Origin of the sequence: Pseudomonas sp. R1-18, assembly GCF_051132095.1 — a bacterium.
In the GTDB taxonomy this organism is placed as follows: Bacteria; Pseudomonadota; Gammaproteobacteria; order Pseudomonadales; family Pseudomonadaceae; genus Aquipseudomonas.
Genome location: NZ_CP071658.1, coordinates 4,070,001 through 4,127,671 on the forward strand (window position 1 = coordinate 4,070,001; position 57,671 = coordinate 4,127,671).

Annotated in this window: 49 protein-coding genes and 2 tRNA genes (2 of these 51 cut by a window edge); 21 read left to right on the plus strand and 30 right to left on the minus strand. The window is 60.0% G+C overall.

What is annotated here, in order from left to right; all coding sequences use genetic code 11:
- The 4 genes from pssA to J3P77_RS18680 all read right to left on the minus strand — a co-directional run.
- A protein-coding gene (gene pssA / locus J3P77_RS18665) for a CDP-diacylglycerol--serine O-phosphatidyltransferase (protein WP_434678044.1) crosses the window boundary here: on the minus strand, positions 1–726 show its 5' portion. Its footprint begins 132 nt before the window's first position; the window shows 726 of its 858 coding nt (coding positions 1–726); it begins with the start codon at positions 724–726; its stop codon lies off the left edge, out of view.
- Positions 727–871: 145 nt separating this feature from the next.
- Complete coding sequence (gene ilvC, locus J3P77_RS18670) at positions 872–1,888, minus strand: ketol-acid reductoisomerase (RefSeq protein WP_434678045.1); 1,017 nt, start codon at positions 1,886–1,888, stop codon at positions 872–874.
- Positions 1,889–1,935: 47 nt separating this feature from the next.
- Positions 1,936–2,427, minus strand: a complete 492-nt coding sequence (ilvN, locus tag J3P77_RS18675; RefSeq protein ID WP_434678046.1) for an acetolactate synthase small subunit — start codon at positions 2,425–2,427, stop codon at positions 1,936–1,938.
- A gap of 2 nt (positions 2,428–2,429) precedes the next feature.
- Positions 2,430–4,154 (minus strand): acetolactate synthase 3 large subunit, encoded by a 1,725-nt coding sequence (locus tag J3P77_RS18680; RefSeq protein WP_434678047.1) that lies wholly within the window; start codon positions 4,152–4,154, stop codon positions 2,430–2,432.
- A gap of 398 nt (positions 4,155–4,552) precedes the next feature.
- Here J3P77_RS18680 and J3P77_RS18685 point away from each other — a divergent pair, with 398 nt between their 5' ends.
- Entirely contained in the window at positions 4,553–4,981 is a 429-nt protein-coding gene (locus J3P77_RS18685; protein WP_434678048.1) for a DUF4124 domain-containing protein, read from the plus strand.
- Between the two features lie 13 nt (positions 4,982–4,994).
- Here J3P77_RS18685 and J3P77_RS18690 read toward each other — a convergent pair whose 3' ends face one another.
- Genes J3P77_RS18690 through mrcB form a run of 3 tightly spaced genes read right to left on the minus strand, consistent with a single transcriptional unit; the run spans position 4,995 to position 8,420 of the window.
- Positions 4,995–5,324 carry a YqcC family protein gene (locus J3P77_RS18690; protein ID WP_434678049.1) on the minus strand — a complete coding sequence of 110 codons (330 nt, stop codon included), beginning with the start codon at positions 5,322–5,324 and terminating at the stop codon, positions 4,995–4,997.
- Positions 5,324–6,043, minus strand: a complete 720-nt coding sequence (locus J3P77_RS18695; RefSeq protein ID WP_434682069.1) for a tetratricopeptide repeat protein — start codon at positions 6,041–6,043, stop codon at positions 5,324–5,326. Before J3P77_RS18695 ends, J3P77_RS18690 begins: the two co-directional genes overlap by 1 nt.
- Before the next feature lie 55 nt (positions 6,044–6,098).
- Positions 6,099–8,420 (minus strand): penicillin-binding protein 1B, encoded by a 2,322-nt coding sequence (mrcB, locus tag J3P77_RS18700; protein ID WP_434678050.1) that lies wholly within the window; start codon positions 8,418–8,420, stop codon positions 6,099–6,101.
- Between the two features lie 129 nt (positions 8,421–8,549).
- Between mrcB and J3P77_RS18705 the strand changes: the two genes are divergently transcribed.
- Positions 8,550–10,091, plus strand: a complete 1,542-nt coding sequence (locus J3P77_RS18705; RefSeq protein WP_434678051.1) for a bifunctional aminoglycoside phosphotransferase/ATP-binding protein — start codon at positions 8,550–8,552, stop codon at positions 10,089–10,091.
- Positions 10,092–10,187: 96 nt separating this feature from the next.
- Positions 10,188–10,532 carry a pentapeptide repeat-containing protein gene (locus tag J3P77_RS18710; protein ID WP_434678052.1) on the plus strand — a complete coding sequence of 115 codons (345 nt, stop codon included), beginning with the start codon at positions 10,188–10,190 and terminating at the stop codon, positions 10,530–10,532.
- 322 nt (positions 10,533–10,854) lie between these two features.
- On the opposite strand, the gene deoC is transcribed toward J3P77_RS18710, so the two are convergent.
- Positions 10,855–11,640 carry a deoxyribose-phosphate aldolase gene (gene deoC / locus J3P77_RS18715; protein ID WP_434678053.1) on the minus strand — a complete coding sequence of 262 codons (786 nt, stop codon included), beginning with the start codon at positions 11,638–11,640 and terminating at the stop codon, positions 10,855–10,857.
- A 105-nt stretch (positions 11,641–11,745) separates the two neighbouring features.
- On the minus strand, positions 11,746–12,390 hold the full coding sequence (locus tag J3P77_RS18720) for a ChaN family lipoprotein (protein WP_434678054.1): 645 nt from the start codon (positions 12,388–12,390) through the stop codon (positions 11,746–11,748).
- A 267-nt stretch (positions 12,391–12,657) separates the two neighbouring features.
- Between J3P77_RS18720 and J3P77_RS18725 the strand changes: the two genes are divergently transcribed.
- Positions 12,658–12,993, plus strand: a complete 336-nt coding sequence (locus tag J3P77_RS18725) for a Rieske (2Fe-2S) protein (protein WP_434678055.1) — start codon at positions 12,658–12,660, stop codon at positions 12,991–12,993.
- On the opposite strand, the gene sfsA is transcribed toward J3P77_RS18725, so the two are convergent.
- Positions 12,939–13,718, minus strand: coding sequence for a DNA/RNA nuclease SfsA (sfsA, locus tag J3P77_RS18730; RefSeq protein ID WP_434678056.1), 780 nt, complete (start codon positions 13,716–13,718; stop codon positions 12,939–12,941). The two genes, J3P77_RS18725 and sfsA, sit on opposite strands and share 55 nt — an antisense overlap.
- A complete protein-coding gene (locus tag J3P77_RS18735) occupies positions 13,718–14,890 on the minus strand; it encodes a pyridoxal phosphate-dependent aminotransferase (protein ID WP_434678057.1) in 1,173 nt (390 codons plus the stop codon). Before J3P77_RS18735 ends, sfsA begins: the two co-directional genes overlap by 1 nt.
- A 353-nt stretch (positions 14,891–15,243) precedes the next feature.
- On the opposite strand from J3P77_RS18735, the gene dksA reads away from it, so the two are divergent.
- The 16 genes from dksA (at position 15,244) to J3P77_RS18815 (ending at position 36,883) form a co-directional block, all read left to right on the plus strand.
- On the plus strand, positions 15,244–15,684 hold the full coding sequence (gene dksA / locus J3P77_RS18740) for an RNA polymerase-binding protein DksA (RefSeq protein WP_333406299.1): 441 nt from the start codon (positions 15,244–15,246) through the stop codon (positions 15,682–15,684).
- A 115-nt stretch (positions 15,685–15,799) separates the two neighbouring features.
- Positions 15,800–16,687, plus strand: a complete 888-nt coding sequence (gene gluQRS, locus J3P77_RS18745; RefSeq protein ID WP_434678058.1) for a tRNA glutamyl-Q(34) synthetase GluQRS — start codon at positions 15,800–15,802, stop codon at positions 16,685–16,687.
- 98 nt (positions 16,688–16,785) lie between these two features.
- A complete protein-coding gene (locus J3P77_RS18750; RefSeq protein ID WP_002552060.1) occupies positions 16,786–16,962 on the plus strand; it encodes a hypothetical protein in 177 nt (58 codons plus the stop codon).
- Complete coding sequence (locus tag J3P77_RS18755; protein ID WP_434678059.1) at positions 16,952–19,900, plus strand: sensor histidine kinase; 2,949 nt, start codon at positions 16,952–16,954, stop codon at positions 19,898–19,900. The genes J3P77_RS18750 and J3P77_RS18755 overlap by 11 nt, the downstream gene beginning before the upstream one ends.
- A 22-nt stretch (positions 19,901–19,922) precedes the next feature.
- A complete protein-coding gene (locus J3P77_RS18760; protein WP_434678060.1) occupies positions 19,923–21,362 on the plus strand; it encodes a sigma-54-dependent transcriptional regulator in 1,440 nt (479 codons plus the stop codon).
- A gap of 691 nt (positions 21,363–22,053) precedes the next feature.
- Positions 22,054–23,448 (plus strand): polynucleotide adenylyltransferase PcnB, encoded by a 1,395-nt coding sequence (locus tag J3P77_RS18765; protein ID WP_434678061.1) that lies wholly within the window; start codon positions 22,054–22,056, stop codon positions 23,446–23,448.
- 7 nt (positions 23,449–23,455) lie between these two features.
- The gene (gene folK, locus J3P77_RS18770; RefSeq protein ID WP_434682071.1) at positions 23,456–23,941 is read left to right on the plus strand and encodes a 2-amino-4-hydroxy-6-hydroxymethyldihydropteridine diphosphokinase; all 486 of its coding nucleotides are present in this window, start codon (positions 23,456–23,458) and stop codon (positions 23,939–23,941) included.
- Between the two features lie 259 nt (positions 23,942–24,200).
- On the plus strand, positions 24,201–25,001 hold the full coding sequence (gene panB, locus J3P77_RS18775) for a 3-methyl-2-oxobutanoate hydroxymethyltransferase (protein WP_434678062.1): 801 nt from the start codon (positions 24,201–24,203) through the stop codon (positions 24,999–25,001).
- Complete coding sequence (panC, locus tag J3P77_RS18780) at positions 24,998–25,849, plus strand: pantoate--beta-alanine ligase (RefSeq protein WP_434678063.1); 852 nt, start codon at positions 24,998–25,000, stop codon at positions 25,847–25,849. Before panB ends, panC begins: the two co-directional genes overlap by 4 nt.
- 369 nt (positions 25,850–26,218) lie before the next feature.
- Complete coding sequence (gene pgi / locus J3P77_RS18785; protein ID WP_434678064.1) at positions 26,219–27,883, plus strand: glucose-6-phosphate isomerase; 1,665 nt, start codon at positions 26,219–26,221, stop codon at positions 27,881–27,883.
- Between the two features lie 267 nt (positions 27,884–28,150).
- Entirely contained in the window at positions 28,151–30,088 is a 1,938-nt protein-coding gene (acs, locus tag J3P77_RS18790) for an acetate--CoA ligase (RefSeq protein WP_434678065.1), read from the plus strand.
- A gap of 52 nt (positions 30,089–30,140) precedes the next feature.
- Positions 30,141–31,007 carry an oxygenase MpaB family protein gene (locus tag J3P77_RS18795; protein ID WP_434678066.1) on the plus strand — a complete coding sequence of 289 codons (867 nt, stop codon included), beginning with the start codon at positions 30,141–30,143 and terminating at the stop codon, positions 31,005–31,007.
- 128 nt (positions 31,008–31,135) lie between these two features.
- A complete protein-coding gene (locus tag J3P77_RS18800) occupies positions 31,136–32,314 on the plus strand; it encodes an acetyl-CoA C-acetyltransferase (RefSeq protein ID WP_434678067.1) in 1,179 nt (392 codons plus the stop codon).
- 150 nt (positions 32,315–32,464) lie between these two features.
- Positions 32,465–33,481 carry a class I SAM-dependent rRNA methyltransferase gene (locus J3P77_RS18805; protein WP_434678068.1) on the plus strand — a complete coding sequence of 339 codons (1,017 nt, stop codon included), beginning with the start codon at positions 32,465–32,467 and terminating at the stop codon, positions 33,479–33,481.
- A gap of 110 nt (positions 33,482–33,591) precedes the next feature.
- The gene (locus tag J3P77_RS18810; protein WP_434678069.1) at positions 33,592–36,552 is read left to right on the plus strand and encodes a DUF748 domain-containing protein; all 2,961 of its coding nucleotides are present in this window, start codon (positions 33,592–33,594) and stop codon (positions 36,550–36,552) included.
- A gap of 31 nt (positions 36,553–36,583) precedes the next feature.
- On the plus strand, positions 36,584–36,883 hold the full coding sequence (locus J3P77_RS18815) for a DUF2845 domain-containing protein (RefSeq protein ID WP_434678070.1): 300 nt from the start codon (positions 36,584–36,586) through the stop codon (positions 36,881–36,883).
- Positions 36,884–37,019: 136 nt separating this feature from the next.
- Here the strand turns inward: J3P77_RS18815 and J3P77_RS18820 are convergent, their stop codons facing one another.
- The 16 genes from J3P77_RS18820 to rlmE all read right to left on the minus strand — a co-directional run bounded on the left by J3P77_RS18820 (position 37,020) and on the right by rlmE (position 52,991).
- A complete protein-coding gene (locus J3P77_RS18820; protein WP_434678071.1) occupies positions 37,020–37,370 on the minus strand; it encodes a BON domain-containing protein in 351 nt (116 codons plus the stop codon).
- Positions 37,371–37,658: 288 nt separating this feature from the next.
- Complete coding sequence (gene pnp / locus J3P77_RS18825) at positions 37,659–39,764, minus strand: polyribonucleotide nucleotidyltransferase (protein ID WP_434678072.1); 2,106 nt, start codon at positions 39,762–39,764, stop codon at positions 37,659–37,661.
- A gap of 173 nt (positions 39,765–39,937) precedes the next feature.
- Positions 39,938–40,207, minus strand: a complete 270-nt coding sequence (gene rpsO / locus J3P77_RS18830) for a 30S ribosomal protein S15 (RefSeq protein ID WP_002555121.1) — start codon at positions 40,205–40,207, stop codon at positions 39,938–39,940.
- A gap of 156 nt (positions 40,208–40,363) precedes the next feature.
- Entirely contained in the window at positions 40,364–41,281 is a 918-nt protein-coding gene (truB, locus tag J3P77_RS18835) for a tRNA pseudouridine(55) synthase TruB (protein WP_434678073.1), read from the minus strand.
- A gap of 3 nt (positions 41,282–41,284) precedes the next feature.
- Positions 41,285–41,701 (minus strand): 30S ribosome-binding factor RbfA, encoded by a 417-nt coding sequence (gene rbfA, locus J3P77_RS18840; RefSeq protein WP_434678074.1) that lies wholly within the window; start codon positions 41,699–41,701, stop codon positions 41,285–41,287.
- Positions 41,702–41,821: 120 nt separating this feature from the next.
- The gene (gene infB, locus J3P77_RS18845; RefSeq protein ID WP_434678075.1) at positions 41,822–44,359 is read right to left on the minus strand and encodes a translation initiation factor IF-2; all 2,538 of its coding nucleotides are present in this window, start codon (positions 44,357–44,359) and stop codon (positions 41,822–41,824) included.
- A gap of 27 nt (positions 44,360–44,386) precedes the next feature.
- Positions 44,387–45,868 (minus strand): transcription termination factor NusA, encoded by a 1,482-nt coding sequence (nusA, locus tag J3P77_RS18850; RefSeq protein ID WP_434678076.1) that lies wholly within the window; start codon positions 45,866–45,868, stop codon positions 44,387–44,389.
- A gap of 59 nt (positions 45,869–45,927) precedes the next feature.
- Positions 45,928–46,386, minus strand: coding sequence for a ribosome maturation factor RimP (gene rimP, locus J3P77_RS18855; protein ID WP_434682072.1), 459 nt, complete (start codon positions 46,384–46,386; stop codon positions 45,928–45,930).
- A gap of 131 nt (positions 46,387–46,517) precedes the next feature.
- Positions 46,518–46,594, minus strand: a tRNA-Met gene (locus J3P77_RS18860).
- A gap of 95 nt (positions 46,595–46,689) precedes the next feature.
- A tRNA-Leu gene (locus J3P77_RS18865) sits at positions 46,690–46,775 on the minus strand.
- Positions 46,776–46,819: 44 nt separating this feature from the next.
- The gene (gene secG, locus J3P77_RS18870) at positions 46,820–47,200 is read right to left on the minus strand and encodes a preprotein translocase subunit SecG (RefSeq protein ID WP_125833002.1); all 381 of its coding nucleotides are present in this window, start codon (positions 47,198–47,200) and stop codon (positions 46,820–46,822) included.
- 4 nt (positions 47,201–47,204) lie between these two features.
- Positions 47,205–47,960, minus strand: coding sequence for a triose-phosphate isomerase (gene tpiA, locus J3P77_RS18875; RefSeq protein WP_434678078.1), 756 nt, complete (start codon positions 47,958–47,960; stop codon positions 47,205–47,207).
- Positions 47,961–48,026: 66 nt separating this feature from the next.
- On the minus strand, positions 48,027–49,367 hold the full coding sequence (gene glmM, locus J3P77_RS18880) for a phosphoglucosamine mutase (protein ID WP_434678079.1): 1,341 nt from the start codon (positions 49,365–49,367) through the stop codon (positions 48,027–48,029).
- 16 nt (positions 49,368–49,383) lie between these two features.
- Positions 49,384–50,235 carry a dihydropteroate synthase gene (gene folP / locus J3P77_RS18885; protein WP_434678080.1) on the minus strand — a complete coding sequence of 284 codons (852 nt, stop codon included), beginning with the start codon at positions 50,233–50,235 and terminating at the stop codon, positions 49,384–49,386.
- 8 nt (positions 50,236–50,243) lie between these two features.
- Positions 50,244–52,148 carry an ATP-dependent zinc metalloprotease FtsH gene (ftsH, locus tag J3P77_RS18890; protein WP_434678081.1) on the minus strand — a complete coding sequence of 635 codons (1,905 nt, stop codon included), beginning with the start codon at positions 52,146–52,148 and terminating at the stop codon, positions 50,244–50,246.
- A gap of 192 nt (positions 52,149–52,340) precedes the next feature.
- Entirely contained in the window at positions 52,341–52,991 is a 651-nt protein-coding gene (gene rlmE / locus J3P77_RS18895) for a 23S rRNA (uridine(2552)-2'-O)-methyltransferase RlmE (protein WP_434678082.1), read from the minus strand.
- 104 nt (positions 52,992–53,095) lie between these two features.
- Here rlmE and J3P77_RS18900 point away from each other — a divergent pair, with 104 nt between their 5' ends.
- Complete coding sequence (locus J3P77_RS18900; protein WP_434678083.1) at positions 53,096–53,407, plus strand: YhbY family RNA-binding protein; 312 nt, start codon at positions 53,096–53,098, stop codon at positions 53,405–53,407.
- Between the two features lie 159 nt (positions 53,408–53,566).
- Here J3P77_RS18900 and greA read toward each other — a convergent pair whose 3' ends face one another.
- The 3 genes from greA to carA form a co-directional block, all read right to left on the minus strand.
- Positions 53,567–54,043, minus strand: coding sequence for a transcription elongation factor GreA (greA, locus tag J3P77_RS18905; RefSeq protein ID WP_434678084.1), 477 nt, complete (start codon positions 54,041–54,043; stop codon positions 53,567–53,569).
- On the minus strand, positions 54,040–57,261 hold the full coding sequence (carB, locus tag J3P77_RS18910) for a carbamoyl-phosphate synthase large subunit (RefSeq protein ID WP_434678085.1): 3,222 nt from the start codon (positions 57,259–57,261) through the stop codon (positions 54,040–54,042). Before carB ends, greA begins: the two co-directional genes overlap by 4 nt.
- 139 nt (positions 57,262–57,400) lie before the next feature.
- On the minus strand, positions 57,401–57,671 hold the end of the coding sequence (carA, locus tag J3P77_RS18915) for a glutamine-hydrolyzing carbamoyl-phosphate synthase small subunit (protein ID WP_434678086.1). It continues 866 nt past the right edge of the window; the window shows 271 of its 1,137 coding nt (coding positions 867–1,137); its start codon lies beyond the right edge, outside the window; it ends in the stop codon at positions 57,401–57,403.

Here is a 57,671-nt window from a genome sequence, read left to right on the forward strand (position 1 = left end):
CAGGATTGCCACGAAAGGGACGCGGCCTCTGAGGTCCAGCTCCTTGAAGCTGTTGTATTTGATGTTGCTGACCATCAGCATGCCCGCTGCTGCAACCAGCAACGCGACCAGGAAAGACAACTTGGAACCCTGGATGCCGAAGTCGCTGAACGCCCAGACAGTACCGGCTACCACGCCTGCGGCCGCCGGGCTGGCGAGGCCGATGAAATAGCGCTTGTCGGCTTTGCCTACCTGAGTATTGAAACGTGCCAGGCGCAACGCAGCGCCTGCTACATAGATGAAGGCGACCATCCAGCCAACCTTGCCCATGTCGCCCAATGCCCAGCCGAAGGCTAGCAGCGCCGGCGCCACGCCAAACGCGACCATGTCAGACAGCGAGTCGTATTCGGCACCGAATGCGCTTTGCGTGTTGGTCATGCGCGCCACGCGCCCGTCGAGACCGTCGAGCACCATCGCAACGAAAATGGCGATGGCGGCAAAGGCGAAATACTTGCTGGCACTCGCGGCGTCGCCCGCACTCATGGCGCTTTGCGCGCTCATCGAGCTGATGATGGAATAAAAGCCGGCAAACAGGTTTGCGGTGGTGAACAGGTTAGGCAGCAGATAGATCCCGCGGTGCCGGACCTTGCGGCCCTCGGCGTCATGGCCTTCTTCTACGTGTTCATCGATCGGCAGCATACTTTCAGCGTCAGAGGCCTTGTTCGGCTCTTCAGGACGTTCGCTCATGGACATTACCTTGCAGCGGTTTGAAAAGAATCGACAGATGTCTGCGGCGAGCATTCGCCGGCAAACGATGCAGCTTTATACCAGAGCCTTGCCCCGGAACGAAAAAACGCGGCCAATTGGCCGCGTTTTTTCGTAAGCAGAAAACTCAGTTCTTGTCTTTGTCGACAATCTTGTTCGCTGCGATCCACGGCATCATCGAGCGCAGTTTCTCGCCGATCACTTCAATGCCGTGCGCGGCGTTGTTACGACGCTTGGCGGTCATCGATGGGTAGCCGGTTGCACCTTCGCTGATGAACATCTTGGCGTACTCGCCGTCCTGGATGCGCTTCAGAGCGTTACGCATGGCCTGACGGGATTCGGCGTTGATGACTTCAGGGCCGGTCACGTACTCGCCGTACTCGGCGTTGTTGGAGATCGAGTAGTTCATGTTGGCGATACCGCCTTCGTACATGAGGTCAACGATCAGCTTCAGTTCATGCAGACACTCGAAGTACGCCATTTCCGGCGCGTAGCCTGCTTCGACCAGTGTCTCGAAGCCAGCCTTGACCAGTTCAACGGTACCGCCGCACAGAACGGCCTGCTCACCGAACAGGTCGGTTTCGGTTTCGTCCTTGAAGGTGGTTTCGATGATGCCGGTACGACCACCGCCAACGCCCGAAGCGTACGACAGAGCGACGTTTTTGGCGTTGCCCGAAGCGTCCTGGTAAACGGCGATCAGGTCAGGAATACCGCCGCCTTTGACGAACTCGGTGCGCACGGTGTGGCCCGGAGCTTTCGGCGCGATCATGATCACGTCCAGATCGGCGCGTGGCACGACCTGGTTGTAGTGGATAGCGAAGCCATGGGAGAAGGCCAGGGTAGCGCCCTGCTTCAGGTTCGGCTCGACTTCGTTCTTGTACAGCTGGGACTGGAATTCGTCCGGGGTCAGGATCATGACCAGGTCGGCGGCAGCGACAGCGCTGGCGACATCAGTGACTTTCAGGCCATGAGCTTCAGCTTTGGCGACAGTTGGCGACCCCTTGCGCAGGCCGACAGTGACATCAACGCCGGAGTCTTTCAGGTTGCACGCCTGTGCGTGACCCTGGGAACCGTAACCGATGATGGCGACTTTCTTGCCCTGGATGATGGAAAGGTCGCAGTCTTTGTCGTAGAAAACTTTCATGGAAATCCCCTGTTATCTCGGCCTTCAGGCCATTATTGCTAAATGGGTCAGATGCTCAGCACTTTGTCGCCACGGGCAATGCCCGTCACGCCACTGCGTACGGTTTCAAGGATAGCGGCGGTGCCGATGGCCTGAATGAAGCTGTCCAGTTTGTCGCTGGTACCGCTCAGTTGAACGGTGTAGACGCTGGCGGTCACGTCGACGATCTGCCCGCGGAAAATATCCGTGGTGCGTTTGATCTCCGCGCGCTGGGCGCCGGTGGCCTTGACCTTGACCAGCATCAGTTCGCGCTCGATGTGAGCACTCTCCGACAGGTCGACCAGCTTGACCACCTCGACAAGCTTGTTGAGATTCTTGGTGATCTGCTCGATGACCTCATCCTGGCCGACGGTGGTCAGCGTCAGACGCGACAGGGTCGGGTCCTCGGTCGGCGCCACGGTCAGGCTTTCGATGTTGTAGTTGCGCTGAGAAAACAGCCCGACGACGCGAGACAACGCACCCGGTTCGTTTTCCAGCAGCAGGGAAATGATGTGCCGCATGATTATGTCCGCTCCGTCTTGCTCAACCACATATCGCGCATGGAGCCGTCCTTGATTTGCATCGGGTAGACGTGCTCGGTGACATCGACCTGAATGTCGATGAATACCAGGCGGTCCTTCATGGCAAAGGCTTCTTCCATTTTCGGCTTCAGGTCCTTGAGGTCGGTGATGCGCATGCCTACATGGCCGTAGGCCTCGACCAGCTTGACGAAGTCAGGCAGCGATTCCATGTAGGAGTGCGAGTGACGGGACCCGTAGCTCATGTCCTGCCACTGGCGAACCATACCCAGCACGCCGTTGTTGAGCAGGATGATCTTCACAGGCAAGTCGTACTGCAGGCAGGTCGACAGTTCCTGGATGTTCATCTGGATGCTGCCCTCGCCCGTCACGCAGGCGACGTCGGCGTCCGGGAAGCTCAGCTTCACGCCCATTGCAGCAGGGAAGCCGAAGCCCATGGTGCCCAGACCACCGGAGTTGATCCAGCGGTTGGGCTTGTTGAAACGGTAGTACTGGGCCGCGAACATCTGGTGCTGACCCACGTCGGAGGTGACATAGGCATCGCCCTTGGTCACTTCACACAGGGTCTCGATTACCGCCTGTGGCTTGATGACGCTGCCATCGCCGCGGTTATAGGGGAACAGGTCGCCACCGGCACGCCACTCGTCGATCTGCTTCCACCAGGCTGAGACGTACTCCGGATTCGGGGTCTCGCCGATATCCTTGAGGGTAGCGACCATTTCGGTCAGCACGCTTTCAACCGGCCCCACAATAGGCACGTCAGCCTTGATGGTCTTGGAGATAGAAGCCGGGTCGATGTCGACGTGAATGATCTTGGCATTCGGGCTGAATTTGGCCGCACCGTTGATGACGCGGTCATCGAAGCGGGCGCCCACGGCGAGAATTACGTCAGTGGCATGCATCGCCTGGTTGGCGGTGTAGCTGCCGTGCATGCCCAGCATGCCGACGAACTGGCGATCGGTGCCGGGATAACCACCGAGCCCCATCAGCGTATTGGTGACGGGTGCGTTCAGCATCTGAGCCAGCTCGGTCAGTTGTGCCGAACCGTTGCCCATCACGACTCCGCCGCCCGCATAGATGATCGGCCGTTTGGCCGCGAGCAGCATTTCCACCGCCTTGCGGATCTGGCCGGAATGACCGCGCACCGCCGGGCTGTAGGAACGCAGCTTGGCTTTCTTGGGGAAGACGTACTCGAACTTTTCAGCCGGGTTGGTCATGTCCTTCGGAATATCCACGACCACCGGACCGGGACGCCCGGACTGCGCCAGATAGAACGCTTTCTTCAGGACTTCGGGAATTTCCGACGCGTGCTTGATCATGAAGCTGTGCTTCACGATCGGCCGCGAGATACCGATCATGTCGGTTTCCTGGAAGGCATCGGTGCCCACCAGAGTGCTGGCAACCTGACCCGACAGGACAACCATTGGGATCGAATCCATGTAAGCGGTGGCGATACCGGTGATGGCGTTGGTGGCACCGGGACCCGAGGTCACCAGGACCACGCCGGCCTTGCCTGTAGCGCGGGCGTAACCGTCGGCCATATGTGTGGCGGCCTGCTCGTGGCGAACCAGAATGTGGTTTACGGCAGGTTCTTTGAACAGCGCGTCGTAGACATGCAGAAGGGCACCACCCGGGTACCCGTAAATGTACTTAACGCCTTCGTCACGCAGGAAGCGGACGACCATTTCAGCGCCAGATAAAAGCTCCACGTTGTTCACCTCTAAAACGCCAGAATACCGCCCATCCGGGGCGGGTCTTGATAGGTTTTACTGCCAAGCAGAGCATGAGCGACGGTGGTCGCCGACTACGTCAGCACTGACTGAGCAAGTATTGGGATGTCCCTGAGTGTTGCGGAACATTCCCACCCAGCGCGAGGTAACGCGTTGCGGGTGTTACAGGTCGGCGCGGGTGTGCGCCTCATGATCTACTGAGAGAGTCTGCTTCTGGCAGTCCTTCTACAGCGAACTTTGGATTGTTGTGATTCGCCTCCCTCAAGTCAAGTCATCGTTGCGCTTTCTTCCTACCAACCTGACCTTGCGCCCCGCTTCGGACGCCGTCGCGGCGATATGATAGTTTTCGCGATGCATAGACATTTCAAGGAAACAGCATGCGCTGGATGATCCTCATGGCCGCGCTGTCGATGGCAGCAGGTGCGACTCAGGCAGCTCCGATCTACAAATGGGTGGATGCCCAGGGCGTCACCCATTTCGACGCACAACCGCCTGCCGGCCAGCAGGCACAGGAAATCAATGTGCAGAAGCCCCCACCGCCCGCCTCTGCTTCTCCCGCACCCGCAGCGGACATCGATGGGGACGCGCAGCAACGCAGCATCGATGCCAAGGTCAAGAGTCAGATCAAAAGCCAGGAAGCCCGACGAGCCGAAAATTGCGAGCGGCTCCGCACCAACCTTGCTCAATTGCAGAACAACCCGCGAGTGCGTGAAGAGACGGAGAATGGAAGCCGACGCCTGACGGAAGAAGACCGCAAGGCGCGGGTAGAAGAAACGCAGACGGCCATCAGCGAGCATTGCAGCTGACGGCCGTCGGTATTCAGCGGACCTCGGCGATCAGCTGGTCGAACCGAGCCAGATGCTGTTGCAGCAGCCGGGCCTCGGCCTGACGTCCGGCGTAGACCATCTCGGCCATTTCCAGAATCCCGGACGCGTTAGGCAACGGCAGATCCTGCTCAAGGATGATCTTCATTCGCGGCAGGAAAATCCATTGCAGCCACTGCGCGAACTCCAGAGTGTCCACGCAGAAAGGCTCCACGCTGGACAATGCATGCTCGTCGGGCGGCAGGGCATCCCACCAGCCCAGCGCTCTCAGCTCGCGCTCGATCAGCAGCAACTGTTCGGCGACCTCGGGAAAACGCCGGTCCATCAGGAGCTGGCCCCGGCTTTCTGGCGGGCCAGCGCGGCACCGGCCGAGTCACCCTGCTTCTCGCGGGACTGAGCGATCAGTTCCCACAGGCTTGCCTGCAGGCTGGCACGTCCGTTGGCGTAAGTCAGGCCACGACGCGCGAGCTGTTCCGCCTGAGCCGCGTCACCCTGGGCCAGGCGAACCTGGGCCAGACGGTAAAGCACCTGCGGTTCGCGAGGTGCCACGCGCTGCGCGCGCTCAAGGCTGGATGATGCGCCGTTGAGGTCGCCGCCGCTCTGCTGTTGCTGAGCAGTGGTCAGCAACGCCAGAACCGGACCGTCCAGCTGCTCATCTGCCGACAACCCGCCGCCGCTCGATGGAATGCCGCTTGGCGCCGAGGCAGCCGGGGCGCTGTAGGTGCCACTGTTGACCGGGGCCGTGTTGATCGGAGCAGTGTTGATTGGGGCGGTGTTGATCGGCGCTGTATCGATCGGCGGCGTATCGACGCTGAATCCGGACTGTGCGGCAGGCGTATAGACCTGGCTCGACTGACCGGCACCAGGCACCATCACCACTACGCCGGAATCCTGCGGCACGGCCTGAGGCTGCTGGGCCTGCACGGTGCTGGCCCGGCTCGCCCCGCTGCGCGACGCAGAGACACGCTCACTATTGGACACTTTGGAGCTCGAATCCACGACCGGGATCGAGCCACGTTGAACACTGGCGCAGCCGTTAAGCAAAGCCAGCGCCGTTAAAGCCGGAATCCACCATCTAGTCACTTCAAACCCTCATCGCTTAGTTCAACCACCCTTTGACCCAGTCCATCACCTCGGTAGCAGGTGCCGGGCCGCCGCCGCAGGTCGCGCCGGGCTGGGGTTCACTGCCGCGAATATACGGCATCTGTACCGCGTTCGGGCAGCTGGCGTCGGAGCCTTGCCCGGTCTGCGCATCGACCCATGCCTGCACCACGTTGTCGGGCAGGGCCATATCGAGTGGCAACGGATCGGCCTTGCGCATGAAACTGGTCCAGACCTGCAGCGCACCGCTGGCACCGGTGAATGGCGTCTTGCCGTTGTCGTCACGCCCCATCCACACGACCGCCAGCAGATCCTGGCTGAACCCGGCGAACCAGCTGTCGCGCGAGTCGTTGCTGGTCCCGGTCTTGCCAGCAAGGTTCAGCGAACCCGGCAGAACGCTGTAGACCGACTTGGCCGTCCCTTCACGCATCACTCGCTGCATCGCGTTCTGCACAAGGTAGATCGCCCCCGGATCGAAACGCTGCTCGATCTGGAACGGATAGCGTTTGAGCGGCTCGCCCTCGGCGGTAAGCACGCTGCGAATGCCGCGCATCGGTGTATTGAAGCCACCGCTGGCGATCGTCTGGTACATGGTCGCCACTTCCATCGGGGTCAGACCGCCCGCGCCCAGCAGCATCGACGGGAACTGCGGCCATTCGCGACTTACGCCGAGTTTCTTGAGCGTCTTGAAAACATTGGGCAGGCCCAGATCCAGCCCCAGCTTGGCGGTCGACAGGTTGTAGGAATGCGCCAAGCCCTGGTACAGGAAGACATTGCCGTGCGACCTGCGGTCGTAATTCTGCGGTTTCCAGATCTGGCCGTCGGCACCCTTGACCTGGAACGGCTGGTCGGCGACCCAACTGGTCAGTGTGTACTGGCTCGGGCGCTCCAGCGCGGTCAGATAGATGGCCGGCTTGACCAGCGAGCCAATCGGGCGCACGGCGTCGATGGCGCGGTTGAAGCCGGCGAATCCTGCCTGACGGCTGCCCAGCAGTGCCTGCACTTCACCGGTTTCAGGGTTGGTCACGACCATGGCAGCCTCGACTTCGTCTGCGCCCTTGCGCCCGGACAACCGCTTGAAGGTGTCATCCATGGCCGCCTGGGACTTCATTTGCAGGATCGGATCGAAGCTGGTGAAGATACGCAGACCTTCTTCAGTCAAGTCTTCGTCGCGATAGTCTTCACGCAGCTGACGCTTGACCAGATCGAGGAAGCCCGGGAACGAGGTATCGGCCAGACTGCCGGTGCGCGTCACGCCCAATGGCATCTTCTTGGCGGCTGCGACGACTTCCGCGGTCGCCACGCCTTGTTGCTCCAGCAGATCGAGAACGAGGTTGCGTCGTTCAAGCGCGCGTTCCGGATTACGACGCGGGTTGTAATAGGATGGCCCCTTGACCAGCCCAACGAGCATCGCCACCTGATGGATCTTCAGTTCCGACAACGGCTGGCTGAAGAAATACTGGCTGGCCAGACCGAAACCGTGAACGGCCCGCTGACCATCCTGGCCCACGAAGACTTCGTTGAGGTACGCCTCCAGAATCTCCTGTTTGCTGTAATGCAGCTCCAGCAGCATCGACATCATGGCTTCGGTGAGCTTGCGGGTCAGGCTGCGTTCGTTGGTCAGGTAGAAGTTCTTGACCAACTGCTGAGTCAGCGTACTGCCGCCCTGACGCATCTGCCCCTGGGAGGTGTTGACCCAGATCGCACGCGCGATCGACTTGGGCGACACACCCCAGTGGCTGTAGAAGTCGCGGTCTTCGACCGTTACCAGCGCTTCCAGCAGGTACGGCGGTGCCTGATCCAGCTTGATCAGGATGCGGTCTTCGAGGTTCTTCGGATAAAGCCCGCCGATCAACAGCGGCTCAAGCCGGGCCACGGCCAGCTTGGCACCATTGGCGGACGACAGCTGGGCAACGTAATCGCCGGAAAACCGTACCCGGATCTGTTGCGCGGCGTCGGTGCCTTCATAGAACTGGAAGCCACGGGTATTGAGGTCCACGGTATTGCCGTTGACCGCGGCCGCGCCCGGACCGTTGGCCACGCTCTCACGTCGGTAGCCCAGGGCATCGAGTTCGATCAGAAAGTCGTCGCGGCTCAGCTTCTGCCCGACAAACAGTTCCAGCGGTCGTGCATACACCTTGGCGGGAATCATCCAGCGCTTGCCGGAGAATTTTTCCTGAACCACGGCGTCGAGGTAAACCGCCAGGCCGGCGAGGATCACCAGGCCGACAATACCGAGTTTCAGCCCCCAGCCCAGCCATTTGCGCAGGCCGCCGGAGGGTTGTTTTTTTGCTTTGCGAGGAGTGCGGGATCGAGTCATGGCGGCGGATTATACGCACTTTGCAAGCGATCGACAGACGCCCGGGCCTGCGGTTTGCAGCGCTGCGCCGAGCGGCCATAATGGCGACCTTGCGCAACTCCATTTCCACTCATTCTTGAAGGATCGTCCGTGAGCCAGTCACTGATCGCAGCCCTGCAGAACCCGGCCCTCTTCCCCCACCCCGTGGAGGGTTTCCAGGTCATCGAGACGCACATCTCGTGGGTCCTGCTCACCGGCCCGTACGTTTACAAGTTCAAGAAACCGGTCAACTTCGGCTTTCTGGATTTCTCTACCCTTGAGGCTCGTCAGCATTTTTGTCAGGAAGAGCTGCGCCTGAACCAGCGGTTGACTCAGGACCTGTATCTGGAAGTCATTCCGGTGACCGGTTCGGCCGAAGCGCCGCAACTGGGTGGCACAGGCGAGGTCATCGAGTATGCCTTGAAGATGCGTCAGTTCCCGCAGGACGGCCTGCTCAGTACCCTGCAGGCCAACGGCGAACTGACCACCGCTCACATCGACCAGCTGGCGCGCCAGATCGCCGATTTCCACATCGAAGCGCCGCGTGTCACCTCGGAAAACGAACTGGGCTCGCCTGACAGCGTCATGGCTCCGGTCCTGCAGAACTTCGAGCAGATTCGGCCACTGATCAGCGAAGCATCTGACCTGTCGCAGCTCGAAGCATTACAAGCCTGGGCGGAGTCGAGCTTCGAGCGCCTCAAGCCGCTTTTCGCCCAGCGCAAGGCCGACGGTTTCATTCGCGAATGCCACGGCGATATCCACCTGGGCAACGCAACCCTCATCGACGGCAAAGTGGTGTTGTTCGACTGCATCGAATTCAACGAGCCGTTCCGCATGACCGACGTGTACGCCGACATCGGTTTCCTTGCCATGGATCTTGAAGACCGTGGGCTCAAATCGCTGTCTCGCCGGCTTATCAGCCAGTATCTGGAACTGACCGGCGACTATCAGGGCCTGGAACTGCTGAATTTCTACAAGGCCTATCGCGCCATGGTGCGCGCCAAGATCGCGCTGTTCAGCCTCGCTGCCGACGCGGACGGTGTGCAGCGCGCGGCCACCCTGCGTCAGTATCGCAACTACGCGAATCTGGCCGAGAGCTACAGCGCGATTCCGTCGCGTTTTCTGGTCATCACTCACGGCGTATCGGCAGTCGGCAAGAGTCACGTGGCCATGCGTCTGGTGGAATCTCTGGGCGCTGTGCGTCTGCGTTCGGATATCGAGCGTAAACGTCTGTTTGCCGGTCAAGACGGCGAATCGCTGTACGGCTCGCAGGCCAGCGAAGCGACTTATGCACGCCTGAACGAGCTGGCAAGCCAGGCGTTGCGCGCCGGGTTTCCGGTCGTGATAGACGCCACCTACCTCAAACGCGAACAGCGGGAGGCGGCCGCGCAGGTTGCTGAAACCACCGGCGTGCCGTTTCTGATTCTCGATTGCGAAGCGCCGCAGGCGGTGATCGCTGGCTGGCTGGAACAACGCCAGACGCAGAACAACGATCCTTCCGACGCAACCCTCGAAGTCATTGAGGCACAGCAGGCCAGTCGCGAACCGCTGAGCGCCGAAGAAGTCCTGCGCAGCAAGCGTGTGGAAACCAACGTCAGCAGCGATCTGGACAACCTGATCGACAATCTGCGCCAGCGTCTTCCCGGACTGTGACGCGGTCGTCGAGCCGTTGGGCAGATGATGCTTCCCGGCTCGACAGTGGTGGCGATATACTGGCGCCATAAATCCAACGCAACTCAAGAGGCCGCTATGAGCCAGCCCAAACAAATCGACTCACCGCTGTACATGCTGCTGCGCAAGGATGACGTCGAAGGCTTCAATCAGGAGAAGCCGCGGACCGGCACCATCGACATGGTCGGCGGCGACTTCCGGGGTCTGGATCTACGAAATCTGGATACCACCGGTATCGACTTCACCGATGCCTACTTCCGTTCGGCAGACCTGCGCGGCCTGGACCTGCGCAACACGCCGATGGAAGGCGCGAGCATCGCCCATGCGCAAATCTCCGGTGCTTACTTCCCGGCAGAACTCTCGGCGGACGAGATTCTGATGTCCGTGAACTTCGGCACTCGCCTGCGCTACCGCACCCGCTGAAACGCTGATGCCAGCCAGCATGCGCAACGCATGCAGGCTGGCATCGGATGCTTGCCCTTCCGTAACCCCCTCCATCTTCAAACATTCACACCAGGGCAGCCTTCAACAATCCGGGGCGCATGTCTGCGTGCGAAATTCATATCGGAAAAGCCTGTTGACTTACAAATGAGAATCGTTATGATTATCACATCCGGTCGCAAGACTGGCCGATATTCGAAAGACCTTGGTTCGGACTCTCGAAATATCTCCTCATCAGGCTAATCACGGTTTTTGACCCGGCTTTTTGCCGGGTCTTTTTTTGCCCGGCGCAAAGCAAACAGCTTCAGTAACCGCCATATCCGGACGCCTCTATCACGCCCAGTCGCGTCAGCAGGTCGTCCAGCAGACTGGAAGCGCCCAGCCGCACGCGCTCGGGCTTGACCCATTGCGGGCCGAAACGGCTACGCGCCAGGTCCATGAACGCCTGAGCGTCCTGCAGCGCGCGAATACCGCCAGCCACTTTGAACCCCACCTGCCCGCCGACTTCTGCAATGGATTCGAGCATGATCCGCGCCGCCTGCGGAGTTGCATGACCAGCGCTTTTGCCGGTGCCGGTTTTGATGAAGTCGGCACCCGACTGAATGACGCTGCGGCACGCGTGGCGAATGATCTGCGGGTCTCGCAGCTCGCCGGTTTCCAGGGTCACGGTCAGGTTGACGTTACGGGTACAGGCGGCCTTGACCGCTTCGACCAGCTCGACACCGGTCTGCTGATCGCCTGTCAGCAATGTCCGATAGGGGTAAACCAGATCGATCTCGTCCGCGCCGGCATTTATCGACGCCCGCACCTCGGAAACCGCAGAACTTATGTTCGATCCGCCGTAGGGAAAATTCACTACCGCCACAACGCGAAGGTCGCGCGCCTGCTGCCGATCAAGAAGTGTGCGGGCCAGGCACACAAATCGTGGGTAGACACAGACCGCGGCTACCGGCCCCAGCGGTGTCACTGCTCGTCGGCATACGCCGGCTACCCGTTGCTCGGTTTCATCATGGTTGAGTATGAAAAGCTCCAACAGGCCGAGTGCCTGAAGCGCCAGTTGGTCTTGGTTTGATGTTGTCGTTCCGCTCATGAGTGTCCGCTCTGAATAACCTGAGCGGACAATAAACGAGGCCGTTGCCGAAGAATCCCGCCCGCTGCAATGAGAGAGATGGACTACATCAAGACAGGAACAATCCTAACGTGACAGGGGGTCGGACAGCGCCGCGGTGTACCAGACATAGTCGGCGGCGCCCGGTTCGATCACCTCGCCGTGCTGCGCCAGAAGCAGGACCACCGGAGCTCGGGTCGCATCGAGCTCCATCATATGCAGCGGTACGCCGGTGGCCTGGCGCACCAGTTCGCTTCTGGCAAACAGCGTCGCCGGAACGGGCGCGGCCAGCAGGCTCCGGGCCATGTGCCGGGCACGCTGCCGCGAGGCCTCTGGTGTCGGAGCGCCTTCCGGACCGCCTTCAACGGCATCCAGACCAGCGGCGAGCAACGGGCAGGACTGCGACAGCGCAAAACGCATCACCGGGCCGTACACAGACCAGTCCCAATGCGAGCGCCATTGCAGGGCCGCAGGCAGATCCGCGGGATACTTTGCGGCGCGGATATCGGCATGAGCGGCGTCGATGCTCGCCTGTTGCGCAGCGGCCAGCACTTCGAACAGCAGGCTGCCTTGAGGACGGCGATCGCTCAGCACCTGCAAAAGCCACAACTGCAAAGCCTGGTGATCGGGGTTACCGTGCTGCTCGCCCACCAGAACATAGGGGGCGGTCGCCAGGCGTTCGGCAAGCTGCCGGGCAGTCATTACCTGCCCACTCTCGATATTACGAATCATGCCTAAGTCCAAATGCTCGCGCCAAACCGGGGTTCCGCCAAGTCTGTATATTCAGCAACGCAGGCGGCCCTTGGCGAGCGACGAGCAGTGACAATGCAGCGATCCGGGAAGGGATGCCACAGAGTCCTTTCTCTATGAACGTCTGAACGCCCATGGAAAAAAACCGTAATGACGGCGGCTTTTGCCTGGATGACCAGGTGCGCCGTAACGCCATACGCCTCCATTGACGATTTTTTATATCCAAAGGTCAAGCCCTACGGAGGCTTCTTGAAATTTCTCTGTACCTCTTCTCACCTTCCAGACGCCCGAAGTCGAGGCTTTGTGCTGGGCGAGCACAACCTGCTGGCCGTACGTCGCGAAGGCAGAGTCTTCGTCTACAACAACCGCTGTCCACACCGCAGAGTCCCTCTGGAGTGGGAGCCTGATCAATTTCTGGACAGCAGTGCCAGCCTGATCCGCTGCGCTACACACGGTGCGCTGTTTCTGATCGAAAACGGCGAATGCGTGGCCGGCCCCTGCGAAGGGCAGTCACTGCGCGCCGTGCCTTGTCAGGAGACCGACGGTGCAATCTGGGTCAGCCTGCCGGACGAGGACAGCGCATGATCACTCCCACCGCTGGTCGCCCACACCACTTGCAGACGGCGGTCGATGCAAATCTCTAGCGGCGTAAGCCGTACGCCATACGCCAGAACCTGCACCCCGGCGGCAATCGCTTCCAGGAGCGCGGCGGCGTAGACCGGGTCGACTTCCTGGGCGGGACGCACAGCCTGCACACCGGTCAGCCCCACGCAGTACAGCAGCACTGCGCGCACGCCATCCCGGGACAATGCCGCCAGCTCTCGCAAATGCCGTGCGCCTCGCTGCGTGACGGCATCCGGAAAGGCTGCAACGGTCGAGTCATCGAAGCCCAGTGTCACGCTCTTCACTTCAAGATAAAGATGCCCTTCGGGATATTCGAGCCGGAAATCCACGCGACTTTTCTCCTGTCCGTAAGGCACCTCGCGCTTGAGCGACGTAAAGCCCTGGAGTTCGGTGATCACACCGGCATGCAAGGCCTCCTCGACCAGCGCGTTGGCGCGTGCGGTGTTAATGCAGGCGAGCCGCCCCTGCGGTGTTTCGCTGATTTCCCACGTGCCGGGCAGCTTGCGCTTCGGATCGCTGGAGCGGCTGAACCACACGCGCCCGCCCGGCATCATGCAGTTGAGCATCGAGCCGGTGTTGGGGCAGTGGATGGTCAGGCGCTCACCGCTATCGGTTTCGATATCCGCCAGGAAACGTTTGTAACGCTGCAGCAGGCGACCTTGTTCAAGTTCGGGGAAAAAGCGCATCAGGCTTGCCAGCTACGCAGACCACGGGCAATCCGTGTGACCGCCTCCTCAAGACGCGGCAGGCTCTGGGTGTAGGCGAAACGCACGTGGTGGCTGGCCTGGTAATGGCCGAAATCCAGCCCTGGCGTGATCGCCACGTGTTCGGTTTCAAGAAAATGACGGCAAAAAGCAAAAGCGTCACCGCCGAAGGCGCTGATGTCGGCATAGAGATAAAAGGCGCCTTCCGGTTCCACGGCGATCCCGAAACCCAGTTCGCGCAACGCTGGCAGCAAAAAATCACGCCGACGGGCAAACTCGGCACGCCGCTGTTCGAAGATTTCCAGAGTCTGAGGCTCGAAACATGCCAGCGCGGCATGTTGCGCCATGCTCGGCGCGCTGATGTAGAGGTTCTGGGCCAGTTTCTCCAGATCCGCGACTGCACCTTGCGGCGCGACCAGCCAGCCGAGGCGCCATCCGGTCATGCCGAAATACTTCGAGAAACTGTTCAGCACGAAGGCATCGTTATCGACTTCGAGCACGCTGCTGGCGTCGATGCCGTAAGTCAGGCCGTGATAAATCTCGTCCACCACCAGATGCCCGCTGCGCGCTTTAAGCGCGTGGGATAACGCGGCCAGTTCCTCACGGTGCAGCAGCATGCCGGTCGGGTTGGCCGGCGAGGCGACCAGCGCGCCTACGCTATCCGCGTCCCAATGCTGCGCCACTAACTCGGGGGTCAACTGGTAGCGCTCCTGAGGCCCGATCGGCACCAGCTTCGCCGAGGCCTCGACCAGCCGCAGAAAATGCCGGTTGCACGGATAACCCGGGTCAGCCAGCAGCCAGTGTTTGCCGGGGTCCACCAGGAGACTGCTGGCCAATAAAAGCGCACCTGAACCACCTGGCGTGACGAGGATGCGCTCGGCATCGATATCGAGCCCGTAACGTTGCGCATAGAAACCGGCAATGGCCTGGCGCAGTTGCGGCAGACCGCGCGCCGCGGTGTAGCGCGTCTTGCCGTCTGCCAGTGCGGCCTGCCCGGCTGCAACGATGGGCGCGGCGGTGGTGAAATCGGGCTCGCCGATTTCCAGATGAATGACGTCATGCCCAGCGGCCTGTAACTCATTAGCCCGCGCCAGCAGCGCCATGACGTGAAACGGTTCGATAGCGCGACTGCGCGCACTGTAGAGCTGGGCCATGGGTGTTCCTTCAGATAAACGCGATTGCTACTAAACGACAGCGCCTGATTCTACCCAACCCGCGCACCCGCGCTAAGCAAAATGACGCCACAAGTCCTGCCCGGCGACCCTGGCAAAACAGCCCGAAAAAGAAGGTTACGACGACGGGTTTTCGGCAGAGTTCATTCAAACGAATGCACTTTTCATAAAGCGCGTATACAGTGGCTGGATAGCGGCCATGCGCTCGACAACCGGGAGTAGCGCACTCCGATTTGATCTGGTAAGTTCGCCCGCTTGCAGCTGCAGGGCCGACGGGTGTCGGTGATGGAACAATCCTGCGCAATAGATTAGAAGAGTGAGAGGCGGTCCTATACATGCCCACCCAAGAGAAGCAACAGAATCATCTAATCAGCGGCTTTGAACCCTACGTGGAAACGAAGGGCGAAGAGTACATGGGCGAGCCCATGCGCGCGCACTTCACCAAGATCCTGAACAAGTGGAAACAGGACTTGATGCAAGAGGTCGACCGCACGGTAGACCACATGAAGGACGAAGCGGCAAACTTCCCCGACCCGGCAGACCGTGCCAGTCAGGAAGAAGAATTCAGCCTCGAACTGCGTGCCCGTGACCGCGAGCGCAAGTTGATCAAGAAGATCGACAAGACGCTGCAACTGATCCTCGACGAAGAATACGGCTGGTGTGAATCCTGTGGCGTCGAAATCGGCATTCGCCGGCTCGAAGCACGCCCTACCGCCGATCTCTGCATCGACTGCAAGACACTGGCGGAAATCAAGGAAAAGCAGGTCGGCAAGTAATCTGCCTGCGCCTCGAACAAAAAGACGCCTCGGCGTCTTTTTTGTTTTCCGGTCGACGACTCCGGTTCAAGCCGCAGCTTGCCGGTAAAAGCCTGGCACCAGTAACATCCCCGCCATGAAAAATCCTGCCTATATCGGGCGCTTTGCGCCGACACCCAGTGGCTACCTGCATTTCGGTTCGTTGGTCGCGGCGCTGGCGTCGTATCTCGACGCGCGCGCCGTGGGCGGAAAATGGCTGATGCGCATGGAAGACCTCGATCCACCCCGCGAGGTAGCTGGCGCGCAGGCGGCGATTCTTCAGACGCTGGAGAGCTACGGATTCGAATGGGACGGCGAACTGGTCCGCCAGAGCGAACGCCATGACGCCTACGCCGAAATTCTTAATCGCTGGCTGAACCACGGCCTCGCGTATGCGTGCACGTGCTCACGTAAACAGCTGGAAGATTATCAGGGCGTGTACCCGGGCTTCTGTCGCGACGCGGGGCACAGCTGGGAAAACGCGGCGATCCGCATCCGGGTGCCGGAGCTCAGCTATAGCTTCGAAGACCGCGTGCAAGGCGCTTTCACCATGCACCTGGGTCGTGAAAGCGGCGACTTCGTTATCCGTCGCCGGGACGGTCTGTACGCCTACCAGTTGGCGGTGGTGATCGACGATGCGTGGCAAGGCGTTACCGATATCGTGCGCGGGGCCGACCTGCTGGATTCGACGCCTCGTCAGCTGTATCTGCAGGAATTGCTCGGCGTAGCCCAACCGCGCTATCTGCATGTGCCGTTGATCACTCAACCGGACGGACACAAGCTCGGCAAGTCCTACCGCTCGCCTCCCTTGCCGGCGGATCAGGCAACTCCGCTGCTGCTTCGCGCACTGCGCGCTCTGGGCCAACACGCCGGACCGGAACTGGCATGGGCCAGCGCCGCCGAGGTCTTGAAGTGGGGAGTGGAACATTGGGACCCGACATCGATACCTCGCGTGCCGACCCTTGAAGAAGCCCGGATAGACTGATCCAGAGCGGTCGGCGAAAACTCATACATAAGGCTACTTGCAGCCGGCCCGGCATCCGTTACCATGCCGCTCCTCATCTACCCGCGCAGGGAGACCGGATGTACATATACCGATTGGTTTTGCTCCTGGTGGTAGGCATCTATCTGTTTTCCCCGGCCATCATGGACTGGTGGATCGATGCGACCGGCGCCTGGTACCGACCTTACATGCTATGGCTGATCCTGATCGTGGTGACGTTCATCCTGCAAAGCCAGCGAGACGCCGATGAGCTTTAGCCTGACGCAGATGCTGCTGGTCAGCGCCGCCTATCTGCTGGTGCTGTTCGGCGTAGCGTGGATCAGCGAGCGCGGAGTGATCCCGCGCTGGATCATCCGTCACCCGCTGACCTACACCCTTTCTCTGGGCGTGTACGCAAGTGCCTGGGCGTTCTATGGAACGGTCAGCCTGGCCTACCAGTACGGCTACGGATTTCTGTCCAGCTACCTCGGTGTATCCGGCGCCTTCCTGCTGGCGCCGGTGCTGCTCTACCCGATTCTGAAGATCACACGCACCTATCAGCTGTCATCATTGGCCGACCTGTTCGCGTTCCGTTTTCGCAGCACCTGGGCCGGAGCGCTGACCACCGTCTTCATGTTGATCGGCGTGTTGCCGCTGCTCGCGCTGCAGATCCAGGCGGTCGCCGACTCGATTGGCATTCTGACCCGCGAGCCCGTGCAGGATCGGGTCGCCGTCGCGTTTTGCGCATTGATCACGCTGTTCACGATCTTCTTCGGTTCGCGCCATATCGCCACCCGTGAAAAACATGAAGGTCTGGTGTTCGCGATTGCCTTCGAGTCGGTCATCAAACTGGTCGCGCTGGGCGGCGTCGGGTTTTACGCGCTCTACGGCGTTTTCGATGGCCCTCAGAACCTGGAGCTGTGGCTGCTGCAAAACCAGACCGCCCTTGCCTCGCTGCATGCTCCGTTGCAGGAAGGGCCGTGGCGGACACTGCTGCTGGTGTTCTTCGCTTCCGCGATCGTGATGCCGCACATGTATCACATGACTTTCACCGAAAATCTCAACCCGCGCTCGCTGGTCAGCGCCAGTTGGGGCCTGCCGCTGTTTCTGTTACTGATCAGTCTGGCGGTGCCGCTGATCCTGTGGGCCGGGCTCAAGATGGGCGCCACCACCAGCCCGGAATACTTCACGCTCGGCATCGGCATCGCTGCCGGCAGCAAATCATTGGCCTTGCTGGCCTATATCGGCGGGCTGTCGGCCGCCAGCGGGTTGATCATCGTCACCACTCTCGCGCTGTCGGGCATGGCGCTCAACCACCTGGTTCTGCCGCTGTACCAGCCGCCCGCCGAGGGCAATATCTATCGCTGGTTGAAGTGGACCCGACGGGGCCTGATCGTGGCGATCATCGCCGCCGGCTATGGCTTCTACCTGATGCTTGGCGCCCAGCAGGATCTGGCCAATCTCGGCATCGTCGCGTTCGTCGCCACGTTACAGTTCCTGCCAGGGGTGCTTTCGGTACTCTACTGGCCGACCGCCAACCGCCGAGGCTTTGTTGCCGGCCTGCTGGCGGGTATCGCGGTCTGGGTCGTGGGCATGCTGTTGCCGCTGATCGGCAATCTGCAGGCCTTCTACATCCCGCTGCTCAACACTATCTATGTGCTGGACGATACCAGCTGGCACATGGCGGCCATCGCCTCGCTCGCCGCCAACGTGTTGCTGTTTACCCTGGTCTCGCTGTTCACCAACGCCAGCCCTGAAGAGGTCAGCGCCGCGGAAGCCTGCGCGGTGGACAACGTACGCCGCCCGCAGCGCCGCGAGCTGCATGCCGTGTCGCCTCAAGAGTTCGCCACGCAACTGGCCAAGCCGCTGGGTGCCAAGGCGGCGCAAAAAGAAGTGGAACAGGCGCTGCGTGACCTCTATCTGCCGTTCGACGAGCGCCGCCCATACGCCTTGCGTCGCCTGCGCGACCGCATCGAAGCCAACCTTTCAGGGCTGATGGGCCCGAGCGTCGCCCAGGACATGGTCGAAACCTTTCTGCCGTACAAATCCGGCGGCGAAAAGTACGTGACCGAGGACATCCACTTTATTGAAAGCCGGCTTGAAGACTATCACTCGCGGCTCACGGGCCTTGCCGCCGAGCTCGATGCGTTGCGTCGTTACCACCGACAGACCTTGCAGGAATTGCCGATGGGCGTGTGCTCGCTGGCCAAGGATCAGGAAATCCTGATGTGGAACCGGGCGATGGAAGAGCTCACCGGCGTCGCCGCGCAGCGCGTTGTGGGCTCGCGCCTGGAAACCATTCCCGAACCCTGGAAAGGCCTGCTGACCGCGTTCATCTATGAACCGGATGAGCACTTGCACAAGCAGCGACTGGGCCTGGATGGCCAGACACGCTGGCTCAACCTGCACAAGGCGGCCATCGACGAGCCACTGGCGCCCGGCAACAGCGGTCTGGTAGTGCTGGTCGAGGACCTGACCGAAACCCAGATGCTGGAAGACAAGCTTGTCCATTCGGAACGCCTGGCAAGCATCGGCCGTCTCGCGGCGGGCGTCGCCCACGAGATCGGCAACCCGATCACCGGCATCGCGTGCCTTGCCCAGAACCTGCGCGAAGAGCGTGAGGAAGACGGCGAACTCAAGGAAATCAGCAGCCAGATACTCGAACAGACCAAGCGAGTGTCGCGTATCGTGCAATCGCTGATGAGCTTCGCCCATGCCGGAGCGCACCAGAATTCCGATGAAGCCGTCTGTCTGGCCGAAGTTGCCCAGGATGCGATCGGTCTGCTGGCATTGAACCGGCGCAACTTCGAGGTGCAGTTCTACAACCTGTGCAATCCGGACCATTGGGTCGATGGCGACCCGCAACGTCTGGCGCAAGTCCTGATCAATCTGCTCTCCAACGCCCGCGACGCCTCGGTGGCGGGCGGTGCGGTACGGGTCAAGAGCGAAGCCTCCGAACACACTGTGGACCTGATCGTCGAGGACGAAGGCAGTGGCATTCCCAAAGCAATCATGGACCGATTGTTCGAGCCGTTCTTCACCACCAAGGAGCCCGGTGAAGGAACCGGACTAGGCCTCGCACTGGTCTATTCCATCGTTGAAGAGCATTATGGACAAATCACCATCGACAGCCCGGTCGACGCCGAGCAGCAGCGCGGCACCCGTATCAGGGTAACCTTGCCGCGCCATGTCGAAGCGACGTCCACCGCGAACTGAGACCGTCGAGAGAACTGAATCAATGCCGCATATTTTGATCGTCGAAGACGAAACCATCATCCGATCAGCCCTGCGTCGCCTGCTTGAACGCAATCAGTATGAAGTCAGTGAAGCCGGCTCGGTTCAAGAGGCTCAGGAGCGTTTCAGCATCCCGTCGTTTGACATGATCGTCAGCGACCTGCGCTTGCCCGGTGCTCCCGGCACCGAGCTGATCAAGCTCGGCGAAGGCAAGCCGGTGCTGATCATGACCAGTTACGCCAGCCTGCGTTCGGCCGTGGACTCGATGAAGATGGGTGCGGTGGATTACATCGCCAAACCCTTTGACCACGACGAAATGCTCCAGGCTGTCGCGCGCATCCTGCGTGACCGGCAAACCGTGCAGAGCCTGCAGGCCGAACGCAGCGCGCTGGCCAGCAAGGCCGGCGGCTCGGACAAGGGAGCGTCGAACGCCAACGGCGAGATCGGCATCATCGGTTCCTGTCCGCCGATGCTCGATCTCTACAGCAAGATCCGCAAGGTAGCCCCCACCGATTCCAACGTTCTGGTTCAAGGTGAATCCGGCACCGGCAAGGAGCTGGTCGCCAGGGCGCTGCACAACCTGTCGCGTCGCGCCAAGGCGCCGATGATTTCGGTGAACTGCGCGGCGATCCCTGAATCGTTGATCGAGTCCGAGCTTTTCGGTCACGAGAAAGGCGCATTCACCGGCGCCAGCGCAGGCCGCGCGGGGTTGGTGGAAGCGGCGGACGGCGGCACGCTGTTCCTGGACGAAATCGGCGAGTTGCCGCTCGAAGCACAGGCGCGTCTGTTGCGCGTCCTGCAAGAGGGCGAAATCCGCAGGGTTGGCTCGGTGCAATCGCAGAAAGTCGATGTACGCCTGATCGCCGCCACTCACCGCGACCTGAAAACCCTGGCCAAGAACGGTGAGTTCCGCGAAGACCTCTACTACCGCCTTCACGTCATTGCCCTGAAGCTGCCGGCGTTGCGTGAACGCGGCAGCGACGTCATCGAAATTGCCCGCGCGTTCCTGGCCCGCCAGAGCGCCAGGGTCGGCCGCACCGATCTGAAATTCGGCCCGGACGCCGAACAGGCGATCCGTCATTACAGCTGGCCGGGCAACGTTCGTGAGCTGGAGAACGCGGTCGAGCGCGCAGTCATTCTGTGTGAGAACCCGGAAATTACGGCTGACCTGCTGGGCATCGACATCGAGCTCGACGGCTTGAACGACGACGAGTACATGGGCCTGGCTCCGCTGCCCAATGCCTCGAATGCAAACTCCAGCAATCACGAGCCTAGCGAAGACCTGTCACTGGAAGATTACTTCCAGCATTTCGTACTCGAACACCAGGACCACATGACCGAGACCGAGCTGGCACGCAAACTGGGCGTCAGCCGTAAATGTCTGTGGGAACGCCGCCAGCGTCTGGGCATCCCTCGACGCAAAGGCGTGGCCAACGAGACCTGAAGCCTTGCGAAGGCTCTGGCTCGCGGTGCGCAGGCCGGTTCGAAAACTGTTACCGCTACAGATTCACGTAACAAAAGCCGGGGCATGCGGTAACGTATCCTCGGCTTTTTTTGCGCCATCAAAAAGCCATGAAAGCCTTTAAAGCCGCGGTTTCCAAGGGTTTTCAAAAGTTGGCACAGGTCCTGCTATATCTCAGGTACAAGAAGAACAATAAGCCGTACGACACTCACAATAAAAATAAGACGAATCGACTCACGCATAACAAGAACAAGACGGCGGAGGCGCAGCTAACTGATTCTTTTGGAGAGGAGTTGTATTTGGGGCTTGCCCCGCAACCAGGCCGAGATCAATAAAAACTACCCTGAGGTAGCGCCTGAACTGGTTGGATCGAATGATCATTGCAACGCAGCGACCAAAGCAATCCGTTTGCTCTTGACTCTCGATTGAGAGGTTTCACAGACGAAGGTCTCGTGAATGGGCATTCAACAAAAATAAAAAGCCCGAACAGACAATAAGAATAAAGAGCACGCACTTTGGGGGAGCTTCGGCTCCCTCGGTAGCTTATCCCCCCTTTCGTTTCGCCTCCTCGCTTCAGCGTCCTACACCATTCCCTGACTAAATGCTAGAATCCCCGCCCACCATGCGGTCATTCTCCATTTTTGGCCGAATATTCCTTCAAACAGTGCATCCCATGCTGAAGAAGCTGTTCCAGTCATTCCGGTCTCCGCTGCGTAAACCGCAGCAACACACGCGCACTACGCCTGAAGTGCTCAACGCCAGCCAGCATTCGCTGCAGCGAGGCCAGTTCAGCCGCTATGCCGTCAATATCGTCGAGCGTCTGCAGAACGCTGGCTACCAGGCCTACCTGGTGGGCGGGTGCGTCCGCGACCTGCTGTTGAACATCGAACCCAAGGATTTCGACGTCGCGACCAGCGCCACGCCGGAGCAGGTTCGCGCTGAATTCCGCAATGCCCGGATCATCGGTCGACGCTTCAAGCTTGTGCATATCCACTTCGGTCGCGAAATCATCGAAGTCGCCACCTTCCGCGCCAATCATCCCGAGGATGACGAGGAAGAAGACAGCAACCAGTCGTCGCGCAACGAAAGCGGCCGCATCCTGCGTGACAACGTGTATGGCACGCTCGAAGACGACGCCCAGCGTCGCGACTTCACGATCAACGCGCTGTATTACGATCCGGTCAGCGAGCGCATTCTCGATTATGCGAATGGCGTGCACGACATCCGCAATCGCCTGATTCGTCTGATCGGCGACCCGGAGCAACGTTACAAGGAAGACCCGGTGCGCATGCTGCGCGCCGTGCGTTTCGCCGCCAAGCTGGACTTCGGCATCGAGAAGCACAGCGCACTGCCGATCCGGCCGCTGGCTCCCATGCTGCGCGATATTCCTTCAGCTCGTCTGTTCGAAGAAGTGCTCAAGCTGTTTCTGTCCGGTCATGCCGAGCCGACCTTTGAAATGCTGGTGGACCTGGAGCTCTTCGAGCCGCTGTTCCCCGCAACCTCCAAGGCGCTGGAATACAACCCGACTTACACGCACACGCTGGTCAGCCAGGCGCTGATCAACACCGACCTGCGTATCAAGCAAGGCAAGCCGGTCACCCCGGCGTTCCTGTTTGCCGCCCTGCTGTGGCCAGCGCTACCCGCCAAGGTCCTGCGCTTGCAGGAGCGTGGCATGCCACCAATCGCGGCCATGCACGAAGCGGCACACGAGCTGATCATCGAGCAGTGCCAGCGCATCGCGATCCCTAAACGTTTCACCATGCCGATCCGCGAGATCTGGGACATGCAGGAACGTCTGCCACGCCGCTCCGGCAAGCGCGCCGACCAGTTGCTGGACAACCCGCGCTTCCGCGCCGGCTACGACTTCCTGTTGCTGCGCGAAACCGCTGGCGAGCAGACCGATGGCCTGGGCGACTGGTGGACCGAGTATCAGGAATGCAATGACAGCGAACGTCGCGAGATGATTCGCGACCTGAGCAACAAGCCTGAAGCGACCGGCACCGGCCCGCGCAAGCGTCGTCGCAGTAGTGGTGCCAAGCGCAAGCGTAGCGGTGCGCAGAGTGAGTGAGACGGCAATCGAGCGCGTCTACATTGGGCTTGGCAGCAACCTCGCTGATCCGGCCGAGCAACTGCGTAGCGCACTGAAGGCGCTGTCCCGCCTGCCGCACAGCGAGCTGGCGGGTGTTTCCTCGTTCTATGTCAGCGATTCCCTGTTGCCCGGCCAGCCGCGCTTCACCAATGCGGTGGCGGCGCTCGACACTGCGCTGACGCCCCTGGCTTTGCTCGACGCCTTGCAGTCCATCGAACTGGACCAGGGTCGCGAGCGTCACGAACGCTGGGGCCCGCGCACGCTGGACCTCGATATCCTGCTGTTCGGCGAACGCGTCATCGACGAGCCTCGACTCAAAGTGCCCCACTACCACATGCAGGCCAGAGCCTTCGTGCTGTACCCGCTGGCGGAACTGGCACCCGGCCTGCGACTGGCCGACGGTCGCGAGCTGAACCGGCTGCTGGCCGACTGCCCGTTCGTGGGCCTTGAGCGGCTGGCCGCTCCGGCCTGAATGATCCTGTCACCCGATACCTGCCGTTGTAACCGGCGAGGCAAACGGGTAACACCCGCAATTGACTTCACGCCCCCTCCTCACGAAGATAGGCCTCCCGCCGCCAACCCGTTGGTGAATGGGCGCGAAACAGGCCTTTGCGAAACACCGCGCCACGACGGTGTGCCTGCTTTTCAGGATGACTCTCACGCGTTGCTTTGAGGCTCTGTTGCAGTTTGACGACAGCCCTGGGTTCACAGCGCCTGATGGAGGACTTTACATGCCGGATACAACCGTTACGTCGCTGCTGGCCCTCAAGCAGAAAGGTGAAAAGATCACCATGCTGACCTGTTACGACGCGACTTTCGCCCACACCGCCAGCCAGGCGGGTGTCGAAGTGCTGCTGGTCGGCGATTCGCTGGGCATGGTCCTGCAGGGTCACGACAGCACCCTCCCGGTCACCACCGCTGAAATGGCCTATCACGTTGCCTGCGTCAAACGCGGCAATCAGGGTGCGCTGATTCTCGCGGACCTGCCGTTCATGGCCAACGCCACTCTGGACCAGACCTACGTCAACAGCGCTACGTTGATGCAGGCCGGCGCGCACATGGTCAAGGTCGAAGGCGCGGCGTGGCTGGCAGAGTCCATACGCCTGCTCGCCGAGCGCGGGATTCCGGTATGCGCGCACATGGGCCTGACACCTCAGTCGGTCAACGTGCTGGGCGGTTACAAGGTTCAGGGGCGTCTTGAAGGCCAGGCGCGACAGATGCGTGCCGACGCCATTGCCCTGGAGCAGGCCGGTGCCGCGATGATTCTGCTGGAATGTGTGCCCAGCGAACTGGCCGAGGAAATCACACAGGCGGTCAAAGTCCCGGTGATCGGCATCGGCGCAGGCAGTGCAACCGACGGCCAGGTGCTGGTTCTGCACGACATGCTGGGGCTTTCGCTGAGCGGCCGGGTACCCAAGTTCGTGAAAAATTTCATGGTCGGCCAGCCGGACATCCCGTCGGCCATCCAGGCGTACGTCCGCGCAGTGAAGGACGTGAGCTTCCCGGCAACTGAACACGGATTCTCGGCATGAACACAGTAAAAACCGTACTCGACCTGCGCGCAGCCGTTGCCCGCGCGCGCAGCGAAGGCAAGCGGATCGGACTGACGCCCACCATGGGCAACCTGCACAGCGGCCACGTTGCGCTGGTTTCCAAGGCAGTGCAGCGCGCGGACTTCGTGGTAGCGACCATCTTTGTCAATCCGTTGCAGTTCGGTCCCAACGAAGACCTGGCGACCTACCCGCGCACTCTGGCCGCGGACCAGGAAAAACTGCTGCAGGCCGGCTGCCATCTGCTGTTCACCCCGACTGTCGAGGAAATGTACCCTCACGGCATGGCCGACCAGACCCTGGTCAGCGTTCCGCACCTGTCCGAAGGTCTGTGCGGTGCCAGCCGCCCCGGCCATTTCGATGGCGTCGCAACCGTGGTCAGCAAGCTATTCAATATGGTCCAGCCCGACCTTGCGGTATTTGGCGAGAAGGACTTCCAGCAGTTGGCGGTCATTCGCGCGATGGTTCGCGACCTGAACATGCCGATCAAGATCATCGGCGAGCCGACCGTACGTGCCGTCGACGGTCTGGCGCTGTCCTCGCGCAACGGGTATCTGAGCCCTGAACAACGCGCTGCCGCGCCTGCGCTATACCGCGTCATCAGTCAGATCGGCACGGCAATTCGCGCGGGCCAGCAGGATTTCGTGCGTCTTCTGGAAGACGGCAGACGCGAGCTGGAAGCCGCGGGTTTCCGTATCGACTATCTTGAAATCCGCGACGCCACCAGCCTGCGCCCAGCCACCGCAGAGAATTCGGATCTGGTGATTCTGGCCGCAGCGTTCATGGGCAAGACACGGTTGATCGACAATCTGCACCTGAACGCCGAATAAGTCAGGAGCGCGGTCGGCTTGCACAGCGGCCGCATCCCGGACCGGACTGCAACGTGGCCGCATTGTGGCCACATTATGCCTATGCTGTGCTCGGTGCCGGTGCCCGTACGGCTATCCGGCGCGGAGCGCACAGGCACTGAACTAAGCCACACCTGCAATGCCATATCGGTACAGGTGCTTGCATGCCCTTCATCATTCGAGAAGCAAAACCCGGCCATTGATGTGTGAAATAGTACCGGGCTCAAGTACGGCAAGGCGCAGACAAACGGTCAGACGGAAGGTAGTCTCCGTGACGTTGCCAGATTTCGAGTCAGTGGCCTCGCTTCAAAACGTTAAAAGACAGTTCAAAGCCAAAGGAAACCCGCAGCGATGGCGTACTACCGCACTCCTTCCGATGTGACCGCTCTGCCCGCCTGGCAAGCGTTGAGTCAACACCGTCAAGCCATGCAGGATTTCAGCATGCGCGAAGCGTTCGCCGCAGATCCACAGCGCTTCAACCAGTTCACCCTCAGCAGTGCCGGTCTGTTTCTGGACTACTCGAAGAACCTGATCACCAGCGAAACCCGCGACCTGCTGGTGCGCCTGGCCGACGAAGTGGGTCTCAAGGACGCTATCAAGGCCTTGTACGACGGTGAACTGGTCAACTCTTCCGAAGGCCGCCCTGCCCTGCATACCGCCCTGCGCCGTCCGGTTGCCGACAAGCTCAAGGTCAACGGCGTCGACGTGATGCCCGACGTACACCGCGTGCTGAACCAGATGACCGAGCTGGTCGGGCGCATTCACGACGGGTTGTGGCGCGGTTACACCGAAAAGCCGATCACCGACGTGGTGAACATTGGCATCGGCGGCTCGTTCCTGGGCCCGGAACTGGTTTCCGAAGCTCTGCTCGCTTACGCCCATAAAGGCGTGCGTTGCCACTACCTGGCGAATATCGACGGCAGTGAGTTCCATGAACTGTCGATGAAGATCCGCGCCGAGACCACGCTGTTCATCGTTTCCTCCAAATCCTTCAATACTCTGGAAACCCTGAAGAACGCTCAGGCCGCTCGCGCCTGGTATCTCGCTCAGGGCGGTTCGGAAGCCGAGCTGCACCGTCACTTCATCGCCGTGTCCAGCAACAATGCGGCGGCTGTGGCGTTCGGCATTCGTGAAGAAAACATCTTCCCGATGTGGGACTGGGTAGGCGGTCGTTACTCGCTGTGGTCGGCCATCGGCCTGCCAATCGCGCTGGCGATCGGCATGTCCAACTTCAAGGAACTGCTGTCCGGTGCCTACACCATGGACCAGCATTTCCAGAGCGCGCCGTTCGAGCAGAACATGCCGGTGCTGCTTGGCCTGCTGGGCGTGTGGTACGGCAACTTCTGGGGTGCGCAGAGCCATGCGATTCTTCCGTACGACCACTACCTGCGTAACATCACCAAGCATTTGCAGCAGCTGGACATGGAATCCAACGGCAAGACGGTACGCCAGGACGGCACGCCTGTTTCGACCGATACCGGCCCGGTGATCTGGGGCGGCGTGGGCGCCAACGGTCAGCACGCTTACCACCAGTTGCTGCATCAAGGCACTCAGTTGATCCCGGCCGACTTCATCGTGCCGATCGTCAGCTTCAACCCGGTCGCTGACCATCATCAATGGCTGTACGCCAACTGCCTGTCGCAGAGCCAGGCCCTGATGATGGGCAAGACCCGCGCCGAGGCCGAAGCCGAGTTGCGTGACAAGGGCTTGCCCGAAGATCAGGTGCAGAGCCTTGCGCCCCATAAAGTCATTCCGGGCAACCGTCCGAGCAACACGCTGGTGGTCGAACGCATCAGCCCGCGCCGCCTTGGCGCGCTGGTGGCGATGTATGAACACAAAGTGTTCGTGCAAAGCGTGGTGTGGGGGATCAATGCCTTTGACCAGTGGGGTGTGGAACTGGGCAAGGAAATGGGCAAGGCCGTGTATCAGCGCCTGACTGGCGGCACCGACGAGCCGGCGGACGACGCCTCGACCCAAGGCCTGATCAACTACTTCCGCGGCCGTCATCGCGGTTGATATAGATCTCTCCCTGTACCGCCCTCTTCGCGGACAAGCGGATCGCCGCCCGGTCCGCTCCCACGGGTTCCAAACAACACCTGTAGGAGCGGACTTGTCCGCGAAGCTTAGGTACAAGCACAACATCTTCGTTGGCTTTACCGGCCTTTTCGCGGACAAGCAGATCGCTGCCCGGTCCGCTCCCACGGATTCCTACAGATTCAGCCCGCCCCCACATGTTGTGCGCAGTCCGCCTATTCTTATGATTCCAAGAATAAGGAGGCGGTCATGTTCGACATCAGCGCGTTTCCCAAAGCCGAAGCGGTGCGACAGGCCGCGCAGTTAAGCCAGGCTGACTACCGGCGTCTTTACCAGCAATCCATTGAGCAGCCTGATCAGTTCTGGGCCGAACAGGCGAAAGCGTTCCTGGACTGGTCAACACCCTGGACCGAAGTGCAGCATGCCGACCTGAAGACGGGCCAGGCGAGCTGGTTCAAGGGCGGCAGACTCAACGTCAGCGTCAATTGCATCGACCGACACCTCAAGAACCGCGGCGACCAGATCGCGATCATCTGGGAAGGCGACAACCCTTCCGAATCCGCTGAAATCACCTATCGCAAACTTCGTCACCATGTCTGCCGCCTGGCCAACGTGCTCAAAAGCCGAGGCGTGAAGAAAGGTGACCGGGTGTGCATCTACATGCCGATGATTCCCGAAGCCGCCTACGCCATGCTGGCCTGTACACGGATTGGCGCGGTGCATTCGGTGGTGTTCGGCGGCTTCTCGCCGGATGCGTTGCGCGACCGGATCCTGGACGCGGACTGCCGCTTCGTGATTACCGCTGATGAAGGCGTGCGTGGCGGCAAGTACATCCCGCTCAAGGGCAACGTCGACAAGGCCCTGCAAAGCTGCCCGAATGTCGGCACAGTGCTGGTGGTGCAGCGGACCGAAGGCGAGGTCGAGTGGGTTCAGGGCCGCGATCTCTGGTATCACGAAGCGCTGCACGGAATCAGCGAGGATTGCCCGGCCGAGCCCATGGATGCCGAAGATCCGCTGTTCATCCTGTACACGTCCGGCAGCACCGGCAAGCCAAAGGGCGTACTGCACAGCACCGGCGGTTATCTGCTCCAGGTCGCGATGACCCACAAGTACGTGTTCGATTATCGGGACGGCGAGGTGTTCTGGTGCACTGCAGACGTCGGCTGGGTGACCGGTCACAGCTACATTGTGTATGGACCGCTGGCCAACGGCGCGACCACGCTGATGTTCGAAGGCGTGCCCAATTACCCGGACGCGTCGCGCTTCTGGAAGGTCATCGACAAGCATCAGGTCAACATCTTCTATACCGCGCCAACCGCCTTGAGGGCCCTGATGCGCGAAGGCCAGAAACCGCTGCAGGACACGTCGCGCGAAAGCCTGCGCCTGCTGGGCAGCGTCGGCGAGCCGATCAACCCGGAAGCCTGGGAATGGTATTTCCGCGAAGTCGGCAACGGCCGTTGCCCCATCGTCGATACCTGGTGGCAGACCGAAACCGGCGGCATCATGCTGACCCCGCTGATCAGCGCCAGCCGCATCAAGCCGGGCTGCGCCACCGGGCCATTGTTTGGTGTACAGCCGGTATTGCTTGATGAGCAGGGCAAGGAAATCGACGGGCCCGGCAGCGGCCTTCTGGCGATCAAAGCCAGTTGGCCGGGGCAGATTCGCAGCGTTTATGGCGACCCGCAACGTATGGTCGATACCTACTTCAAACCCTACCCCGGTTACTACTTCACCGGCGACGGAGCACGCCGCGACGAAGATGGCGACTACTGGATCACGGGCCGGGTGGATGACGTGATCAACGTTTCAGGCCACCGCATCGGCACCGCCGAGGTGGAGAGCTCTCTGGTGCTGCACAACAGCATCGCCGAAGCCGCCGTGGTCGGTTACCCCCATGACGTCAAGGGCATGGGGATCTATGCGTTTGTCACACCCATCAACGATATCGAGCCGAACGAGGCACTGAAGAAAGAGTTGCTGGACCACGTCAGCAAGGAGATCGGCAGTTTCGCCAAACCCGACATGATCCAGTGGGCGCCAGCGTTGCCCAAGACCCGCTCGGGCAAGATCATGCGCCGCATTCTGCGCAAGATCGCGTGTAACGAACTGGACAGTCTGGGTGACACGTCGACACTGGCCGACCCGAGCGTGGTGGAGGATCTGATCGACAAACGCTTGAATGGCTGAGGCAGGCGAGGCATGGTCATGGCCGTGCCCGCTGTTTCAAACATGAGAGCCCATGGAATTCATTCGCAGCCGTATCGAAAGCCAGGTTATCAACCTGACCGGATTGTCACTGGGCCAACTGGATCTGGAAAACCCCAAAGGCGACCCCGGCCTGTTCGGGCCGGATTCGGTCTGCTGGCGGGTCCACGGCGACTTCACCAGCATGCTCATCGGCGGAATCGCCGCGCTTATGCTGCAAGCGCTGCATCCGCTGGCTCTTGCCGGAGTGTGGGACCATTCCAACTTTCGCCAGGACATGCTGGGCCGGCTGCGCCGCACCGGACAGTTTCTGTCGGGCACCACCTTCGGCTCTACCCGCGATGCCGAATGGCTGATCGACAAGGTGCGCACCATTCACCTGCAAGTGGTAGGGACAGCGCCTGATGGCCGGGCATATGCCGCCAGCGATCCGGAGCTGCTGACCTGGGTCCATGTCGCTGAGGTCAGCAACTTTCTGGCGGCCCATCTACGCTATCTCAACCCTGCAATGTCGCTGACCGATCAGGACACTTACTACGCAGAAACCGCACTTGTCGCGGAGCGACTCGGGGCTCGCGATGTGCCGCGATCCCGCGAGGCGGTAGCGAAATACCTGACGGATATACGCAGCCAGTTGGTATGCGACGCGCGCAGCCGCGAGGTGCTGCGCCTGCTGCTTACCGAACCGGCGCCCAATCGACTGACCAGGCCGTTTGGCGCTTTGATGATGCAGGCCGGTATCGATCTGCTGCCGGACTGGGCCAGCGCAATGCTCGGCGTTCAGCAGGGCACTCTGCACCGTCGGCTGATCCGGATCGGCGTCGGCACCAGCGCACCGGTATTGCGTTGGGCGGTACGCGACGGGTCGAGCCATCGAGCGAAACGACGAATGGGCCGTTGAAACAGGCAAAAAGTGACCGACGGGTTCGCAGTTGGAACCCGCGCCCCCATCTATGACACCATGAGCGACTTGATCGCCACGGGCAAACGTCCACCGCCCGACCTCCAAAAACAATGAGGATCAGCACCATGCAAGATGTCGTTATCGTTGCCGCCACGCGTACCGCCGTGGGCAGTTTTCAGGGCGCACTGGCCAGTGTTCCCGCCGTTGATCTGGGCGCCGCCGTGATTCGCCAGCTCCTGAACCAGACAGGTGTGGATGGCGCTCAGATCGATGAAGTCATCATGGGTCAGGTGCTGACCGCCGGGGCTGGTCAGAACCCCGCGCGTCAGGCCGCTATCAAGGCCGGTCTGCCGTTTGCCGTTCCTGCGATGACGCTCAACAAAGTGTGCGGTTCAGGCCTCAAGGCCCTGCACCTTGCGACCCAGGCCATTCGTTGCGGCGACGCCGAGATCATCATCGCCGGAGGCCAGGAGAACATGAGCCTGGCCAATTATGTCATGCCCGGCGCCCGTACCGGTCTGCGCATGGGCCACGCGACGATGGTCGACACCATGATCAGCGACGGCTTGTGGGACGCGTTCAACGATTACCACATGGGGATCACTGCCGAGAACCTCGCGCAGAAGTACGAAATCAGCCGTGAAGCGCAAGACGCGTTCGCTGCGCTGTCGCAGCAGAAGGCTGCAACGGCCATTGAAACCGGACGCTTCGCCGATGAAATCACTCCGATCCTGATCCCGCAGCGCAAGGGCGAGCCGCTGTCTTTCGCGGTTGACGAACAGCCTCGGGCCGGTACCACTGCCGAGTCGCTGAGCAAGCTCAAGCCCGCTTTCAAGAAAGACGGCACGGTCACGGCGGGCAATGCGTCGTCGCTCAACGATGGCGCGGCTGCCGTGATGCTGATGAGCGCCGCCAAAGCCCAACAGCTGGGCCTGCCGGTGCTGGCGCGAATTGCCGGTTACGCCAATGCGGGCGTTGATCCGGCCATCATGGGCATCGGCCCGGTCAGCGCGACCCGTCGCTGCCTGGACAAGGCCGGCTGGACGCTCGGCGAGCTGGACCTGATCGAGGCCAACGAAGCGTTCGCGGCCCAGTCGCTCTCGGTGGCGCATGAACTGGATCTGGACCCTGCCAGGCTCAACGTCAACGGCGGCGCCATTGCCCTCGGCCACCCGATTGGCGCGTCGGGCTGCCGGGTGCTGGTCACGCTGCTGCATGAAATGATCAAGCGCGACGCACGCAAAGGCCTCGCCACACTATGCATCGGTGGCGGCCAGGGCGTAGCGCTGGCGCTGGCGCGCTGACGCCATCCCGCCGCGAGTTGCCTGGTCGCGGGCAAGCGCGCTCCTACGGGTCCCGGCCTGCGGGAGCGCACTCGTCGTTCGCGATAAACGGTGATACGGGCTGACAGATGTTAAACTCCCGCGCCTTCATTTCGTGCCAAGGCGCTTTGTATGTCTCCCTTGAATCAGGCGCTCAGCGTCGCTCTTGATAACCGCCAGTCGTTGCTCAGCGAGCTGCATACACAGGGTACGGACTGTTATCGCCTGTTTCATGGCAGCCAGGAAGGCGCAAGCGGCCTGACCATCGATCGCTATGGCCCGCAACTGCTGGTCCAGAGCTTTCACAGCACTCTGGATCGCGACGCCCTGCTCGGCCTTCACGCGCAAGTGAACACCTTTCTCGGCCTCGACACTCTGCTGGTCTACAACGATCGCTCGCGAGGCAACTCACGCGTTGACCGCGAGGACCCGGTGTACAAGGCCCAAGAGGCTGCGTTGCAGGATCTGGTCGGTCACGAGTGGGGTCTCAACTACCGGGTACGCGGTCGCCACCCAGGGCAGGACCCTTTGCTGTTTCTCGACCTGCGTAATACGCGCGGCTGGGTGAAAGCCAACAGCGCCGGCAAAAGCGTACTCAATCTGTTCGCCTACACCTGCGGCGTCGGCCTGAGCGCGGCAGCGGGCGGCGCGAGCGAGGTCTGTAACCTGGACTTCGCCGAAGGCAATCTGGCGGTGGGTCGTGAAAACGGTGCGCTGAACCCTGAGTTGCCTGCAATGGAATTCATCCAGTTGGACTACTTCCCCGCGATTCGCCAATTGGCCGGCCTGCCGGTCGCCGCGCGTCGCGGTCAGAAACTCCCCAGCTATGTGAAACTGGAGCAGCGCCAGTACGACGTGGTGCTGCTGGACCCACCGGCCTGGGCCAAAAGCGCGTTCGGCACTGTCGACCTGCTTCGCGATTACCAGAGCCTGCTCAAACCGGCGCTGCTGACCACCGCTGACAACGGCACGCTGATCTGCTGCAACAATCTTGCAAAAGTCAGCATGGAAGACTGGCGTGAGCAAGTACTGCGTTGCGCGAGCAAGGCCGGTCGCCCGGTCCGTGACTGCGCGGTGATGCAGCCAGCCGCTGACTTCCCGTCGCTGGATAACCAGCCACCGTTAAAAACGCTGATCCTGAGGTTCTGACTCATCCCGCAATTTAGGAACTTTCCTACCTCCCCCGAGGGCGTTGCCTTTGGAACCGAGTGGGCGTGCCATACTCCAAGCACCTCCGAAAGAGAGAGACGACGCCCCCCATGTCCAAAGGTTTGATACGCACGATCGGCACACTGCTCGCCCTTTTCGTGCTCTACAGCTTGCTGGGATTCTTTATCCTGCCCGGTGTCGCCCTCCGCATCGCCAACCAACAGCTGGCTGATTACGCCACCGTTCCGGCAAAGCTGGAACGGCTGGAGCTCAATCCCTACACACTCGAACTCACAGTATGGGGATTGAACATCGGCGAGCCCGGCAAGGAGCAGATCGGCTTCGAGAAGCTCTATGCCAATCTGCAGATCGACAGCCTGTGGAACCGCGCTCTGCACTTGCAGCAGGTTGAGTTGGTCAAGCCCAGGACCGAGGTGTTGTTCGACAAACAGGGCAAGCTGAATCTGGCGCAGCTGTTCAAGCTGCCCGCCAGCGATCCCGGCCCGCAGGAGCCCGCAGGCAAGCCTTTCCCTTTGCGCATCGATCAGATCAGACTCGCCGACGGCTACCTGCATTTCCAGGATGTGCGGCCGAGCGATCCCATCGAGTTCCTCTACGACTCGCTCAACTTCGAGCTGACCAATCTCAGCACGCTTTCGGAAGACAACGCCGACATGACGCTGGTCGCGGCCGGCCCGAATGGCGGGCAGATCGACTGGGTCGGGCGCATCAGTCTGGTGCCGATCACCTCCGAAGGTAAGCTCAAGATCACCGACGGCAAGATGAAGCTGTGGTGGCCTTACGTACGTGACGCCCTTCCCCTGGCGCTGAAGGATGGCGTGCTGAACTTCAGCACGGCATACAAGCTCAATCTGGCCAAGGAGACCGAGCTGCAGCTTACTGGCGCTTCCGCCAGCATCGCCCCGTTCGCGCTCGACACGCCGGACGGTCGACCGCTGGTGCGCCTGCAACGGCTGGAGGTGAGCGATACGACGGTCGACCTGGCAAAACAGAAAGTGACAGTCGGCAAAATTCGCAGCCAGAAGCTTGAAACCTGGGCTGCCCGTGAAGCTGATGGCCAGCTTGATTGGCAGAAGCTTTTTGCCAGCTCCCCGGCCAAGCCCTCGGCACCGAAAAAGCCGAAGGTCGATGAAAAGGCAGCCGAATCGCCCGCCGTCACTGAAACGACCGCCCAGGCAAAAGCCCAGCCTGTCGCCGCCGACAAGCCTTGGCAGGTAATGCTGCAGGATGTGCAGCTGCGCGATTATCAGGTCCACCTGGCTGACCGGGTGCCCGCCGAACCGGTCCTTCTGGATATCGGTCCGCTGAACCTGGATATGCAGAACTTCGACAGCCTCAATACCAGACCCTTTAACCTCAAACTGGATACCGGCTTTGGCAAGCAGGGCCGTCTTTCCGCCACTGGCGACGTAAACCTCGCACCGGTCAGCGCGCGGCTGAATGTGACGACCAAGGATGTCGACCTTCGCGTCGCCCAGGCCTACATCACGCCTTTTATCCGCCTGGAATTGCGCAGCGGCATGCTGGACGGTGATCTGGCGGTCAATCTGCAAGGCACTGAGCCACTCGCACTGAATGTGACCGGCAAAGCCAGGGTCAACCAGCTGCACACGCTCGACACCCTCAAACAGCGTGATTTCGTCAGATGGCAGCAATTGGAGCTCGAAGGCCTCGATTACCGACACGGGCAGAGTCTGGCGATATCCAGGGTCAATCTGGATCAGCCGTACGCCCGCTTCATGATCAACGACGACCGCAGCACCAACGTCGACGATTTGCTGATACCTCAGCCTGCCGATCAACAGGCCAGGCCCGAGCCACGCAAGGCAGCCGCGCAAGACAAGCCGCTGGCGATCCGCGTCGGTGAGGTGAATATCAAGAACGGCTCGGCAAACTTCGCGGACTTTACCCTTACACCCAATTTCGCCACCGCCGTGCAACAACTCAATGGTCGCATCGGTACCATCGACAACAGCCAGTCCCGGCCGGCGCCAGTCGACATCGAGGGCAAGGTCGACCGTTATGCGCCGGTTACCATCAAAGGCAGCGTCAACCCATTCGACCCCATGGCGAGTCTGGACATCGCCACCAGCTTCAAACGCGTCGAGCTGACCACGCTGACGCCTTACTCCGGCAAGTTTGCCGGATTCCGGATTCGCAAGGGCCGTCTCAATCTGGACCTTCATTACCTGATTACCGAAGGCAGACTCAAAGCCCAGAACAAGGTGCTGGTCGAGCAGTTGCAACTGGGTGAAAGGGTCGACAGCCCGGACGCCGTGGATTTGCCGATCCGGTTGGCTGTAGCTCTGCTCAAGGATTCGCAGGGACGCATCACCATCGAGCTGCCGGTTGAAGGCGACCTCAATAATCCACAGTTCAGTGTCATGCCCATCGTCTGGCAGACCTTGCGCAATCTGGTCGTGCGTGCCGCCACCGCGCCGTTCAAGATGCTGGGCGGACTGGTCGCCGGGGGAAGCTCCGAGGACCTCGGCACAGTGAGTTTCGCCCCAGGCTCCAGCGAGCTCGGCCCGGACACCCAGAAGGCGCTGGACAAGCTGTCAGCCGCTCTCAAGGAGCGCCCGAGCCTGCGTCTGGAAATCGAAGGCACCAGCGCCGCCGCCAGCGATGGACCGTTGATCGCGCAGCAACGTCTGGAGCGTGAATATCAGTACACGTACTACAAGATTCTGCAGCGGCGCGGCGAGAAAGTACCGGCTCGCGCAGGCCTGCTGGTGGTGCCAGAAGACGAGAAGTCGCCGATGCTGGAAGGCATCTACCGGGCGCGCCTGAAGCAACAGCCGCCAGCGCAGTGGCAGGACCTTGGCAAAGAGGAGCGCTCGAACCAGATGCGCGCCGCCGTGCTCAAGTTCTGGAGCGGCAATGAAGCGCTGCTGCGTGAGCTGGGACAGGAGCGGGCCAGCAGCATCAAGGACTACCTCGTGCAGAAGGGTCAACTGGAAGACGAACGTGTGTATTTTGTGGACGCGCAACTGGGTCAGGCGCAGCCGGACGGACGCGTCATCAGCCCACTGCATCTGGACAGCGAGTAACCTTTTGAGCCGACAACGAACACCACATTTGATGATCATCGCCCTGGCAAGCATGGGCTTCGCTGCGGCGCTGAATGTTCAAGCCGCAACGCTTCGCTGCGGCAGTCAGCTGGTCAGCACCGGAGATCATCTGTTCGAAGTCGAGCGCAAGTGCGGAACACCCGCCAGCCAGGCAATAGTCGGCACGCAGGAGACGTTCAACAACACGTACCGCAAATCCGAACAGGTGCAGATCGAAGAATGGATCTACGGTCCGGACCACGGCATGTACCAGTACTTGCGGTTCATCGGCGGGCGCCTGACCGAGATTACCAGCAAGCGCGGTAACTGAGCCCGGCGATCTTTTTCCTGCACAAATAGAACAGGCCCCGGTGGTAAGCCGGGGCCTGTGGTTGCTACGTCCCTGTAGCCCTTCGCATGAACTTCCGTAGGTCAACAGACATCAGGTGTTCATAGCCGAATCAGAATTATTCTGCTTTCAGGCCATCAGCCGATACAGCCTTCACGCCTTTGATTTTCTTGGCGATAGCAACGGCAACGTCCTTCTGAGATTCGGTTACGGCAACTGTCGAGGACAGGGAAACCACGCCTTTGTTGGTTTCAACCTTGATATCCGAACCAGGGACGCCTTTCTCGGTGACGAGGTCAGCTTTGACTTTGGTGGTGATCCAAGTGTCGGACACTTCTTCTTTCGCCTGGGTAACTTCACCAGCTGCCAGCATCATCGGCGCCTGGGCGGTGGTCTGAGCGAAAGCAGCGTTAGCCATGGTCAGAGTCAGAGTAGTAGCAGCGGCAGCAGCGATAACGAACTTCTTCATACGATAACTCCTGTTTTTCTCGGAATCTGCGCCAGCGAATGGCTGCAGGGTTGAGAGATATATCGCAAGCGCTGTGCCAGCTTTGGAAAAAATTATTTTCTTTTATTTTCAATTACTTAGAAATATCGCAAATTAGTGGGGTCGTGCAAATTGCCCGTTACCGTGCCGCTTCGCTTGCAAGTTGCATGTTTTTCCCCAGCCGCAAGGCGGCGAAGCGTAAACCCTTAATTGCGCTCAAAAAAAAGGACCCCGAAGGGTCCTTTTCAACGTCGGGTTAAATCGAATCGATTAAACGCCGGACGCCTTCGCAGCAGCTACGTCTTTGATCGACAGCTTGATACGGCCGCGGTTGTCGACGTCCAGTACCAGAACTTCAACTTCCTCGCCTTCTTTCAGGATGTCAGTCACTTTCTCAACGCGAGCATCGCTCAACATCGAGATGTGAACCAGACCGTCCTTGCCTGGCAGGATGTTGACGAACGCACCGAAGTCAACGATACGCTCAACCTTGCCGACGTAGATCTTGCCGATCTCGGCCTCAGCGGTGATGCCCAGTACGCGCTGACGCGCAGCTTCAGCAGCGTCTTTGGTTTCGCCGAAGATCTTGATGGAGCCGTCGTCTTCGATATCGATCGAAGCCTTGGTCTCTTCGCAGATCGCACGGATTGTCGCGCCGCCTTTACCGATAACGTCACGGATCTTGTCGGTGTCGATCTTCATCGCGATCATGGTCGGAGCGTTTGCCGACAGCTCGGTGCGGGACTGACCGATGATCTGGTTCATCTGGCCCAGAATGTTCAGACGCGCTTCGAGAGCCTGGCCCAGGGCGATCTCCATGATCTCCTCGGTGATGCCCTTGATCTTGATGTCCATCTGCAGTGCAGTAACGCCTTTGGCGGTACCCGCTACCTTGAAGTCCATGTCGCCGAGGTGGTCTTCGTCACCCAGGATGTCGGTCAGAACTGCGAACTTCTCGCCTTCCTTGACCAGACCCATCGCGATACCGGCAACCGGTGCTTTCATCGGAACGCCAGCGTCCATCAATGCCAGCGAGGCACCGCAGACCGACGCCATGGAGCTGGAGCCGTTGGATTCGGTGATTTCCGATACAACGCGGATGGTGTACGGGAACACGCTCGCGTCAGGCAGCATGGCCTGTACGCTGCGGCGCGCCAGACGGCCGTGACCGATTTCGCGACGGCCAGCACCACCCATGCGGCCACACTCGCCTACCGAGAACGGCGGGAAGTTGTAGTGCAGCATGAAGGGGTCTTTCTTCTCGCCTTCAAGAGTGTCCAGCAGCTGTGCGTCACGCGCGGTACCCAGAGTCGCGACGACCAGGGCCTGGGTTTCGCCACGGGTGAACAGAGCCGAACCGTGAGTCTTCGGCAGAACGCCGACTTCGATGTTCAGCGGACGTACAGTGCGGGTGTCACGACCATCGATACGCGGCTTGCCGTTGACGATGTTCTCGCGCACGGTGCGGTATTCGATTTCGCCGAATGCAGCTTTCACTTCGCTGGCAGACGGGCTGCCGTCTTCTACCGCCAGCTTGGCAACGATCTGCTCACGCAGCTCGCCCAGACGAGCGTAACGATCGGCCTTGATGGTGATGGTGTAAGCCTGGGAGATCGCTTCGCCGAACTCGGCGCGGATAGCGCTGAGCAGGCTGGTGGCTTCCGGCTTTGGCTGCCAGTCCCAGGTCGGCTTGGCGGCTTCGGCAGCCAGCTCCTTGACGGCGTTGATCACGACCTGGAACTCGTCGTGAGCGAACAGGACAGCGCCCAGCATCTGGTCTTCGGTCAGCTCTTTGGCTTCCGATTCAACCATCAGAACGGCTTCCGAAGTACCGGCTACGACCATGTCCAGGCTCGAAGCCTGCAGCTGCTCGTAAGTCGGGTTCAGCAGGTAGCCGGTGCTCTCGTGGAAAGCAACACGGGCAGCGCCGACCGGGCCATCGAATGGAATGCCGGAGATAGCCAGGGCCGCCGAGGTACCGATCATCGCAGCGATGTCCGGATCGGTCTTCTTGCTGGTGGAAACGACGGTGCAGACAACCTGCACTTCGTTCATGAAACCTTCAGGGAAAAGCGGGCGGATCGGACGGTCGATCAGACGCGAGGTCAGCGTTTCCTTCTCGGAAGGACGACCTTCGCGCTTGAAGAAACCGCCAGGAATCTTGCCGGCAGCGTAGGTTTTTTCCTGGTAGTGCACGGACAGAGGGAAGAAGCCTTTGCTGGCGTCGGCTTGCTTGGCGCCGACCACAGTCACCAACACGCTGACGTCATCGTCAACGGTGACCAATACTGCGCCGGAAGCCTGACGGGCGATGCGGCCTGTCTCGAGGGTTACGGTCGATTGACCGAACTGAAACTTCTTGATTACCGGGTTCACGGTTTCCTACCTTTCTTTGTGGCTCTTGGGGAACTGGTTTCTTGCGAATTCTTGGGCAGCGCGGGGAATCGGCCCCAACGGCAGTCCAGATAAAACTTGAGGCTGGATGCCTGCCGGAACATCGGGAAAACCCGATGAATCGCGACAGACAACCAACCTCCAGAACGTCGTTATTAGCGACGCAGACCCAGACGACCGATCAGGGCGCTGTAACGGCTAACGTCCTTACCTTTCAGGTAATCCAGCAGCTTGCGACGCTGGTTTACCATACGGATCAGACCACGACGGGAGTGGTGGTCCTTACCGTTGGCCTTGAAGTGGCCTTGCAGTTTGTTGATGTTGGCGGTCAGCAGTGCAACTTGCACTTCTGGCGAACCAGTATCACCAACAGCTTGCTGGTAGTCGGTTACGATCTGAGCTTTTTCTTCAACGCTGAGTGCCATGTGGGCAATCCTTTATTCAGGGAACCGCTCCGGGAAGACGATTCCAACAGGCCGAGGACGAAACCTCGTATTAAAAAATGAGATGTGACCGTGCCTGTTTACAGCCACCCTCGTCCAGCCCGTCTACAGGAAAACCTGCCTACGGCCTGGTTCCGGTCATTCTGACCGAATCAATCGACGCGGCGCGATTCGCCCGTCTTCGCTGACTTCACCGATACCGATGAAGCGACCTTCGTGATCCTGCACCCGAACCATGCCGAACTTCGGCGCGTCCGGTGCTCTTACCGGCTGACCATGCAACCAGTAAAACGAACTGTGCTCCGAAAACTTCAACAGCGGCCAGTCGAGCAACCCGCTGTCCGACGGCATGAGGAAGCGATCAACCGCTTCGTTGCCGCCCTCGGCATGCACCTGTTCCAGCTCCTCCAGAGTGACCGTCTGGGCCAGACTGAAAGGACCGGCCTGGGTCCGACGAAGCTCCGCGACGTAAGCACCGCAGCCGAGCTTTTCACCAATATCCTCCACCAGAGTGCGGATGTAGGTGCCCTTGGTGCAATCGACCGACAGGCGTGCCGTCTCGCCTTCGCAGGCAAGCAATTCCAGGCGCGTAATAGTAACAGAACGAGGCTCGCGCTCCACTACTTCACCTGCACGCGCAAGCTTGTACAACGGTTGCCCGTCACGCTTGAGGGCCGAGTACATCGGGGGTATCTGACTGATTTCGCCACGAAAAGCCGGAAGCACCGCTTCGATATCGTCGCGACCAACGGTCACCGGACGCGTCTGCAAAACCTCACCTTCGGAGTCCGCCGTAGTGGTGGTCTTGCCCAGTTGCATCAGGGTCTCGTAGGACTTGTCGGAATCGAGCAGGTACTGGGAAAACTTGGTTGCCTCGCCGAAGCACAAAGGCAGGACGCCGGTTGCCAGCGGGTCGAGGCTGCCGGTGTGCCCGGCCTTCTCCGCGTTGAGCAACCAGCGGACTTTCTGCAAAGCCGCGTTGGAAGTGAAGCCCAGAGGCTTGTCGAGCAGGATGATCCCGCTGACGTTGCGGCGTATACGCTTGACCTGAGCCACCGCTTACTCCTTGGAACTGTCTGGCTTGGACTCTTGCGAAGCCGAACCTTCCTGGTGCTGGCCGTCTTCAGCCACGGCCCGCTCGATCAGTGCCGAAAGATGCGCACCGCGGACAACGCTTTCATCGTAGTGGAAGTGCAGTTGAGGCACGCTGCGCAGCTTCATTTCGCGGGCCAGCTGCATGCGCAGGAAGCCTGCGGCGGCGTTGAGCACCTTGATGCTCTGGGCAATTTCTTCGGCGCTGTCCTGACCCATGACGGTCATGAAGATCTTGGCGTGGCCTACATCGCGGCTGACATCCACCGCAGTGATGGTGACCAGACCGACGCGCGGATCCTTGATTTCGCGACGGATCAGCTGGGCCAGCTCGCGCTGCATCTGATCGCCGATACGTTGGGTACGGCTGTATTCTTTTGCCATGTTTGTTACCTGTTACTGATCGGGGAGCAAACCCTGACAGTCTGAAAGCGGCAAACGCCCGGCCGACAGATGTCAGACCGGGCGTTGCGTTGAGAGCCTACGGCTCCTGAAGCTCGCGATTTAGAGACTGCGAGCCACTTGGACCTTCTCGAACACTTCGATCTTGTCACCGACCTTGACGTCGTTGTAGCTCTTGACGCCGATACCGCATTCCATGCCGGCACGCACTTCGGAAGCATCGTCCTTGAAGCGACGCAGGGATTCCAGCTCGCCTTCGAAGATAACGATGTCGTCGCGCAGTACGCGGATCGGACGGTTACGGTGAACGACACCTTCAACCACCATACAGCCGGCGATTGCGCCGAATTTCGGCGAGCGGAACACGTCGCGCACTTCGGCGATACCCAGGATGTTCTCCCGGACGTCGCTGCCGAGCATGCCGGTCAGGGCTTTCTTGACGTCTTCGATGATGTCGTAGATCACGTTGTAGTAACGCATATCCAGACCTTCCTGCTCGACGATCTTGCGCGCGCCGGCATCGGCACGCACGTTGAAGCCGAACAGTACAGCGTTGGAGGCCAGTGCCAGGTTGGCGTCGCTCTCGGTGATACCACCGACACCGCCACCCACTACGCGCACTTGCACTTCATCGTTACCCAGGCCGCCGAGGGCGCCCTGCAATGCTTCCAGCGAACCACGGACGTCGGATTTGAGGACGATGTTGAGCGTCTTCTTCTCTTCCTGACCCATGCTTTCGAAGATGTTTTCAAGCTTGCCGGCGTGAGCACGTGCCAGCTTGACTTCGCGGAACTTGCCCTGACGGAACAGAGCGACTTCGCGAGCCTTCTTCTCGTCCTGCAGTACCGACATCTCGTCGCCAGCGTCCGGCGTACCGTCCAGGCCGAGAATCTCGACAGGGATCGACGGACCGGCTTCCTTCACAGGCTTGCCGTTCTCGTCGAGCATGGCGCGGATGCGACCGAAGTTTGAGCCGACCAGGACCATGTCGCCTTGACGCAGCGTACCGTCCTGAACCAGAACCGTCGCAACCGGGCCACGGCCCTTGTCCAGACGGGATTCAACGACCACACCACGACCTGGGGCCGATGGCGTTGCCTTGAGTTCCAGAACTTCGGCCTGCAACAGAACAGCTTCAAGCAGTTCGTCGACGCCGGTACCCATTTTCGCGGAAACCGGAACGAACGGCGTATCACCGCCCCACTCTTCGGAAGTCACGCCGTGAACCGACAACTCGCTGCGGATGCGATCGAGATCAGCACCCGGCTTGTCGATCTTGTTCACTGCCACGACCAGAGGAACGCCAGCCGCTACGGCGTGCTGAACCGCTTCGATGGTCTGCGGCATGACGCCGTCGTCTGCAGCCACGACCAGGATCACGATGTCGGTCGCCTTGGCACCACGAGCACGCATTGCAGTAAACGCGGCGTGACCCGGGGTGTCGAGGAAGGTGACCATGCCGCGTTCGGTTTCAACGTGGTATGCACCGATGTGCTGGGTGATGCCGCCGGCTTCGCCAGCAGCAACCTTGGCACGACGGATATAGTCGAGCAGCGAGGTCTTGCCGTGGTCAACGTGACCCATGACGGTTACAACCGGAGCACGGGAGAACGTTTCGCCTTCGAACTTCAGCGATTCAGCCAGGGAGTCTTCCAGGGCGTTGTCGCTGACCAGCGTGACCTTGTGGCCCAGCTCTTCGGCGATCAACTGGGCAGTTTCCTGATCCAGTACCTGGTTGATGGTCACCGGAGTGCCCAGCTTGAACATGAACTTGATGACTTCGGCAGCCTTGACGGACATCTGCGCGGCCAGTTCGCCGACAGTGATGGTCTCGCCAATGGCAACGTCACGAATCACAGGACCGGTAGGGTTCTGGAAGCCGTGCGCATTGCGCTTCTTCAGCTTGGACTTGCCGCGACCGCCACGACGGAAGCCATCGCTTTCTTCGTCGGTGGTACGAGGTGCAACGCGAGGGGCCGGAGCCTTCTCTTTTACCGAAGCGCGATGCGGAGCGTTCTTGCGCTCGCCATCACCGCCACGGGCATTGCGATCGTCGGCGCGTGGCTTGTCGGGACGACGCTGGTCGTCGCGCTTGCGCACTTCAGCCGTCGGCGCTGCGTTGGCAGGCGCCGGCGCAGCGGCGGCAGGAGCCTCACGCGGAGCCTGGACCGCAGCAACCGGTTCGGCAGGAGCCGCAGCGGCCGTTTCATTGGTCGATTGCGCAGCCGGCTGGCGAGCCGCTTCTTCCTGAGCGCGACGCTTGGCTTCTTCTTCAGCCTTCTGACGCGCGGCGTTTTCTACCGCACGGCGCTCTTCCAGCTCACGCTGACGCTCGGCTTCGATCTCTTCCGCGCTGCGCTGTACGAATACTTTCTTTTTGCGTACTTCAACGCTGATGCTCTTGCTGCCAGCAACACGCAGGGTGCTGGTGGTTTTACGCTGCAAGGTGATCTTGCGCGGTTCTTCCACTTTCGCCTTGTGGCTGCTTTTCAGATGAGTCAGCAACGATTGCTTCTCACTGTCGCTCACATGTTCCTCGGCGGCGGTGTGCGGCAGACCTGCCTCACGCATCTGCTGCAACAGGCGCTCTACCGGTGTTTTGACCTCATCGGCCAGTTGTTTCACCGTGACTTGCGTCATGCACTTCTCTCCTCAGGCCGCGCCTAATTACTCGAACCAATGGGCTCGCGCGGCCATGATCAACTTGCCGGCACGATCATCGTCAATGCCGTCGATGTCGAGCAGATCGTCAATAGACTGCTCGGCCAGGTCTTCGCGGGTAATTACGCCGCGCACCGCCAGTTCCATCGCCAAATCCTTGTCCATACCCTCAAGCGAGAGCAGGTCTTCGGCCGGATGGGCGTCTGCCAGCTTTTCCTCTGTAGCGATGGCTTTGGTCAACAAGCGATCCTTGGCACGAGCGCGAAGCTCGTTGACGGTATCTTCGTCAAAGCCATCGATGTTGAGCATTTCCTCCACCGGTACGTAGGCAATCTCTTCCAGGCTGGTGAAGCCTTCATCAACCAGTACCTGCGCCAGATCTTCGTCGACTTCCAGTTCGTCGATGAAGTTGCGCAGAATGTCACCGGTTTCTGCCTGCTGCTTGGCCTGGATGTCCGACTCGGTCATCACGTTCAGCGTCCAGCCAGTCAGCTGACTTGCCAGACGAACGTTCTGACCACCACGACCGATAGCCTGGGCCAGGTTGTCCGCACCTACCGCGATGTCCATTGCATGGGCATCTTCATCAACGATGATTGCCGCAACTTCCGCAGGGGACATGGCGTTGATGACGAACTGCGCCGGGTTGTCGTCCCAGAGGACGATATCCACACGCTCACCACCCAACTCGCCGGAGACAGCCTGAACACGCGAGCCGCGCATGCCGATGCAGGCGCCTTGCGGATCGATTCGTTTGTCCTTGGAGCGAACGGCGATTTTTGCACGCGAACCCGGGTCCCGAGAGGCAGCCATCACCTCGATCAGACCTTCGGCGATTTCCGGTACTTCGATACGGAAAAGCTCGATCAGCATTTCTGGCGCTGTACGCGACAGGATCAGCTGGGGGCCACGGTTTTCAGTGCGAATTTCCTTCAGCAGAGCCCTTAGACGGACACCTACACGGAAAGTCTCACGAGAAATGATGTCTTCGCGAGCCAGCAACGCTTCAGCGTTGTTGCCCAGATCAACGATGACATTGTCACGTGTAACCTTTTTTACGGTACCGGAAATGATTTCACCCAGACGCTCGCGATAAGCATCGACGACCTGGGCGCGCTCGGCTTCACGAACCTTCTGCACAATGACTTGCTTGGCGGTTTGCGCAGCGATGCGACCGAATTCGATGGACTCGATTTTCTCTTCGATCACGTCACCCGCTACAGCACCGGGCTTTTTGGCTTGAGCCTGGTCAACGGCCAACTCGTAGGCCGGATCATCCAGGTCTTCGTCCTCGACCACTGTCCAGCGACGGAACGTCTCGTAGTTACCGGTGTGGCGATTGATCTCCACACGCAGTTCAACTTCATCCTCGAAACGTTTCTTGGTAGCAGTGGCAAGAGCCAGCTCCAGCGCTTCAAAAATCACACCTGCCGGAACGCCCTTTTCATTGGACACCGACTCAACAACCAGCAGTACTTCTTTGCTCATCGTACGCCTCGCCTTTCGCAAGCCATTGGATCCGCGGGATCCGCAGTATCTGGCACGTATCAGTCAAACGTGGGAATAATGTTGGCTTTGTCGATCAAGTCGATCGGCAACAGGTATTCGTGGTCTTCTACATGCACCACGACATCCTGCTCCTCCACCCCGCGGAGAAGGCCTTGGAAGTTGCGTCGGCCGTCAAAGGGCGAGCGCAGCTTGATCTTCACTTGTTCCCCAGCGTGCAAAGCAAACTGTTCAAGAGTGAACAGCGGGCGATCCATGCCAGGAGAGGACACCTCAAGCGTGTATTCAGCACTGATCGGATCTTCAACATCCAATACACCGCTGACCTGACGGCTGACTATTTCGCAGTCCTCCACCAGAACGCCGCCCTCTTTGTCGATATAAATGCGCAACAGTGAATGTCGGCCCTGGGAAATGAATTCAATTCCCCAGCATTGATAGCCAAGAGCCTCGACCACCGGGGCCAACAAGGCCTGCAACTGTTCTAGCTTGCTCGACACCTGAACCCCCTCGTGCATGCTTTTAAAATAAAAAAATGGGCGAACGCCCATCCCGTGAAAACGCCGCTGAACATCGACGTCATGTACTGTCCAGCTAACAAAAAGCCCCTAAAAAGGGGCTCAGCTAAAACTGGTTGCGGGGGCTGGATTTGAACCAACGACCTTCGGGTTATGAGCCCGACGAGCTACCAAGCTGCTCCACCCCGCGACAAAGCTGGGGCGGAAGTATACGACCGATCCCTTTCAGGGTCAATCGAACATCCACCTACAAGAAAGCCCGCTAGTGCGGGCTGTCCTGTTTATTGGTACCGAGAAGGGGACTCGAACCCCTACACCCTATGGGCACAACCACCTCAAGGTTGCGTGTCTACCAATTCCACCACCTCGGCATTACAACTTTTTGGCGACCTCTGAAACATCGCCGAATTCTGTATTACTTCTGCTCTGGAGCTTGAGGTACGTCAGCTGGAACTACAGCTGGCTTTTGCCCTTCGAGCACCGGTACATCATCAGTAGCCGGTTTTTGCTTAACTTCCAGTACCGCTGGATCCGGGAGACCTACTTGAGTCAGCTGTTGAGCCTTCTCTTTAGCAAAGTAACCTAACCCCAAGCTGGTTATGAAAAAAGCTGCGGCGAGTATAGCAGTAAACTTACTAAGAAAGGTAGAGGTTCCTTGCCCTCCGAACACAGTATTTGATGCACCGGCTCCGAAAGACGCACCTGCGTCCGCACCTTTACCCTGCTGCAGCAATACCAGAGCAACAACGCCCAGAGCGCCCAGCAGATGAAAAACGACTACGACTGTTTCCAGCATTTTCTCAGTTTCCCGCGGCGCGACAAATCGCACCGAACTCATCTGCATTCAGGGAAGCCCCACCAATGAGACCCCCATCGATATCCGGCATGCCGAACAGTTCGACCGCATTGGTCGACTTCACGCTGCCGCCATAAAGAAGCCGCACGCCTTGTGCGACTTCGGCATTCTTTTGCGCCAGCTGCGCACGGATGGCTGCGTGCACTTCCTGCGCCTGCTGGGGCGAAGCAGTCAATCCGGTACCGATGGCCCAGACTGGCTCGTAAGCGACTACTGCGTTGGCAAATGCATCAATACCGAACGCGTCGATGATGCTGTCAAGTTGCTGCCCGACCACTTCAAGCGTCTGACCCGCCTCACGCTGCTCAAGGGTTTCCCCTATGCACAACACCGGAGTCAGGCCACTTTCCTGGATAGCCGCAAACTTGCGGTTCAGCACATCATCCTGCTCGCCAATCAACTGACGACGCTCGGAGTGGCCGACCAACACGTACTTGCAGCCAGCTTCCTTCAGCTGGCTAGGCGCAACCTCACCGGTCAACGCACCCTGCCCCACCTGGAACGCGGCATCCTGAGCACCAACTGCGATTGCCCGGCCTTCAAGCCCTGCAACCGCCTGATTGATGAACAGGCTCGGCGGCATTACAACAACATCAACATCACTCGGCAGCTCTTGCTTGCCAAGACCCTCGATCAGCTCAGCGACACTGGCGCGGGTACCGTGCATTTTCCAGTTACCAGCTACCATTGGGCGACGCATGCTGCACCTCGTAGGTCAAAGTGGGCGCAGATGTTACCCAACACTTTCACGACTGGCAAGCCGAAATCAGGCGCAAACTTCAGCGACCAGTTTCGCCAGCTCGTCAGCATAAGCCTGGACCTGGGCTTCGTCTTCACCTTCGACCATTACGCGCACCAGAGGCTCTGTCCCGGACTTGCGCAAAAGAACCCGGCCGCGGCCCGCCATTTCAGCGGTAACACGGGCGCAGGCGTCTTGCACCGAAGGGTGAGTAACCGGGTCCACACCGCCTGAAAACCGGACGTTGACCAGCACCTGAGGGCATTTGCGCAGCCGTTGCCGAGCCTCGGCCAGCGTGATGCCACTGCGGCGCAAGGCCAACAGAACCTGCAGCGCGGCAATGATCGCGTCGCCTGTCGTGGTGTGCTGGAAACATACGATGTGGCCCGAGTTTTCGCCACCGACTTGCCAGTTACGCTCAAGCAGTTCGGCAATCACATAACGGTCGCCGACATTGGCCCGCACGAACGGAATGTTCTGCTCCGCCAGCGCCAGCTCCAGGCCAAGATTGCTCATCAAGGTGCCCACCACGCCGCCCTGCAGGCGGCCACGCTCATGCAGATCCCGCGCGATGATGTACAAGAGTTCGTCGCCATCGACGACGGTGCCGGTGTGATCGACCATCAGCACCCGGTCGCCATCACCATCGAAACCGATGCCCATGTCGGCTTTATGCGCCACCACGGCAGCCTGGAGGGCTTCCATGTGGGTCGAGCCACAGTTTTCATTGATGTTCAGCCCGTCAGGCTGAGCGGACAGCACGACCACCTGGGCGCCCAACTCACGAAACACATTGGGCGCAACCTTGTAGGTCGCACCATGCGCGCAGTCGATCACCAGCTTCAGACCCGCAAAGTCGGTGCTGGTCGGCACACTGCTTTTGCAGAATTCGATATAGCGGCCGGCGGCGTCATTGATACGCGACACCTTGCCAAGCTTCTCGGATTCGGCAACGGTCATCGGCGCGTCGAGCAATTTCTCGATCATCATCTCGATCTCGTCCGGCAGCTTGGTGCCCTGACCCGAGAAGAACTTGATGCCGTTGTCGTAGTGCGGGTTATGCGACGCGCTGATGACGATCCCCGCTTCAGCGTGGAACGTTCGCGTCAGGTAGGCGATTGCCGGAGTCGGCATCGGACCAAGCAGCATGACATCCGCACCGGCCGCGGACAGGCCGGCTTCCAGCGCGGATTCGAACATATAACCTGAGATGCGGGTGTCTTTGCCAACCAGAATCCGGCAAGCGCCCAGGTGACGGAATGCCATGCCCGCAGCCCAGCCGAGCTTGAGCATGAAATCAGGAGTAATAGGAAACTGCCCCACGCGACCACGAATGCCGTCGGTTCCGAAATATTTTTTGGTAGTCATGGATGCCCCGCTATTGTTATTCGGCCGCTTCGACAGCCGTAATCATGCGCACCACGTCGGCCGTTTCGGCGACATCGTGCACACGTAGAATTCTTGCGCCCTTGGTCATCGCCAGCGCCGCCAGAGCCAGACCACCGAAGAGCCTTTCACCGACGGGACGACCCAACACGGCGCCAATCATGCTCTTGCGCGACACACCCACCAGCAGAGGGCGCCCCAGGGCCAGCAAGGCAGGCATATGCTTGAACAGGCTGAGATTATGCTCCAGTGTCTTGGCGAAGCCAAAACCCGGATCAAGAATGATGCGATCACGTTCGATACCGGCCGACTCACACCGCGCCATCTGCGCGGCCAGGAACGAGCCGACCTCGCCAAGCAGATCGTCGTAATGAGGGTCGTCCTGCATGTCTCCAGGCTCCCCGAGCATGTGCATCAGGCAGACCGGCAAACCGGTTTGCGCCGCTGCTTCCAAGGCACCGGGGCGACGAAGGGAACGCACGTCATTGATCAGACCCGCCCCTAGACGCACTGTCTCCAGCATGACTTGCGGGGTCGATGTATCGACCGAAATGATGACGTCCAGCTCACGAGCAATGATTTCGACTACCGGCGCTACACGCTCCAGCTCTTCGGCGGCGGTAACCGGTCGAGCACCCGGCCGGGTAGATTCGCCCCCGACATCGATCAGTGTTGCTCCAGCCTGGACCATTGCCTCGGCGTGACGCAGCGCAGCATCGAGCTGACTGTAGCGACCGCCGTCCGAGAAAGAATCAGGCGTGGCGTTGAGGATACCCATGACATGCGTATGGGCCAAATCAAGAACCCGGTTGCCGCAAGGCAACCGGGTCGGGTACAGCGCAGAAGTCATGTCAGACCTTAATGTTCAGCAGCAGGACCGCCGATAGGGGCTTCCGGACGAGGATCCGGGGTGATCGGTGTACCATTGGTGCCCGAACCACCTTCCCAGTCGCGCGGCTCACGTGGTGGACGGCCCGACATGATGTCATCGATCTGATCCGCATCGATGGTTTCGTATTTCATCAAAGCCTCGGCCATCGCGTCCAGCTTGTCACGGTTGTCGGTCAGCAATTGACGGGCCGTGCCGTAGCAATGGTCGATGATGCTGCGCACTTCAGAGTCGATCAGCTTGGCGGTTTCGCCCGATACGTTGGAGTTCTGGCTGCCGCCACGCCCCAGGTAACCGGCGTCTTCGTCTTCCGAATACATCAGCGGACCCAGCTTCTCGGACAGGCCCCACTTGGTAACCATGTTCCGGGCAATCTGGCTGGCACGCATGATGTCGTTGGAAGCACCCGTGGTAACGCCGTCAAAACCGAGCGTCATCTCTTCAGCGATACGTCCACCGTACAGCGAACAGATCTGGCTAACCAGCGCACGCTTGGAGAGGCTGTAGCGATCCTCTTCCGGCAGGAACATGGTGACGCCCAGTGCACGACCGCGAGGGATGATCGAAACCTTGTAGACCGGGTCATGCTCGGGAACCAGACGACCAACGATGGCGTGACCCGCCTCGTGATAAGCCGTGTTCTGCTTTTCCTTTTCGGACATGACCATCGATTTGCGCTCGGCGCCCATCATGATCTTGTCTTTGGCCAGTTCGAATTCCTTCATCTCGACCAGACGCTTACCGGCACGAGCCGCGAAAAGCGAGGCTTCGTTGACAAGGTTTGCCAGGTCGGCACCGGAAAAACCAGGAGTACCACGCGCAATCACGCCAGGATTGACGTCGTCACCCATTGGCACTTTACGCATGTGAACCTTGAGGATCTGCTCACGACCACGAATGTCCGGCAGACCAACGACTACCTGACGGTCGAAACGACCCGGACGCAACAGCGCGGGGTCCAGCACGTCGGGACGGTTGGTCGCTGCGATGACGATGATGCCGTCATTCATTTCGAAGCCGTCCATCTCGACCAGCAACTGGTTGAGCGTCTGCTCGCGCTCGTCGTGACCGCCGCCCATGCCGGCGCCGCGATGGCGACCTACCGCGTCGATCTCGTCGATGAAGATGATGCATGGCGCATGCTTCTTGGCCTGTTCGAACATGTCACGAACGCGGCTGGCACCTACACCAACGAACATTTCAACGAAGTCGGAGCCGGAGATCGTGAAGAACGGAACCTTCGCTTCGCCTGCGATAGCCTTGGCGATGAGCGTCTTGCCGGTACCCGGAGGACCTACCATCAGCACGCCGCGTGGAATACGGCCGCCCAGGCGCTGGAACTTGCCCGGATCCCGCAGGAACTCGACCAGCTCGCCAACTTCTTCCTTGGCCTCGTCACAACCTGCAACGTCGGCCAGTGTTGTTTTGACCTGGTCCTCGGAGAGCAGGCGCGCCTTGCTCTTGCCAAAGCTCATCGGGCCGCCTTTGCCGCCGGCGCCGCCCTGCATCTGGCGCATGAAGAACATGAAGACCGCGATGATCACCAGGATCGGGAAGCTGGCAACCAGCAACTGGGTCCAGATGCTCTGCTGCTCAGGCTGCTTGCCTTCGACAACGACATTGTTGTCGACCAGATCGCCGATCAGACCGTTATCCTGAATCGCGGGACGGATAGTCTTGAACGTATCGCCATCGCTGCGTTTGCCGGTGATGACGTAGCCGTCGACGGACACCTTCTCTACCTTGCCATCCTTCACTTGCTGGATGAACTCGGAGTAGTTGAGGGTCTGCGGCTCGTTCGGGCTGGAGAAGTTGTTCATCACCGTCACCAGGACAGCCGCGATGATCAACCACAGGATCAAATTCTTTGCCATATCGTTCAATTAGCTACCCTCTGAAGCAAGCTCCACGCAGGAAGCGTGCCTCGCATGATATTCACCGGCCTAACTTACTACAGAACCTACAGATGTGGCAGGCGCCGTCTGTAACCCTTTGTGAAACTTTTACTGCGTGATGTTCGTACCGCATCACGCACAAAGCTATTTGATAAAAGCTATCGGCCAGCCTTAAAGACGTTCATCACTCGTGTAGCCTTCAATGCCACGGAAGCCCCTGGCCAGAAGATACTGCTCCCTTGAGCGGTCTCGGGATGACAAGGGTTTGCGCATCTGTACCTTGTCGAACAGCTTGCGAATGTCCTTGTGATACACATCGAACCCTTCGCCCTGGAAGACCTTGATCAGGAAATCACCACCGGGGCGCAGCACTCGACCAGCCAGATCCAGCGCCAATTCGCACAGAAACATGGCTCTGGGCATATCAACAGCGCTCAATCCACTCATATTGGGGGCCATGTCGGAAATCACAAGGTCAACTTGCGTATTACCTACCGCCTCCAGGATCTGAGCGAGCACCGCGTCTTCGGTAAAGTCGCCCTGAATGAAGGTCACATCGGGGATGCTGTCCATTTCCAGGATGTCGGACGCGATCAATCTGCCTTGACCGCCAATCAGACGACTGGTCACCTGAGACCACCCGCCAGGAGCGGCGCCAAGATCGATGACCGTCATGCCGGGACGGATGATCTTGTCCTTCTCCTGGATCTCCAGAAGCTTATAACTGGCGCGGGAACGGTAGCCGTCCTTCTGCGCCATTTTGACGTATTTGTCGTCGAAGTGTTCTTTGAGCCAGTTATGGCTTGTCTTGGAACGGGCCACGGGGCACCTCAAAAATAAACGAGTCGTGATTAACTGGGCGGTCCCGGACTCGCTCGGGTAAACTGGCCGCCGCTTTTTACAAGATCAGACGCAGGGGTCAGATTATGCCGCTCACTCAAGAGCAGAAGAAACAATACAAATCCATTGGCCACCACCTGAAACCGGTATTGATCGTGGCTGACAATGGTTTGACTGAAGGTGTGCTCGCAGAGCTTGAACGTGCATTGAGCGATCACGAGCTGATCAAGATCAAGCTCAACATCCTCGACCGCGAAAGCCGCATTCAGGCCATCGACGAGCTGTGCAAGGTCGGATCGGCAGATCTGGTCCAGATCATCGGCAAGATGGCGCTGATCTATCGCAAGAACCCAAAGGTAAACAAGCAACTGTCCAACGTCCACCGCGCACACGGATAAAAAACCGGGTCAGGGCCGCTTCGAGCGCGCCCTGCCTGGGTCCTGGCCTCGCCGCAATGGCATTCAGGCCTCTTTCAAACCGCCCTCTTTCTCACCGAAACCTTTCGGACTCTGCGAGTCACCCGAGCGGCGCGCCCGTGCGAGCACGGACGCGATACTTCAGATGTGACGGACCTCGACGATCTCATACTCGATGACGCCGCTCGGCGTCTTGACCGTGACGACATCACCCTCTTCCTTGGCAATCAAGGCACGAGCGATGGGTGAGCCCACCGAAATCTTGCCTTGCTTGATATCGGCTTCGTCTTCGCCAACGATCTGGTAGGTCACCGACTCGTCAGTCTCGACGTTGGCGATCTCGACCGTGGTGCCGAAGATCACCTTGCCGGTATGGGGAATGGTAGTCACGTCGATGATCACCGCATTCTGCATACGCCCTTCGATGTCCCGGATACGCGCCTCGACCATGCCCTGCTGTTCGCGCGCGGCATGGTATTCAGCGTTTTCCTTGAGGTCACCCAGCTCCCGCGCCGTGCCGATATCCTGGCTGAGCTTGGGGCGGACGACCTTGGTCAGATGGGTCAATTCTTCTTCAAGGGCGCGAGCGCCCTGAACAGTCATTGGGTATTTGATCATGCCTTCAATCCTGCATGGAGATCCTGCAAGCGACGCACGGTCTTTTCAGGACCGAACTTGAGCGCTTCGCAGATAGCTTCGCCTGCCGCAATGGTAGTGGTGCAGTAGATCTTGTGCTGCAAGGCGTTACGACGAATGGAGTAGGAATCCGCGATCGACTGGCGACCTTCGGTGGTGTTGATGATCAAGGTGACTTCGTCGTTCTTGATCATGTCGACCACGTGCGGGCGACCTTCAGTGACCTTGTTGACGCGGCGCACTTTCAGACCGGCCGCTTCGATCAACTTGGCGGTACCTGCGGTTGCGACGATCTCGAAGCCGAGGTCGATCAGGTCCCGAGCGACGCCGGCCACCAGTGGCTTGTCGTCGTCACGCACGCTGATGAACGCGGTACCACCGGTTGGCAGCACTTCGCTCGCACCCATCTGGGCTTTTGCGAATGCTTCGCCAAACGTGTCGCCAACGCCCATCACTTCACCGGTCGACTTCATTTCAGGGCCGAGGATCGGGTCAACGCCAGGGAATTTGGCGAACGGGAAGACCGCCTCTTTCACGCTGTAGAAGTTAGGAATGATTTCCTTGGTGAAACCCAGCTCCTTGAGCGTTTTACCGGCCATGACGCGCGCAGCGATCATCGCCAGGGAAACACCAATGCACTTGGACACGAACGGCACGGTCCGCGATGCACGAGGGTTGACTTCAATGACGTAGATATCCTCGCCCTGCAGAGCAAGCTGAACGTTCATCAAGCCGACAACGCCCAGTTCGAGAGCCATCTTCTTGACCTGCTCACGCATCTCGTCCTGGATGTGGGCCGGCAGCGAGTACGGCGGCAGCGAGCACGCGGAGTCACCGGAGTGAACGCCCGCCTGTTCGATGTGCTGCATGATCGCGCCGATTACCACGTCGGTCCCGTCGCAGACCGCATCAACGTCCATCTCGATGGCGCAGTTGAGGAAGTGATCCAGCAGAACCGGGCTGTCGTTGGACACCTGAACCGCTTCGCGCAGATAACGCTTGAGCTCGTCTTCCTGGTAAACGATTTCCATCGCCCGGCCGCCCAACACATAGGACGGACGAACCACCAGCGGGTAACCGATCTTCGCCGCGGCACGAATCGCTTCGTCTTCGCTGCGCACGGTGGCGTTAGGTGGCTGACGCAGGTTCAGACGCTCGACCATGTGCTGGAAGCGCTCACGGTCTTCGGCGCGGTCGATGGCATCCGGGCTGGTGCCGATGATCGGCACGCCGGCGGCTTCCAGAGCGCGCGCCAGTTTCAACGGGGTCTGGCCGCCGTACTGGACGATTACGCCCTTGGGCTTCTCGACGCGCACGATCTCCAGTACGTCTTCCAGGGTTACTGGCTCGAAGTACAGGCGGTCAGAGGTGTCGTAATCCGTGGAAACGGTTTCCGGGTTGCAGTTGACCATGATGGTCTCGTACCCGTCTTCACGCAGCGCCAGCGCCGCGTGCACACAGCAGTAGTCGAACTCGATGCCCTGACCGATACGGTTAGGACCGCCGCCGAGGATCATGATCTTGTCGCGAGTCGAAGGATTGGCCTCGCACTCCTCTTCGTACGTCGAGTACAGATAGGCCGTGTCGGTCGCGAACTCGGCCGCGCAAGTGTCGACGCGCTTGTATACCGGGAATACTTCGAGCTTCTGGCGATGGGTGCGCAGGTTCTTTTCCGTGACGCCCAACAGCTTGGCCAGACGCATATCGGAGAAGCCTTTGCGCTTGAGGCGGAACATCAGATCGCGGTCGATGGCCGACAGCCCGAGCGTCTTGACCTTTTCTTCGTCCTTGATGAGATCTTCGATCTGCACCAGGAACCAGGGATCGATCATGTTCATGGCGAAGATTTCTTCGACAGTCATGCCGGCACGGAACGCGTCGGCAACGTACCAGATGCGCTCGGCGCCCGGCACGGTCAGCTCGCGCTTCAGCGTGCTCATGCTGTCGGGATGGCTCAGATCCAGTTTCGGATCGAGGCCGCACACGCCGACTTCCAGGCCGCGCAGGGCTTTCTGCAGGGATTCCTGGAACGTCCGGCCGATAGCCATGACTTCGCCGACCGACTTCATCTGAGTGGTCAGACGAGCATCCGCCTTGGCGAACTTCTCGAAAGCGAAGCGCGGCAGCTTGGTAACCACGTAGTCGATGGAGGGCTCGAACGAAGCCGGAGTCTTGCCGCCGGTAATGTCGTTGGACAGTTCGTCCAGGGTGTAACCCACTGCCAGCTTGGCCGCGACTTTGGCGATCGGGAAGCCGGTCGCCTTGGAAGCCAGTGCCGAGGAACGCGAAACACGCGGGTTCATCTCGATCACGACCATGCGGCCAGTATCCGGGCAGATGCCGAACTGAACGTTGGAACCACCGGTTTCAACGCCGATCTCGCGCAGTACCGCCAGAGAGGCGTTACGCAGGATCTGGTATTCCTTGTCGGTCAGGGTCTGCGCGGGGGCAACGGTGATCGAGTCACCGGTGTGCACGCCCATCGGGTCAAAGTTTTCGATGGAGCAGACGATGATGCAGTTGTCCTTCTTGTCGCGGACAACTTCCATTTCATATTCTTTCCAGCCAATCAGCGATTCGTCGATCAGCAGCTCCTTGGTTGGAGACAGGTCCAGACCACGGGCGCAGATTTCTTCGAACTCTTCACGGTTGTAGGCGATGCCGCCGCCGGTGCCGCCCATGGTGAAGGACGGACGGATGATGCAAGGGAAGCCCAGCTTCTCAAGAACCGCGTTGGCTTCTTCCATGCTGTGGGCGATACCGGAGCGCGGGCATTCCAGGCCGATGGATTTCATCGCCTTGTCGAAGCGCGAACGGTCTTCGGCCTTGTCGATGGTGTCGGCGTTGGCACCGATCATTTCAACGCCGAACTTCTCCAGAACGCCTTCGCGCTCCAGATCCAGCGCACAGTTCAGTGCAGTCTGGCCGCCCATGGTAGGCAGTACCGCGTCCGGACGCTCTTTCTCGATGATCTTGGCAACGGTCTGCCACTTGATCGGTTCGATGTAGGTCGCGTCGGCCATGGCCGGGTCGGTCATGATGGTTGCCGGGTTGGAGTTCACCAGGATGACGCGGTAGCCCTCTTCGCGCAGTGCCTTGCAGGCCTGGGCGCCGGAGTAGTCGAATTCACAGGCCTGGCCGATAACAATCGGGCCGGCACCGAGAATCAGGATGCTTTTGATATCTGTACGTTTTGGCATGTTGGTCACTCAAATCCGCAGGTCAGTCGGCAAGCCGTCTTGAACATTACTTTGAGGTGGCCGGGGTGGCGGCTGCCGGACCTGCGCGGTCCGGGGCCACCCGAGGGCTCACCTGCTCACTACAGTCTCAAGGCAACTGTCAGCGTCGCTTGGCCATGGCGTCGATAAAACGATCAAACAGTGGCGACACGTCATTCGGGCCCGGGCTCGCTTCAGGGTGACCCTGGAAGCTGAAGGCATCCTTGTCGGTCAGCTCGATGCCTTGCAGGGTGCCGTCGAACAGCGATTTGTGGATCGCGCGGACGTTGGCGGGCAGCGTCGACTCTTCCACCGCAAAACCGTGGTTCTGGCTGGTGATCATGACCACACCGCTGTCTACATCCTGAACCGGGTGGTTGGCGCCATGGTGA

Bases quoted from the DNA above. Each gene is read 5' to 3' on its own strand.
- ilvC (WP_434678045.1), bottom strand. From the start codon at position 1,888: ATGAAAGTTTTCTACGACAAAGACTGCGACCTTTCCATCATCCAGGGC.
- ilvN (WP_434678046.1), bottom strand. From the start codon at position 2,427: ATGCGGCACATCATTTCCCTGCTGCTGGAAAACGAACCGGGTGCGTTG.
- J3P77_RS18685 (WP_434678048.1), top strand. From the start codon at position 4,553: ATGCGCTGGATGATCCTCATGGCCGCGCTGTCGATGGCAGCAGGTGCG.
- J3P77_RS18690 (WP_434678049.1), bottom strand. From the start codon at position 5,324: ATGGACCGGCGTTTTCCCGAGGTCGCCGAACAGTTGCTGCTGATCGAG.
- mrcB (WP_434678050.1), bottom strand. From the start codon at position 8,420: ATGACTCGATCCCGCACTCCTCGCAAAGCAAAAAAACAACCCTCCGGC.
- J3P77_RS18710 (WP_434678052.1), top strand. From the start codon at position 10,188: ATGAGCCAGCCCAAACAAATCGACTCACCGCTGTACATGCTGCTGCGC.
- deoC (WP_434678053.1), bottom strand. From the start codon at position 11,640: ATGAGCGGAACGACAACATCAAACCAAGACCAACTGGCGCTTCAGGCA.
- J3P77_RS18720 (WP_434678054.1), bottom strand. From the start codon at position 12,390: ATGATTCGTAATATCGAGAGTGGGCAGGTAATGACTGCCCGGCAGCTT.
- sfsA (WP_434678056.1), bottom strand. From the start codon at position 13,718: ATGCGCTTTTTCCCCGAACTTGAACAAGGTCGCCTGCTGCAGCGTTAC.
- J3P77_RS18735 (WP_434678057.1), bottom strand. From the start codon at position 14,890: ATGGCCCAGCTCTACAGTGCGCGCAGTCGCGCTATCGAACCGTTTCAC.
- dksA (WP_333406299.1), top strand. From the start codon at position 15,244: ATGCCCACCCAAGAGAAGCAACAGAATCATCTAATCAGCGGCTTTGAA.
- gluQRS (WP_434678058.1), top strand. From the start codon at position 15,800: ATGAAAAATCCTGCCTATATCGGGCGCTTTGCGCCGACACCCAGTGGC.
- J3P77_RS18750 (WP_002552060.1), top strand. From the start codon at position 16,786: ATGTACATATACCGATTGGTTTTGCTCCTGGTGGTAGGCATCTATCTG.
- J3P77_RS18755 (WP_434678059.1), top strand. From the start codon at position 16,952: ATGAGCTTTAGCCTGACGCAGATGCTGCTGGTCAGCGCCGCCTATCTG.
- J3P77_RS18760 (WP_434678060.1), top strand. From the start codon at position 19,923: ATGCCGCATATTTTGATCGTCGAAGACGAAACCATCATCCGATCAGCC.
- J3P77_RS18765 (WP_434678061.1), top strand. From the start codon at position 22,054: ATGCTGAAGAAGCTGTTCCAGTCATTCCGGTCTCCGCTGCGTAAACCG.
- panB (WP_434678062.1), top strand. From the start codon at position 24,201: ATGCCGGATACAACCGTTACGTCGCTGCTGGCCCTCAAGCAGAAAGGT.
- panC (WP_434678063.1), top strand. From the start codon at position 24,998: ATGAACACAGTAAAAACCGTACTCGACCTGCGCGCAGCCGTTGCCCGC.
- pgi (WP_434678064.1), top strand. From the start codon at position 26,219: ATGGCGTACTACCGCACTCCTTCCGATGTGACCGCTCTGCCCGCCTGG.
- acs (WP_434678065.1), top strand. From the start codon at position 28,151: ATGTTCGACATCAGCGCGTTTCCCAAAGCCGAAGCGGTGCGACAGGCC.
- J3P77_RS18795 (WP_434678066.1), top strand. From the start codon at position 30,141: ATGGAATTCATTCGCAGCCGTATCGAAAGCCAGGTTATCAACCTGACC.
- J3P77_RS18800 (WP_434678067.1), top strand. From the start codon at position 31,136: ATGCAAGATGTCGTTATCGTTGCCGCCACGCGTACCGCCGTGGGCAGT.
- J3P77_RS18805 (WP_434678068.1), top strand. From the start codon at position 32,465: ATGTCTCCCTTGAATCAGGCGCTCAGCGTCGCTCTTGATAACCGCCAG.
- J3P77_RS18810 (WP_434678069.1), top strand. From the start codon at position 33,592: ATGTCCAAAGGTTTGATACGCACGATCGGCACACTGCTCGCCCTTTTC.
- J3P77_RS18815 (WP_434678070.1), top strand. From the start codon at position 36,584: ATGATCATCGCCCTGGCAAGCATGGGCTTCGCTGCGGCGCTGAATGTT.
- J3P77_RS18820 (WP_434678071.1), bottom strand. From the start codon at position 37,370: ATGAAGAAGTTCGTTATCGCTGCTGCCGCTGCTACTACTCTGACTCTG.
- rpsO (WP_002555121.1), bottom strand. From the start codon at position 40,207: ATGGCACTCAGCGTTGAAGAAAAAGCTCAGATCGTAACCGACTACCAG.
- rbfA (WP_434678074.1), bottom strand. From the start codon at position 41,701: ATGGCAAAAGAATACAGCCGTACCCAACGTATCGGCGATCAGATGCAG.
- infB (WP_434678075.1), bottom strand. From the start codon at position 44,359: ATGACGCAAGTCACGGTGAAACAACTGGCCGATGAGGTCAAAACACCG.
- nusA (WP_434678076.1), bottom strand. From the start codon at position 45,868: ATGAGCAAAGAAGTACTGCTGGTTGTTGAGTCGGTGTCCAATGAAAAG.
- secG (WP_125833002.1), bottom strand. From the start codon at position 47,200: ATGCTGGAAACAGTCGTAGTCGTTTTTCATCTGCTGGGCGCTCTGGGC.
- tpiA (WP_434678078.1), bottom strand. From the start codon at position 47,960: ATGCGTCGCCCAATGGTAGCTGGTAACTGGAAAATGCACGGTACCCGC.
- glmM (WP_434678079.1), bottom strand. From the start codon at position 49,367: ATGACTACCAAAAAATATTTCGGAACCGACGGCATTCGTGGTCGCGTG.
- folP (WP_434678080.1), bottom strand. From the start codon at position 50,235: ATGACTTCTGCGCTGTACCCGACCCGGTTGCCTTGCGGCAACCGGGTT.
- ftsH (WP_434678081.1), bottom strand. From the start codon at position 52,148: ATGGCAAAGAATTTGATCCTGTGGTTGATCATCGCGGCTGTCCTGGTG.
- J3P77_RS18900 (WP_434678083.1), top strand. From the start codon at position 53,096: ATGCCGCTCACTCAAGAGCAGAAGAAACAATACAAATCCATTGGCCAC.
- greA (WP_434678084.1), bottom strand. From the start codon at position 54,043: ATGATCAAATACCCAATGACTGTTCAGGGCGCTCGCGCCCTTGAAGAA.
- carB (WP_434678085.1), bottom strand. From the start codon at position 57,261: ATGCCAAAACGTACAGATATCAAAAGCATCCTGATTCTCGGTGCCGGC.